Genomic DNA, 56541 nt, shown 5'->3' on the forward strand with positions numbered 1-56541 from the left:
TGCGGGCCTATCTCGGCCAGCTGGCGGCAACCTGTGTGAACGAAGACATGGTCACGCGGCTAGAAATCCCCAATTCCTGACAGCCGGATGTGGAGCCTTTCCCGGCGTCCCGGATTGCTCCAAGCAAGAAAAACGCCGCAGCGCGGGGGGGCGCTGCGGCGTTTTTGGCGTCGGTTTCAGGGAGGAGGGAAACTCAACGCATCGGGATCAGGAAACCGGCGGACGGCGGCCGGTAATCAGGCCGTAGACCAGCGAGATCGCGAAGAGGATGATCGCCACGAAGAAGACCAACTTTGCGAGACTCACCGCGGTTCCGGCAATGCCGCCGAAGCCCAGGACTGCGGCAATCAGGGCGACGATCAGGAAGGTAATGGCCCAACCGAACATGTTCTCACTCCTTTCAGCATCATCCCGGATCGCAGGGCAAAAGCCTGGACGGGGCGGGACGACGGGTTCCACGTACGGAAGCCGAACATCTTTTGTTCAAGGCAAGGCCGGCTTCCAGGGTGTCAGCGCAACAGGCGCTGTCCCATGATCAACGCCGCCGATCGGATTTGGTTCGAGTGGCGGAGCAATTTTTTAATTTCGATGCCTGGTGCAGAAAAAAGCGGGCGTCGCAATACCGCTCATTTCCGGGATCAACTCCTTAGAATCGCGGGCTGAAATTTCGTCGGCAATTCAGAAAAACAAAAAAAATCCGGAACCATTCTTAAGCGCACCGGTTGTTCTGGTGTCACCGGGCCACGCCATGCAGGCCGTTTACCAGACCTCCTGCGCGGCGCGGCCAATATGCCAATCTGACAATCGGGAGATCATATCATGATCCGCACGTTGCTTACTACGACCGCTCTTGCCGCCGCACTGACGACTGGCGCTTTCGCGGCCGAAACCATGACCAAGTCCGAGAGCCAGATGGGCGCGAACGGCAACGGCGTTTCCGTGTTCACCAAGTCCCCGGACGCAAAGCCGATGGAAAGCATCGACGGTTACTTTGCCGCTTCCCACAGCCAGATCCTGGCTACGTCCCTGATCGGCAAGATGCTTTATAACGGCACCGGCGAAAACGCCGAGAGCATCGGCGACGTTAACGACCTCGTTCTGTCGCCGAACGGCGAAGCGGAAGCCGTGGTCGTGGGTGTCGGCGGGTTCCTCGGCATCGGCGAAAAGGATGTTGCCGTCGATTTCGAACGCGTCACATGGGCCGAGCGAGACGGTACCCGCTGGCTGACCACCAACGCCACCAGGGAAGACCTGGAAAACGCGCCGGCTTTCGACCGATCGATGTTCGAGGTTGAGGACGAGACCACCGGTCTCGACATCAACACCGTGACCGACGAAATCAAGGAAATGGCGGCCGTATCGAAGAAGGCTGACGAAGGTCAGTCCATGACCCAGGCCAAGGTCGCCAATGCGGACGACCTGATCGGCGCCGCGGTGATCGGATACCAGGATGAGGAACTTGGCGAAGTCAGTGACGTGGTCGTGTCCGACAACGGCATGGTCAAGTCCTACATCATCGACGTGGGCGGCTTCCTCGGTATCGGCGAAAAGCCGGTCGCCCTTGACGCGGAGAACCTCGACATTCGGAAGAGCGCCGAAGGCGAGCTGCACATCTATACAGACTATACGTCGAAGCAGCTCGAAGCGATGCCGGAATATTCCGGCACGGCGGACCAAAGCTAACCGCTGACCGTTCTAGGGCCGGATTCTCGCGCCCTGACCGACAGGAGAACGCCGGTTGATGCCGGCGTTTTCTCTTTCCAATTCAATTAATTGAGGAACCAAACGGGCCCCGGCGCGTTGTTCCAATGTGTAATCAAGGAGAGTATTCCCATGGCTACCAGAGCAAAAACTGCTTCCGCTGCCAATGACTCGGCTGATGCTGATGCCGGCACCGCCCAGGATGCAGAAGCCATCGAACAGAACATCGAACGCCTGCGCGGCGACATCGCTGCATTGGCCCAGTCGATAACCCAATATGGAGCGGGCAAGACCGGTGAGGTCAAGATGCGGGCGAGCAAGGCCGGAAGAGACCTGGCGAAAACGTCCCAGGAAACACTCGATGGCTTGAGCGAGGAACTTTCCGGACTGGAAGAGGCGATCTCGACGCGGGTCCGCGAAAAACCGCTTCAGTCGCTCGGGATTGCTGCCGGCGTCGGTTTCCTGATCGCCGCCATCTGGTCGTCGCGGCGCTGATGCCATGTATCGGCTGATACCGCTGCTGACATCCGTGCTGTCCACGGATGTCAGCCGAGCTGTCCGGCGAGCAAAACGCAACGCTCTTGTCTACGCACTCGCAGGCCTGCTGCTGGTAACCGCCTATGTTTCGGCACTGGTCGGTGGCGGCCTTTATCTTGCGGCAAGTGTCGGTGCGGTCAACGCCGCCTTTCTGATTGCGGCTGTTCAGGTGGCTGTTGCCGCCCTACTCATCGCCATTGTCGCGGTATTCGACCGGATCGAGCGCCGCCGGGCACAGCGTCGCGACAGTGGGCGCGCACTGGCCACAGCAGCGGCAGTGTCGGCCTTGCCGACGCTGATGAAGTCGAAAGGTGCGCTGACTTTTACTCTTATCGGCGGTCTGGCCCTGCTGGCAGTCATGCGAAGCGGAGGCCGTGAGACCAACGCCAATTGACGAAGGAGTGACTAAACATGTCCGGTATTTCTGCTGTTCTCAACGTTGAAGCCCATGACGAAAATCTCGACATCGGTTTGGACGACAAATACCTCACGAAGATCTCTGCCGAATTGTCCGAAATTCTGGCAGGGACCTACCGGCTGACGATCAAGAGCCATCTCTACCACTGGAATGTGGTCGGGCCGCTGTTCAAGTCGCTGCACGAGCTGACTGAGGAGCATTACGACGCGCTGTTTGCCGCAACCGATATCATCGCGGAACGTATCCGCGCGCTCGGTCACCTGGCTCCTGTCCGGCTTGGCGATGCGGCCACGTTCGCGCCACAGGTTTCGGAAGTGAAAAACACCTCGGCTATCGACATGATCGAGGATCTGATCGCGGATCACAGCGACGCGGTGAAGACCATGCGCAAGGCCGCCAAAATGGCTGGCGATGCAGGCGATGCTGTCACCGAGGATATGCTGACAGCGCGTCTCGACTTCCATGAAAAGGCGCTGTGGATGTTGCGGGCGATTTCCGCCGACTAACCGAATGACGACTGGCTTCAGGGCCGGCCGGAATCTTCAGCAGGGCGCGACGCCGGATCTGCCGGCGTCGCGCCTTCTTTCGTCAAACGGACTTCGCTCCTGTTCCGCCTGCATGAAAGGTCGTGTCCGGTCCGAAATCGTCGTCCTCCCCGAGGGACAGGAGGTCGCGCAAGCTGGCGCGGGCCCGGTTGACCCGGCTCTTCAAGGTGCCGACCGCGCATCCGCAAATGGTTGCGGCTTCCTCGTAGGAAAAACCGGAGGCGCCGACGAGGATGATCGCTTCGCGGTGGTCGGAGGGAAGGGCTTCGAGCGCGCGGCCAAAATCCTTCAGATCGAGCGCGGCATGCTGACCCGGATGCACCGCGAGCCGCGCGGAGTGTTCCCCATCGCTGTCCTGGATTTCCCGGCGACGCATTCGCAATTCGCTGTAGAAGTCGTTGCGAAGAATCCGGAACAGCCAGGCTTTCATGTTGGTGCCGGGGGTGAAGCTCTCCTGATTGGACCAGGCCTTGAGGATGGTGTTCTGCAGGAGATCGTCCGCCTGGTCGTGCCGTCCGCACAAGGAGACGGCAAAGGCACGCAACGCCGGCAACTGTGCCAGCAGATCCCGTTTGAAATCCGGTAAGGCGCCGTCGCCCGCGCCGGTCATTCCCGACCCGCTTCCCCGACGTCTTTTTCGGCTTTCTTCTCGGCTTCGTCGAGCTTTTCCAGGAGATCGAGAAACCGGTCGGGAATCCCTTCATCCTCGACGGCATCGTAATATTCACGCAGTTTTAGCGTAATTGTTTCCTGGGCCTTCTGGAAGGAACCCGAGGTCATCCGGGCGTGTGATGGCCGGCCTGCCGGTTTTTTCGATCCGTTCATGGAGAAAACGCCTAATCCTTTGTGACAGGCCAATACATCGCCCATCAATATCGGTCATGGAGAAAAAAAGTTCAAACGGATGGAACTTTTCTTTTTCTCGTTCGTTTCCCTGTTGTTGAATGCCCAACCGGGCAAGCAAGGAGCCACATATGTCACTTTCTACCCGCGTTGCGCCACATCTGCCTTTTCTGCGTCGGTACGCCAGGGCGGTTACCGGAACGCAAAAGTCCGGTGATGCCTATGTCGCAGCCGCGCTCGAGACGCTGATTGCGGATGTCGGCAGCTTTCCGGAGACCAGCAGCGACCGTGTCTCCATCTATAAACTGTTTGCATCCCTCTACGGTTCCACACAAATCGATGTTCCCGAGAGCGAGTCGCCCTATGCTTGGGAAAAGCGGGCGAGCGCCAACCTCGCCATACTGTCGTCGCCGGCCCGCCAGGCTTTTCTCCTGACGTCGGTCGAAGGCTTTTCCCATGCGGAAACCGCGGAAATCCTCTCCGTTTCCACGGACAGGATCGATGATTTTGTGCAAGAGGCCGTGGAAGGCATTTCCCGCCAGATCGCGACCGACATCCTGATCATCGAGGACGAGCCGCTGATCGCGATGGACATCGAGCATATCGTCCAGGAACTGGGCCACCGGGTGACGGGCATTGCCCGGACCCATAAGGAGGCTGTCGAACTCTTCAACCGGACCCAGCCGAAGATGGTCCTGGCTGATATTCAGCTCGCAGACGGCAGTTCCGGCATCGACGCGGTCAAGGACATTCTCCAGGCCAACGACATTCCGGTCATCTTCATCACCGCGTTCCCCGAACGTCTTCTGACCGGCGAACGCCCGGAGCCGACGTTCCTGATCACCAAGCCGTTCAACCCGGAAATGGTGAAAGCCCTGATCAGTCAGGCCCTGTTCTTCGATCAGATGGTCGATGCTGCCGCTTAGGTTTCTGCGATTGAGATGACGGAGAATCAAGAGACCCGCACCGCCCTTTAAAAGGCAGGCGCGGGTCTCTTCGTTTCAGTCCGTATGGAACGGATCCGGGAGGGTTAGTGACGGGTCAGCCAGTCGTCGATCTCACGCTCGACATCTTCCTGCGCCGTTCCGTAGCGCTCCTGGATTTTTCCGGCGAGCTGCTTGCGGTTGCCGGCGATGACATCGAGATCGTCTCCGGTGAGCTTGCCCCATTTCTCCTGGACCTTGCCCTTGACGTTTTCCCAGTTGCCTTCAACCTGATTCCAATTCATGGCTTTCTCCTGTCTTTTGGTAGGAACACAGGCGTGCTCCTGTTTTTGAAACGCCTTAGCAGCGCAAAAGTTCCATCTTTCCTGGCAAACGATGAGGGAATTCGGATTTAATTATTTTGGCATCAAAAATTATTGGCAGGAGAAAATGATGCATGTAAAGATGATCATTATATTCAAGAAAGTCGCCAATTGATCCGCTATCTGCCGCCGGTCGTATTTGTCGTTGTTGCCTTGATAGGCGCCGGCATGACCACTGTCGTTTATAATGCCGAGGAAACGGCCGACCGTATTCGGTTCGAGAACCTGGCGAGCGATGCCGTCGACCGGGTGGTTGAACGTGTGAGCCAGCACATCACGCTGCTGATATCGACGCATTCCTTCTTCAGCGCCTATCCCTCAAGCGCTCAGTCGGGACATGCCGAAAGAGCCGCCTTCGAACGCTTCGTGACCGGTCTTGATCTCGAAGGGGAATTCGAGGGGATACGCGGTATCGGCTACGCGCGCCTGATTGCCAAGGGCGACGAAAGCGAGGCGGCAAGCGACCTGCAAAGGAACTACGGACTTGATCTGGAGATCTGGCCCGACACATCGCAGGATATCCGTACGCCGATCGTGTTGCTGGAGCCGTCCGACTCGCGCAACCGGGTTGCGCTCGGCTACGACATGTTCTCCGAGGATCGCCGCCGGGACGCCATGCAGGCCGCATTGGCGAACGGAGAGCCGACAGCCAGCGCGCCGGTCGAGCTGGTTCAGGAAATAACGTCGATCAAGCAGGCCGGGTTTCTGGTCTACATTCCGTTTTCCAAGGCCGCGTCTTCCGACAAGGTCGACGGCTTCGTTTATGCTCCGTTTCGGGCGGGCGACCTGCATCTTGCCGCCCTGAACCGCGCTCCGCAGCTTCCGGTCACCGTCGAAACCTCCGATACGATGGCCGATGCGTCCGAGGAGACGACAAACGGTACATCGGGCGAAGCCGGCAATCTGCTGTTCCGTTCCGCCGATTACCGGGAAGACGGCGCCTATGAGGGACTTGAGGTGGAGAAGGTCGCCGACATTGCCGGGCGGCAATGGACCTTCAAGGTGCACGCGACGCCCGCCTTCCGGACCAGGACACATCATTTCTATACCATCGTTATCGGCGGCGTTTCGCTTCTTCTGGCGGTCGCGCTTACCATGGCGAGCCGCTCTCAGTTAAAGTCGGTGGCGGCGGCAAACGAGTTGCGGAGGATTTCGGAGAAAACGTCCAAGGAAAAGGACCTGATGCTTCAGGAGATGAAGCATCGCATCAAGAATTCGATCGCCCGCGTTTTGGCAATCGCCCGGCAGACGGCTGCCAATTCAGAAACGATCGACGAGTTCACCCAATCGTTCTCCGCGCGCCTCAATTCCATGGCGAACGCTCAGGACATGCTGACCCGTTCCCACTGGCAGCGGGCCGATCTGCGCGAACTCCTCAACACGGAACTGGAGCAGGTCTTCGGCAGCAGCACCAGCGAGGACAAGATAACCGGTCCGCAGGTCCTGCTCGATGAGCGCACGACCCAGGCGCTTGGCCTCGCATTCCATGAACTGGCGACCAATGCGCTGAAATACGGCGGTATTTCCACCAATGAAGGCGACCTCCACGTCTACTGGGAGGTCAACGGATCCGGCAAGTCGAGACGACTGCAGCTGGACTGGGTCGAGACCTCGGCTCAGCCCATCAGCGCGCCGGAAGGAACCGGCTTCGGATCCCGCCTGATCGACGCCAATATCCGCGGCGAACTCGGCGGCACGATCGACCGCGCCTTCCAACCGAACGGCATGACCGTGCGGATGGTCATCCCCCTTTGAACGGTCCGCACTTTCGAAAATCACCGAACCGGCGCTGTTCAGGGAACTTTCGCCCGGCTTGGGCGTTTTTCCAAAATGCGGAAAATCCCACCGGAGGCGCGTCGGCACTTGCCCAATTCCGAATTTGAAACACAGCTTGCCACGGCTGCACGAGTATCGGTCATCATGATCTGTGCCATCGTGGTCGTCGGCGTGCTCGACTATGCTCAGGTCATCCTGGCGCCGGTTGCGCTCGCCATTGTCATCGGACTGATGTTCGGGCCGCTTGCCGACCGGATCGAGCGGTTCGGCATTCCGCCATGGGTGTCGGCCTTGGCCGCCGTCCTGATCTTCCTGGCCCTGATCGCCATCGCCGCCACCGGGTTCGCGGTCCCACTTTCCGACTGGATGGACAGGCTGCCCGCGATCTGGTCGCGGCTGCAATCGGAATTGACCAGCTGGAAGGGCATCTTCGCCTCGGTCGGCGGCCTGCAGGAGCAGATCCGCCAGACCATGGGCCAGAATTCGGGGATGAAGGTGAATGTCGACGACACGTCGGCGGTCGAAAGCGTCGTTTACTTCGCTCCGACCATGCTGGCCCAGGTCGTCCTGTTTCTGGCCAGCATGTATTTCTTCATCGCCACCCGGAACGACTTCCGGGACGCGGTGCTGGCTCGTTGCGTCGCCCCGCGCCTGCGCCGGCGCGTGGCTGGCACCTTCCTGGAAGTGGAAGACAAGGTGTCGCGCTATCTGCTGTCGATCACTGCGGTCAATGTCGCGCTGGGGCTGGCCGTCTCGATCGTCATGTTTTTGCTCGGCGTGCCGTCGCCCCTTCTTTGGGGCCTGATGGCGGGCGTTCTGAACTACGTGATCTATATCGGGCCCGCCGTTATGGCCGTGGTGCTGACCGGCGTCGGCCTGGCCACCGCCGATTCCGCGCCCGGCATCCTGTTGCCGCCGTTCGCCTATCTGTCCCTGAACCTGATCGAGGCCCAGATCGTCACGCCCCATGTTCTGGGGCGGACCATGACCCTCAACCCGTTCCTGGTGCTCCTGGCCCTGGCCGGCTGGATCTGGCTCTGGGGCCCGGTGGGCGGTTTCATCGCAGTCCCCGCGCTTCTCATCGCCGGCACGGTGATCGCCAATATTGCGGAGCCGTCCGAACCATCCTGATCAGATCGACCCGCTCTTTTTTCAGGCATTGCTTGCCAACGGCAGGGTCATTTCATCCGCAGCCGCACAAAGAAAAACCCGCCTGGAAGCAGACGGGCTTTTTCTTCAATCGGTTGTCTTTGTTTCTAAAGGCCGCTCACCTGGAACCTTTGCGCTACGGGCCATCCCGTACATGTGGTCGTCTGTGCCCTGGAAACGCACCGGATCTCCATCCGCTTTACGTCATCGAGTTTCACGCGAAGATCGGCTTTTGCATCGCGATTGGTCTCAACCGCCTTTGCCGCGTGGTCTTTCGATACCATTTCATCGGCAATCAGGGACGCGGTCACGCTCACCGTCATACCAAGGGCGACGGCAATGGTCGCAGCGCAGAGTTTCAGCGATTTGTTCGTCATAACAACACCTCCACCCAATTAACGTTCCGGGAACGATTTGGTTTCATCGAAAGGTGCGGTCTATACGTTCGCGGTTGTTTGATCGGGGCGCGAAACCGCGGTTTTGCGGCTGGTCGTCCGAATAGGAGGGGAAACGGAAAGGATGTCCCTGGCCAATCGCTGACCAAAACGGCGCATCTCAAAGAGACCGTCCGCCGCTCAGCCGAGGACGCGTTATTCGCCGAAAAGTTGAGAGAAAAATGGTCGGAGTGAGAGGATTCGAACCTCCGACCCCCTCGTCCCGAACGAGGTGCGCTACCAGGCTGCGCTACACTCCGATCCAAAATTTTCAGGTTCGCAAAGGAAACCTGACGGGAACGGCGAAGTCTCCCCCGCCGGTGTGGAGCGTCTATTAGCACCGTGTGCCGGTGCCCGCAAGGGGGTTGTGCCGGGGCGGTGCAGAAAAATTCGTTGTTGCCGATAAGCTCTTAAAACCGGACGGAAATTTACGGAAAAGGCCGGGTGTGAGCGCGCATCTCGAAGTCGCGGGCGCTTTGCCGTCTGAGGAAAAATGCCTGCCGGAAAAGGTATCGCGGAGCGCGTTGGGGAAAACTTTCAAAAACCCGGTTTTCAAACGGCAGCCGAAGTCTTGCACTCGCGCTCAAGCCCCGTTATACACCGGCCTCACATTCTTGGGGTGTAGCCAAGCGGTAAGGCAGCGGTTTTTGGTACCGCCATGCGAAGGTTCGAATCCTTCCACCCCAGCCACTCTTCCTGACATGTTGTTGAGAGACGTCACGCGGTCTTCGGGCCTGGAAACAACGGCCTTGGTTCGCCATTGTGGTGACGCGTGATCAGTTACCGCTTGCCGAAGGTCTTTCCGCGATTGCGGACAGGGGATACCGATCCGGGAATGCCTTCCTTTCCGCTGGCCGCCGAAAAGCGCGAGGCCAATTCGTCGAGATCGGAGGACCTTCTGAAATTCGGCAGGGCCTGGTCCGAGGGACGCAGAACCTGGGCGCGTTCAAGCTTGATCGGCCGCTTTTCCGACACGAACTGCACACCGCAAGCCAGGCCGTCTTCCCAGCGCCGCTCACAGGTGACCTCGAATCCTTCCAGTTCGATACGCAGCTCGAATTCCTTCGGGATCAGATAGGCCTGTTCGAATTCAAGGCGAGCGCCATTGGGAGAAATATTGCGGACGACGCAAGGGACACTGCGCAAACCTTCCTTGAACAGAACCTTTGCCTTTTTCAGCACTCTGGCCCTGTGTTCGCGCGGCACTTCGAGTTCCTGATGGTCCTCGCTCTCCGCGGGGATCGGTGTGTCTTTATCCTGCATTCGACAAGTCCCTGACTGGCATTCCAGCCCTTGACCCGATTTAAACGCTAAGCCGTTGATATTCTCTGAACAAATTTCGGTTTTGGTATTGGTAATAGCTGCAGATATGGCGTCTTTGATGAGGAGAATTGCGAAGAATTCGTCTGGCGACGGAAGAAAGGTTACGACCTTTGGTCGGATCACGGGCACAGCTTCGATAGGCCCGCAAGGGGGGCTGTGGCCTCAGGTCTCCACGCGGATATATCCGGTCAGTCCCGTTTTCTGATGTTCGATGACATGGCAATGGAAAGCCCAGTTGCCCGGATTATCGGCAATCAGGGCGACCTCCAGGGTTTCTTCCTTCAGCAAAAGAACCGTATCGGTCACCAGCGGCGGCAGGGGGCGCTTGTTGGAACGCAGCAGCCGGAAAGAATGTCCATGCAGATGGATCGGGTGGGCGTTCGGTGACTCGTTTCTGAAGCGCAGGATATAGGACTTGCCCTGTTTCAGGACGGCCAGCGGATCGATCGGACTGGGTACATCGCCCTGCCAGGCGACCCTGTTGATTGACCAGAACGTGTAGCCGAGCGAACCGCAGATGCTCGGCAGCGGCGCATCGCCCTGGGGTGACCATCCGAACACGAACTCGACGGTTTCCGCATTGGCAAGATCGGCATCGGGCACCGGATTGGGCCGGAGCGGTTTCAGTTCTGCCAGATCCCGATTGGCGCTCGGCCCGGTCGGCCGGAAGGTCGCAAGGGTTTTTGGGCCTTTTTGCGTTTGCAGGCTGAGGGTGACGGTCTGTCCTTCGGTGTCCGGAACCCTGAGGGCAATATCCGCCCGTTGTCCCGGAGCGATGATCAGGTTCTTGGGTGCGATCGGTTGCGGCAGGGGATTGGAATCGAGCGCGATGACCTGAGCGTTGGCGCCGGTCAGGCTGTAGGTGCCGATACGGGTCAGGTCGGTGACCGCCAGTCGCAGGCGCACAAGGCTGCCGGCGGGCAACTCGTAAGTCGGCGCGATTTCCCAGTTGACCGTGGAAACGGTTCCAAGCGTCCCGCCACGCGCCGCATTGCGCGGTTTGAACAGTTTGAGGAACTGTCCGTCGCCGCCGAGGCGGAAATCCCGGACATTGAGCACGAAATCCTGATCGAACCCGGCATCCTCGGCCTCTTCGACCACGAGTACACCGGTCAGTCCCTTCGCCATTTGCGCCAGGGTGTTGCAATGGGGATGATACCAGAAGGTTCCCGCATCCGGTGGAACCAGCGTGTAGCGGAAGCTCTCTCCGGGCTCGATCGGGCTCTGGGTCAGATAGGGAACGCCGTCCATCTCGTTGGCAACCCGCAGGCCGTGCCAGTGAACGACGGTTGCCTCGTCAAGGTCATTGACGACATCGACGATAAAGCGTTCCCCTTGCCGCATGCGCAGGATCGGTGCCGGGCCGGCGGTGCCGAAACCCATCATGCCTTTGGTTGTGGTGTCGGGCAGAATGGAATGATCAAGGGCTGAGACCGGCAGCCTCAGATCCGCCGCGTTCGCCCGTGTCACGGCAAACCCGCCGCCGGCAAAGGCCGAAGCGGTTACGGCACTTCCGAGCAGAAACTCGCGACGGGTCATCCCCAGCATGAAGTCGGCCTTTCCGGTGTCAAGTAAACAAGACTGTCAGGTTCAGGTTTTCGCGCAATCGTCAGCCGAATGCAAGACGTCCGGCGATCCCGGCGCCCACAAGCCCCCCCTCTCTGGCATGTTCTCCGGGAACAACCAGCGGGTCCGTGTAGTCCGCAAGGGTCAGCGCCCGGGTCTTTTCGTCGATCAGCTTGATCAGCGCGGCCTCGTTCGACAATCCGCCGCCGACCGGTACGATATCGGCGCCGGTGAGGTTGACGGCCATGGCAAGCGCACGCGACAGCAGCGTGGTGTAAATTTCCACTGTTCGGCCGGTCTTCTGCGCGCCGTCCTCCCAGCCGGTCGTGATTGCCTTTGCGGAGAGCGCTTCGTCAAACAGGAGCGTGTGGATCCGCTTCAGTCCGCGCGCTGAACCGGCCGCGTCGACGCAATTGGCCAGGCCGCAGCCGCATGGAAACGGCGGGATCCCCTCGATCGTGCCGCCGGCCGTCGGGTCGATTACCGGCCCGTGGCCCCATTCGCCGGCAATCCCGCCATGACCGGTGACGAGCTTGCCGTCGACAACAAGTCCTCCGCCGACGCCGGAGCCGAGAATGATCGCAAAAACATTCGCCTTGCCGCGGCCCGTCCCCTGGAGCGCTTCGGCAAGGGCGAAACAGTCCGCGTCATTGGTGATCCGCACCGGGCGCCCGAGGGCGGTTGCGAGGTCTTCCTCCGCCTTGCGGCCGGTAAGAGAAGGAATGTTCGCAACCTTCGCCAATCCGGTGCGCCGGTCATAGGCGCCGGCAAGAGAAACCGAGACTGGCGCCTTGTCTGCGCCCTCCAGACAGGAGGCGACGGCTGCCACGAACGCCGTCCAGTCGCCGACGGGTGTCTTGATGCGGGCTTCCTCAACTATGGTGTCGTCTGGCTTCAAACGTCCATGCCGGATATAGGTACCGCCGATGTCAAAACAGTCGATCATGACATTCCTGAATCGCTTCCAGTTGCAGTTCGCACTGACCGCCTAAAGGAAACAGACCGGTGGCCACAGGCAAGGCTTATTTTTCCAGCGCGATTTTCGACGGCACGATCCTGCGTGAAGGCGTGGTTCTGCTGGTGGACGACTGCCGCGTAACCGGGCTTGTTCCCGGCGCGGAGGTTCCCGGCGATTACGACCAGATCGACCTGGGAGACGGGATCCTGTCGCCGGGCCTGATCGATCTTCAGGTCAACGGCGGCGGCGGCCTGATGCTCGGCGACATCGAAAGCGTTGACGATCTCGCCCGGATCTGTCGCGCCCATGTTGGCTTGGGCACCACAGCGCTGTTGCCGACCCTGATTACCGACACGCCGGAAAACACCCGGAAGGTTCTCAAAATCGCAAGTGAGGCCGCACGGGAGAAGGTTCCCGGTTTCGCTGGCCTGCACCTGGAGGGCCCCCATCTGGATCCAGCAAGGAAAGGCGCGCACGATTCCAGACTGATCCGGTCGATGGAGGCGCGGGACCTCGACATTTACCTCCAGGCTGCCCGGACCTTGCCGACCCTGATGATGACCGTCGCACCCGAGGCGGTCACCCCGGACCAGATCCGGAAACTGGTGAAGGCGGGTGTGATCGTCAGTCTGGGGCACAGCAACGCGACTTATGATGCGGTTTACGCATGCGTGGAGGCGGGGGCCACCTGCATGACCCATCTTTACAACGCCATGAGCCCCCTGGCGCACCGCGACCCTGGCATGGTTGGCGCCGCTCTCAATATCGGACAGCTTCACGCCGGGCTGATTGCCGACGGCGTTCATGTGGATCCGGCGGCGGTTGAAATCGCCTTGCGCGCCAAGAAAGGACCTGGGGTGATCTTCCTCGTCACCGACGCGATGGCAGTGGCCGGGACCGGACGGACGGAATTCTCGCTGGGCGGGCGCCGTATCTTGAGGGCGGGCGGACGGCTGACGCTGAAAGACGGGACCCTGGCGGGTGCCGATATCACACTGCCGGCTGCAATCCGTTTCCTTCAGGAACAGGTGGGCCTGTCATTTGAAACGGCGTTGAAGATGGCGACAAGCCTTCCTGCCGCCGCGATCGGACGGCAGGACGCGTTCGGCAGCCTGGTTTCCGGAGTTAGGGCTGACTTTATACAGCTTTCGTCGGACGGATCGGTTCGCTCGGTTTGGCTTGGCGGCGTCCGGCAGCTATAGCGCGGCGAAGGACACGCGCCTGATGTTTTCGCAATTGCGGGAAATTGAGACTAAATTACCAAACAACCGATGTGCCGGAGAAATACCGTTTGTTTTCTTGAGGCAGCGAGACCGGTAAAGTCCCGACTATTGAGAAGTGATGCAAGGAGACGTGGTGACCCACACCGACCCGAATACAGTTGAGGCAACCGTCCAACCACTCCTCGTCCTGGCAATCGACGCTGGGGCGAAGATCCTGCAGATTTATGCCGAACCGTTCGAAGCGGCGGAAAAGTCCGACGGATCGCCGGTAACGGCTGCGGACGCGGCCGCGGAAGCTGTCATCCTTGCGGGCCTCGAACGGCTATTCCCGGGTGTTCCGGTCGTTGCCGAAGAGGCGGTCGAGGCAGGAAGCCTTCCCGCCGTTTCCGGCCGGTATTTTCTGGTCGACCCTCTGGACGGGACGCGGGAGTTCCTGAAACGCAACGGCGAGTTTACGGTCAACATCGCGCTGATTGAGAACGGTGTTCCCGTGTTCGGTGTCGTGCTCGCTCCCGCTCTCGAAGAAATCTACTGGGGTGGCACCCTGCCTGCGGATCTGGCCGGCGGGGAAACACCGGTTTCAGGGGCGTATTCCGGAAAACTCTCGGGGAGCCGGATTGCGGACGTGATACCGATAACGGTCCGAAGCCGCCCGTCTGGCGGACTTTCGGTTCTGGCCAGCCGGTCGCATCTGTCGGAAGAAACCGCGGCCCTGATCGAGCGGCTCGACGTTGTCGAGCGTCTGTCGGTCGGCTCCAGTCTGAAACTCTGCTGGGTCGCGGCAGGCAAGGCCGATCTTTATCCGCGGTTATCGCCCACAATGCAGTGGGACATTGCGGCCGGCGATGCGGTTCTCCGTGCTGCCGGCGGCCATGTACTGGAAGCGGAAAGCCTGAAACCACTCGCCTACACGGTGCCCGCGGGCGCTGAAAAGAGCGATCTTCTCAATCCGCACTTCATCGCCCTGAGCGATCCGGATCTGCTGGCGGCACTTGCCTGATCCGGACACGGAAAGATACCGCCGGACCAGCCGTCCGGCCTGACATTTGAGGTTTTGACACTCATGAACGTGACAGCAAACGGCCTGACAGCACAGCGCTTGAGCAACTTGCGCCGACTGGAGGCGGAAAGCATTCACATTATCCGCGAGGTTGCGGCGGAATTCCGCAATCCGGTGATGCTTTATTCCATCGGCAAGGATTCCGGCGTGATGCTGCATCTGGCGATGAAGGCGTTTTATCCGTCCAAGCCGCCTTTTCCGTTGCTCCACGTGGACACCACATGGAAATTCCGCGACATGATTGCCTTCCGCGACGAAACCGCTAAGCGGCTCGGCCTCGACCTGATCGTACATACCAACCTGGAAGGGGCGGAACAGGGGATCAATCCCTTCGACCACGGCTCTTCGGCCTATACCCACGTCATGAAGACCGAGGCGCTGAAGCAGGCGCTGACCAAATACGGCTTCGATGCCGCCTTCGGCGGCGCGCGCCGGGACGAGGAAAAGTCCCGCGCCAAGGAGCGGGTGTTTTCCTTCCGCAATTCCAGCCACGGCTGGGATCCGAAGAACCAGCGGCCGGAACTGTGGAACCTCTACAATTCTCGGGTGGCCAAGGGCGAGAGCATCCGTGCGTTTCCCCTCTCCAACTGGACCGAACTCGACATCTGGCAGTACATCCTGACGGAGAACATTCCGATGGTGCCGCTCTACAAGGCGGCACGCCGCCCCGTGGTGGAACGCGACGGCATGCTGATCATGGTCGACGACGAGCGCCTGCCGCTCCAGCCGGGTGAGGTGGTGCTGGAAAAGATGGTGCGGTTCCGCACCCTCGGCTGCTATCCGCTGACCGGCGCCATTGAATCGGACGCCGATACCCTGCCGGCCATCGTCAAGGAGATGCTGATCGCCCGGACCTCGGAACGGTCCGGCCGCCTGATCGACCATGACGACGCCGCCTCCATGGAAAAGAAAAAGCGCGAGGGCTACTTCTGATGTCGATGAGCGAACAGATAATGGCGTCCGAAGAGGCCGTTACCGACTACATCCTCGCCCAGGAGGACAAGGACCAGCTGCGCTTCCTGACTTGCGGTTCGGTGGACGACGGCAAGTCGACTCTGATCGGCCGGCTTCTCTACGACACCAAGCTGATTTTCGAGGATCAACTGGCGGCGCTGGAACGGGATTCGAAGAAACACGGTACGGTCGGGGAAGAGATCGATCTGGCGCTTCTGGTCGACGGCCTGGAGGCCGAACGGGAGCAGGGGATCACCATCGACGTGGCCTATCGCTTCTTTGCGACCGACAAACGCAAGTTCATCGTCGCCGATACGCCGGGCCACGAACAATATACCCGCAACATGGCAACCGGCGCCTCCACCGCCGATCTGGCGGTGCTTCTGGTCGATGCACGCAACGGGTTGATGGTGCAGACCCGCAGACATGCGTTCATCGCCTCGCTGCTGGGCATTCGTCATGTGGTGCTAGCGGTCAACAAGATCGATCTGGTCGATTATTCCGAAGCGCGATTTGAGGAAATCCGGGCCGAATTCGAAAGTTTTGCCAGCGGCTTCGATTTCGAAACCTATGTCGCGATCCCCATGTCGGCGCGCTTTGGGGACAATGTTACCGCAAGAAGCGATCGCATGGGCTGGTACGACGGCTCGACGCTCCTGGAGCATCTGGAAACAGTCGACGTGGGCGAGCATGTGCTGGAGGCGCCGTTCCGTCTGCCCGTTCAGTGGGTGAACCGGCCGAACCTGGATTTCCGCGGCTATTCGGGAACGATCGCCAGCGGCCGGGTCGCCGTCGGCGACAGCATCGTCGTGGCAGGACCGGGCAAGACGTCGAAGGTCGCCAGGATCATCACGCCCGAAGGGGATGTGACAGCCGCGCGGGCCGAAGAGGCGGTGACCATTACCCTTGAGGATGAGATCGACATATCCCGGGGCGATGTGCTGTGCCCGCCGGAAGCCCGTCCCGATGTGGCCGACCAGATGGCCGCCCATGTGATCTGGATGGCGGACGATTCCATGCTGCCGGGCCGGTCCTATCTGATGAAGATCGGCACCAAGACGGTCACGGCGACGGTGACGGACATCAAGCACAAGATCAACGTCAACTCCTTCGAGCATGTGGCCGCCAAGAAGCTGAACCTCAACGAGATAGCCTTCTGCAATCTGGCGCTCAGCCAGGCCGTCGCCTTCGACCCCTATGAGGCGAACCGGTCGACCGGCTCCTTCATCCTGATCGACCGCATGACCAATGCGACCGTGGGGGCCGGCATGGTGTGGTTCGCGCTTCGGCGCGCGACCAACATCCATTGGCAGGCGCTCGATGTGGACAAGGCGGCCCGCGCGGAAAGCCTTGGCCAGAAACCGGCGGTTCTGTGGTTCACCGGGCTTTCCGGCTCGGGCAAGTCGACCATCGCCTCCATCGTGGAAAAGAAACTCCATGCGGAGGGCAAGCAGACCTATACGCTCGACGGCGACAACATCCGCCACGGGCTGAACCGGGACCTCGGCTTCACCGACGCCGACCGGGTGGAAAACATCCGCCGGGTGGGCGAGGTGGCGCGGCTGTTCGCCGACGCAGGCCTGATCACGCTGGTGTCGTTCATCTCGCCGTTCCGCTCCGAACGCCGCATGGCACGGGACCTGCTGGAGGAGGGCGAGTTCTTCGAGGTCTTCGTGGACACACCGATCGAGGAGTGCAAGAAGCGCGACCCGAAAGGGCTCTACAAGAAGGCGGAAGCCGGCGAGATCAAGAATTTCACCGGCATCGACAGCCCCTATGAGGCGCCCGAAAACGCAGAAATCCACCTGCACAACGTCAACCGGGACCCGGAAGACGTCGCCGACGAGGTCATTGCCTTCCTGAAGGAAAAGGGGATCGCCTGATCGGGCAAGATAACCGCGAACGCAAGAAGCAAGGCCGGGCCATCGCCCGGCCTTTTTTGTCAGGCGCCCGTGTGCCGGACGATGTCGTCCTCGTCCAGATAAGTGCCGGATTGAACCTCGATCATGCGCACCGGGATCTTGCCCGGATTGAAAAGCTTGTGCTTCGCGCCGAGCGGCACAAAGGCCGACTGGTTTTCCGTCAGCAGCCGGACTTCGCCGTTGATGGTGATTTCGACCGTTCCGGAAACGACGATCCAGTGCTCCGCCCGGTGCAGGTGGCTTTGCAGCGTCAGGTTCTGCCCCGGCCGGATCATCATGGACTGGACGGAGAACCGGTCGCCGGAACTGATGCGTTCGGTATAACCCCAGGGCTTGTAGGCGCGCGGATGGGCCTTGGTCTCGCTGCGGCCTTCCGCTTCGAGCTGTTCCACGATCTTCTTCACGTCCTGCGCCTTGTCCTTGTGTGAAACAAGAACGGCGTCACGGGTTGCTATGACGAAGATATCCTCCAGGCCGATCACCGAGACCAGTCCCTCGTCCGCATAGGCCAGGCAATTGTCCGCGTTCAGGAAGCGGACGTCGCCAAGGCCGCTGTTGCCGCGGGCGTCCTTGTCCAGAACGCCCCAGATCGCAGACCAGGAGCCGAGGTCGTCCCATTCCGGCGAAACGGGCACGCAGGAGACATTCTTTGCCCGTTCCATGATCGCATAGTCGATGGAGATGTTCTCGATCCGCGAGAAGGTCTCTGAATCGAGCCTTGTAAAGTCGAGATCGCGGGAGCGGGTCGCCATGGCCGCGCGAATGGCGGCCAGCAATTCCGGCTGGTGGGTCTCGAAGGCTTCGATCATCGCCCTGGCGGAATAAAGAAAGATGCCGGCGTTCCAGACGTAGTTTCCGGCACTCAGGAATGTCTTCGCGGTTTCCAGGTCGGGCTTCTCGACAAAGGCTTCGACCTCCCGGACAGGGGCTTCCCCCGCCATAAGGCGGATATAGCCGTAGCCTGTGTTCGGTTCCGACGGCGTGATGCCGAAGGTGACGATCCGGCCGGCGTCCGCGGCGGGAGCGGCATCCCGCACCGCCTTGAGAAAGAGGTCTTCCCGTCCGATCAGATGGTCGGAGGGAAGCAGCAGTACCAGGGCATCCGGATCCTTTTCGGCGGCGATGATCGCGGCCATCGCGGCAGGCGCCGCCGTATTGCGGCCCATGGGCTCCAGAAGGATGGTGTCCGCTTCCACACCGATTTCGGTAAGCTGCTCGCCCATCAGGAACCGGTGATCGTTGTTGCCGATCACGATCGGTTCGGCAAACGCATCGCCGCGCACCCTGTGACAGGTTTTCTGGAAAAGGCTTTCGCCGTTGAATATGGGCAGGAACTGCTTCGGCCGATCTTTGCGCGACAGGGGCCACAAGCGCGATCCGATACCGCCGGAAAGAATGCAGGGAAAAATCATAGGGCGACCTGAGTGTTTCGATTCGAGAGACAAAATAAAGGCTGTTTTGATCAAATCCGCTTCGCTCTATATCGTAGCAGCCAAAGGCTGGCAAAATGTAAAACCCCGCATGCGCGGCGAATGACCGGATGCCCTGTCTTTCCTGGTCGGCGCCTTGGGACTGATCCTCTTTCAAAACACTTTGCCGCCGGTGCCCTATCCCGCTATTGCGGCTTTATCTTTTGCATGACGAAAAGATCGTGCTATCGGGCGGGCGGCCTTGTCGGAAGTTGCGAGATAAAAGTTACATGAAAACAGTTCTGGTCACCGGTTCCGCCGGCTTCATCGGATATTTCCTGTGCACGCGCCTGCTTAAGGACGGCTTCAGGGTCATCGGGCTCGATGCGATGACCGACTACTATGACGTGGCGCTGAAGGAACGGCGTCATCAGATGCTCCTGCAGAACCAGCATTTCAAGGCAATCAACGCGCGGGTCGAGGACCCGGATGTGCTGATGAGCCTGTTTGGGGCCGAGGCGCCCGACATCGTCATTCATCTGGCGGCCCAGGCGGGCGTCCGGTATTCGATCGAGGAACCGCGCTCCTACCTGCAAAGCAACATCTGCGGCACGTTCGAACTGCTGGAAGCCGCGCGCGCGCACCCGCCGCAACACATGCTGCTGGCCTCGACCTCATCTGCCTATGGCGCCAACACGCATATGCCCTACACGGAAACCGACAAGTCCGACCACCAGCTGTCCTTCTACGCTGCCACCAAGAAGGCGACGGAGAACATGGCGCATTCCTATGCGCATCTGTTCGGCCTGCCGGTCACCATGTTCCGCTTTTTCACGGTTTACGGCCCGTGGGGGCGGCCCGACATGGCGCTGTTCAAGTTCACCAAGGCGATCCTCGAAGGCAAGCCGATCGACGTCTACAATTACGGCGACATGAAACGCGACTTCACCTATGTGGAGGATCTCGTGGAAGGTATCCGGCTGCTGATCGATGCCGTGCCCGTTCGCCCGGAAGACGGCATCGTCCCGGAAGGCGACAGCCTGTCGCCGGTCGCGCCCTGGCGGGTCGTCAACATCGGCAATTCCGAAGCCGTCCAACTCACCGACTATATCAAGGCGATCGAGGAGGCGACCGGCCGCAAGGCGGAGCAGAACCTGATGCCGATGCAGGCCGGCGATGTGCCCGCGACCTGGGCCAATGCGGATCTTTTGCAGGCGCTCACCGGCTATCGGCCCAAAACCTCCGTGCGCGAAGGCGTGGCTCGCTTCGTCGAATGGTACCGGGACTATTACCGGGTCTGAGCCCGGGATGGGAGCCGGTTATTCCGTCCGATCCTGGCAGACGTCCACCCAGGTGGCACCGGTAATCTCGGCCATCCGCTCCGGGCTGATGCGCACGGCCGCGTTGGTGGCGCCGGCCGCCGGAATGACCTCGCCGAAATCCTTCAGCGAGACGTCGCAATAGATCTTGAGCGGATTGGCGAGCCCGAAGGGACACACGCCGCCGACCGGGTGACCGGTGATCTCCTCCACCTCTTCCAGGCCCAGCATCTTCACCTTGCCGCCGAACGCCGCCTTGGCCTTTTTGTTGTCGAGCCGGGCATCGCCACGGGCGACCACCAGGAACACGTCGTCCTTGAGCCGGAAGGACAGGGTCTTGGCAATCTGGGCCGGCTCAACGCCGTGGGCGGCCGCGGCTAACTCCACGGTCGCGCTGCTTTCCGGCGTTTCCAGGACCTCAAGGTCGGGGGCTGCTTCGGACAGGTGGCGTCTCACGCTTTCAAGGCTCATCGGGTTTCCTGGAATCGAATTCGGAAAGAGATGCGAAGAGCGTTGATTTGATCAAAATCCATTCCTCTCGACAACAAAAAGGAACGCTCGTCGGCAGGACGGTCGATAAAGAAATACTAAATTTTAACTAATCAACTTAACCGGATCGAAATCCAGATGCGCCACTGTGTTTTTCTAGGGGCTGGCTAAAAGCCGGGAACAGTCGAGATGGTCAAACCGATGACAGCAATGACGCTCCGGACGGAGAATGTGGTTCGCGCGCGACGCGAAAAACAGGGCGCAGGCCTGACGTTTCTCATCGTCAAGAACCTGCTTTTCTGGGGCTCCGTCGGCCTGTCCTGCTACGGCATCTACAGCCTGATCGCCTATCTCGTCGGTTAGGCCTTTTTCGAACTCTTCCTTTAAATCTTCAGTATGTCCGCAGCCGGTTGCTCAGGCGCAGTCGGCGCGCAGGGCGTTGGCGCCGAAATGGTTTTCCGGCCGGAAGCTGTCGGGCAGGGCAACGGCCGGTTCCGAACCGGTGATCTCCGCCACCAGCGCGTCCGCGGCCAGATGGGCGATGCCGAAGGAAATCTTGTAGCCGCCGGTGGCGGCATAGGTCCGTTCATGACCCGGCAGCAGGCCCAGAAGCGGATCGCGCTTGTGGCAGCGCGGCCGGATGCCCGCCCAGGAACCAATGACCTTGCGCCGGGCCAGAGCCGGGCAAAAGGCCCGCGCGCGTTCCGCCAGCGCCTCCGCCTGTGTCTCGTTGGGGGTGGCATCGGTAAAGTCCCGCTCCGCCGTGGAACCGACCGCGACCGTATGGTCGTCATGGGGAACCACGTAAAGCCCGTCGCAATAGACCGCCGGCATGGCCTCCAGACCGGAACCTTCGATCAGAAGCGCCTGGCCCTTTTCACCGGAGCCGACCTGTTCGCCGGTCATCTCCGAAATCTTGTCGAAGGCCGCGTAGCCGTTCGCCAGCACGACCTTGTCGGCTGTAAACGTATCGCCGTTGGCAAGGCGGACTTGCCTCTTCGCTTCGTCATATCCGGTGAAGCCCTGTCCGATCAGGAGATCCGTATTGTTCTTCAACGGTCCGGTCAGCGACGCGGCGAGCGTGTTCAGATAGGCCTGCGGCGCGACCCGGGCCGACAGGGTCTCATAAACGACACCATAGGGCGCCGTCGCAGGGGTCAGCCAGGTGGCATGGATGTTCGGATCGTCGAGCTTGTAGGTAAAGCCCGTGTCCGCGCTCTGCCAGCGCGTCAGGCTTTCTTCCACCCGCAGCTTCTGATGCAGGAGCTTGTCTTCGGAGGTGATCGGCATCACCCGGCCGCAGCGCCGGTACCCAGTGGCCGACCCCGTTTCCGCCTCGAGCGCGCGGATATGGCCTTCAAGGGAGGTGAGCGCCTGGAACTGGAACGCCTTCTTGTCGTTCCAACGCGCCGGCATGTGCGGCATCAGGGCCCCGAGCACGCCGCCGCTGGCGCCGGCGCCGATCCGGTTCGCCTCGATCAGCGCCACCTTGAGCCCGGCCTTCGCGGCACTTCGCGCGACCGACAGACCGAAAATTCCCCCGCCGATCACGGCAAGATCGTAACTGATGGTCATGAGCCCCACGCTCCCTTAAAACGTCTCTGAGTTATTGTGATCAAGGTTCTAATCCCATGGGCGAGCCCACGCAAAAGAAAATGCCGGGACAAATCGTAGCCCCTTGCCTGGACTGGCTGGAGGGCGAAGTGCCGCGGGCGGAAGCCTTTGACGACACGTATTTTTCCCGCGCCGGCGGACTGGAGGAAACCCGTCATGTGTTTCTGGCCGGCAACGGCCTGCCCGAGCGCTGGCAGGGGCGGACAAGCTTTGCCATCGCAGAATTCGGCTTCGGCACGGGGCTGAACTTTCTGACCACGCTGAAGGCCCTCAAGGCGCAGAAAGTTCTGGAGGAAGGGGCGAGCCCGCCGCACCTGACCTTCATCTCCTTTGAGCTGTATCCGATGACGCGGGACGAGCTCGCCCGTGCCCTGAGCGTCTTTCCCGATCTGGCGACAGAGACGGAAGAGCTGACCGCCCAATGGCAGCCCGTGCCCGGCTGGTCGAAGCTGGGTTTTGCCGGCGCGGACCTCTGGCTCGGTATCGGCGATGCCCGCGAAATGATCGCGGATCTTGGCCGGGAAGCCGCGGGCACCCCGTCCGGCCTGGTCGACGCCTGGTTCCTCGACGGCTTCAGCCCGGCGAAGAACCCGGAGCTGTGGGAAGAAGACCTCCTCAAAGCGGCCTTCGACGTCACCGCCACAGAAGGCACTTTCGCCACCTACACCGCCGCCGGCTGGGTCCGCCGCAATCTGGCAAGTGCAGGCTTCACGGTCGAAAAGCAGAAAGGCTTTGCCGGCAAGCGGGAGATGGTCGCGGGGCGGAAGGGCTAGGCTCCCTTACTCAATCGGCGTCAGGCGGCGGAGCCAGTTTCTCGCTGTTGTGTCGATCCGTGCCGGAGAAGGCGCCCCCTTTTGGGCGGCAAACGGGTCGCCCCGGAGCAGGGGAACGAGTCCGGGCGTCTTCAGCAGGGCCGCGACTGCCTTCTGTTCATCGCTCGCCTCGTCATCCAGCGGCGGAATCTCGATGGTCTTTTCGGTGCCGGAATTCTGAATGGCGTCAAACAAGGTGGCCGACAGCACGTCGTCCTTGACGAGCCGGTGCCAGACCTGGGGATATTCCGACATGATCACTATCCAGAGCACCAACTGCTTCCACTTGTCGGATCCGAGCGCCACCCCGCTGGTGGACTGGGCGCTGGCCTGGTAGGCGCCGACCATGTTGACGATCCGCTTGATCCGGCGCGGATTGCCGGGAAGATAGTTTTTCAGTGGATCGAGGCCGTGCTGGCGGATTTCGGCTTCAGCGGACTTTGCGGTCGCTGCGCGCAACATGCTCTCTCGGTTGAGGATGGTGCGCGTCGCCTTTCGTAAGTCGGCCCGCCTTTCAGGGGCGGCTTTCGAAATTCGCTCCTCGATCCGGGTCTCGCTCCGCTGTATTGCAGCGGATTGCTCGGTGATCTTGTCGGTCGAGGCGAGTTCGCTACGGATCTCCTTTTGGATATCCTCCAGTTCCTCTGCCTGTTCGCGCTCCTCCGGCGCTGTGGAGTCCTTGCCGGCTTGAAGGATAGCGGTCAGATAGGCTTCGCGGGTATCTGCATCCGCTTCAGGCAAGACGAAGGAAAGCTGGATCGCCTTTTCCGCAAACCGCCCGCCGAAGGTGACCTGCGTGTCCTTGTGAACGTCGGCCATATCCTTATAGACCTTGGCAAAGGCGGTCTCGATCCAGTCCTTGTCGCCGAGCAGCACGAACACCACCCGCGGCGAACGGAAGATGGTCAGAAGGCCCCTGACTAGTTCAACCACGTACTTTGGCGAGCAGCGGTCGAGGTCATCGACGATGACCATCACCGGATCATCGAGCTGCTCGGTGAACCATGAAAAATGCCGCCGGAATTTCTGGATCGGATCGGCAACACCCAGCGAAGATGCATTGGCGGACTTGCCGGCGCTGTCGATGATAGTTTTCACACCGGACTTGAAGGCATTGATCACGGCGAGGCCCGCGCCGCCGGTGGCGGCAACCCCGAGCAGGGCCTTGATCAGGGGGACATACTGATTGGCGTCCGCATTGCCGTCTCCCGAACTCGGCGGCGGTTTCGACAGGTTCTGATACCATTCCGCGCCGCTGGCCCAGTAAATGAGACCGGCGACGACGGCGAGTACCAGCAGGGTCCGCGCCATTTCCGGGGTGGCCACGCGCCAGATGATTTCGGTGATCTGGAACCGGCACCAGGCAAAGGCTCTTTGAAGTCCGCGCCAGAGCATCACTCCGCTGTAACGCCCGGGCTCGAACAGGATCTCGCGTAGGCACTGGCGGCGAATCGTGCCGTAGAAGTTCCACCAGGGCGGGCTGACATGCTCGTTCTGCCAGGCGTTGAAGTCGACGACAAACCAGCGCCGCTTTGAGAATTCCGGGTTCCAGTAGCGCGGGTCCTTCAGGGGCAGCCCGTCAAGCAGCGTCTTTTCGGTCTTCTTCTTGTTGTCCGGATCGTCACCGTGGCCGACCGGATTGAGGATGCGCGCAAGAAAATTGGCGAAGGTGGTCTTGCCGCCACCCCAAGGCGCATCGATGTGCAGGATGAAGGCGGCGTCATCCGGCTCCTTCGTGCGGCGGTTGAAGCGCTCGAAATGCAGCCAATCGAGGACCTTACGAACGCGGTTCTTGTCGCCCTGTCCCGATGTCTGGCTGGTCCAGATCCGGTTGACATGAGCTGCGAGTGCGAAGGCAAGCGATGCCCGGTTCAGAAGATCCTTCGCCGTCTCCGATCGGTCCGATACGAAATCGGTGTCGTGGGTTTCGGTGATGCGAGGCTGGACAGGTTCAGGGGCATCCGGGTCATATGGGTTATTGCCGAGAGAGTTATGGGATTCCTCAGGTAACAGCTCCGGCCAGTCCTGTTCACGCAGGTAATCCCGTAGTCGAGCGACTTCTTCCGACTTGAGGCTGAGAACGGCACCGCGCCAGTTGCGCCGGGTGATGCCGGCGCCGTCGATGACCTGATCGCGGGGCAGGGGATTGTCATTGTCGAAATACCGGACCTGCGTCGGAAACCGCAGGATACCGTCCTCGTCCACGGTCTCGGTCGAGAGGATCGTCCCCAAGCCGACCAGTCCGCCCCGGTCGTTGCGGTTGTCCGGGTCTATGGCGCGCCAGTAGACGACTGGGTCCCCGGCCTTCATCTTCGTCTGCAACGCCTTGCCGGACTTCCAGCGCAATGTGGACCCGGGAACCGCCTCCGCCGTCCACCGCGCGACCCGGTCGTTCGGCGTGTACTGGAGGATCCAGACGTTGGGGAGGGAGGACGGCGGTTTGTCGGTGTCGCGATCATCCTCTGTCGCGGATCCGGTTCCCCCGACTTGTGCAATTGCGTCTTGCGCATTCTTGACCATGGAATCGGAAAGCTCTGTGATCTTGGCGAACTCGCTTTCCGGTATCTTAAAATTTTCGGCGACCTGCCGGACCTGTTCGGCGGTGGAGGAGCGGGTCTGGTTGACACTATAAACGCCGGGCTCGGCGTCAGGCAGCGTGTCGGCCTCAGGCATGGCTTCAGAATACTGCTTGCGAAGCTCCGCCATTCGCGCTTCCAGTTTTTCTGGACCGCCCTTGTGATAGAACTCGATGAGTTCTCTGATCGTTGCGTTGACGAGCTTCGGACCCTGTTGCCACATCGACTCCGGCAGCGTCACACGTGCAACCGCGAGCGCTTCATCCTCCGGTAATCGCCCCGCCAGTCGGTCTTCGTACCACTCGGTCCACACTTCCCAGTCTTCGTTGAGGGAACTGAAGGCGGATTTTAGTTCTTCCCAATCCTTGGCAAGGTTGTTGGGAATTTGCCCATCGAGCCAGAGGGGCATGTCGGCCAGTCCTTCGACTGGTCTTCCATTGTCGATGTATTGCCTATCTGAACTTAGAGCGGCATAGACTTCGGCGGTGGTGTTCGTGGCGTCGGTAGCGACTTTGATGGCATTGGCGGTAGCGATGGCGGCATCTGCGGTGGCGGTATCCGCGTCGTAGGCGTTACCAGCTGCATAGATGGCTGCGGTAGCAGCTATGGCCGCATCGGAGGCGGCGTAGGCGGCGGCGGTAGAAATAGCGTTAGCATTATAGGAGACGTCCGTAACGCTAGTTGCGTTTGCACCCGCCCCCGCGGCGTCGCCGGCCTTGGAGACGATGATGGTAGCTACCTTGAGGGCGCTTAGCCTTTCTTCGCTGATTCCAGGCTGGGCAACATATGAAAACGCCCAAGAACTGGCACGAAAGATCGGCAGAAGAATGGCTGCGCGCGAATTAATGAGGTCTACAGTCCGCCGGATAAATGGAAGTACCCGAAGCGCACAACGCGCTGCAATCGCCACGGATACCTCAGGCGGCTGCTCCCTCAACCACGCTTCCAGTTCTTCTGTGTCGAATTCTTCCGGTGCTGCAACCACGTGCCATCCTCCTCCGTCACAGCTTATGCGGGAGCAGTCACCTTGCGCAATATGGACCGGGACACCGCCCTGCCGCTCCCCCGTCATTCCAGACCAGTGAGGCGTAAGCCGAACGCCGATCAGGAACCCCGAAATCATTCACGCCGCAGGCGTGTCCGAAACCTTGGAAAAAGGCGCGGGCGAGCGCCCGCGGCTGATGCGCTGGATCCCGGATCTGCGACGTGGGCGCTGCCCACGCTTGTCCGGGATGACGATGTGTGAGAGTGCCTCTGCCACCAACCTCAGGCGTCATTGCCCGGCGAAGTCCGGGCAATCTACTCGCTGGTCCGTTTGCCGGAGCGATTGCGAAGGAAAGAGGACATGGCTCCTCATTCCAGGCCTGTGGCCCAATATCCGGCGAGGTGGATTGGATCACCCGGACTTCGCCGTGTGATGACGGCAGAGTGTGGGGCAGGTTAGGGGGTCTGGCCCACCTTTGTTCCCGACCGAATAGCAGAGCCGAGGCCGATGCGAATAAGCACCTAACCCCGCCCGATGAACGGCATTTTCGTTGCCATGATGGTCATGAACTGAACGTTGGCCGACAGCGGCAGGTCGGACATCTGGACGACCGCGTCGGCGACGTGCTGAACGTCCATGACCGGTTCGGGCATGACGGTGCCGTTGGCCTGGGGCAGGCCTTTCTGGAAATGTTCGGTCATCTCCGAGGCCGCGTTGCCGATGTCGATCTGGCCGCAGGCGATGTCGAAGGGGCGGCCGTCGAGGGAGAGCGTGCGGGTCAGGCCGGTGATGGCGTGCTTGGTCGTCGTGTAGGGCACGGAGCCCGGCCGCGGGACGTGAGCGGAAATCGAGCCGTTGTTGATGATCCGGCCGCCCTGCGGGTCCTGGTGGCGCATTATGCCGAAGGCGCCACGGGCAATCAGGAACGCACCGTGCAGGTTGACGTTCAGGACCGTCAGCCACTCGTCCACGCTGAGCTCGTCGATCGGCTTGGCAGGCACGTTGTTGCCGGCGTTGTTGAAACAGACGTCGAGCCGGCCGTAGGTGGATTTGATCGCTTCGAACAGGGCGTCAACCTGGGCGGCGTCGGTGACGTCGCAGGCAACGCACAGCGCCTGACCGTCCTTCGCGCCAGCTGCGGCCTCGGTCAGGCGCTCCTCACGCCGTCCGGTCAGGATGACTTTTGCGCCCGCCTCCAGAAAGGTCTGCGCCGTTCTCCGCCCGATCCCCGAGCTTGCGCCGGTGACCAGAACCACCTTGTCCGCCACTGCCATGATTGTCCCTCCGCTTTCCGGCGCTGTTTGAAGCCGGTTCGGCCCAAAGACTAGGCGCCGGAAAAGGACGGAGCAAGCCGGTATCGCCGTTTCGGGTACGCCCGCCGTCAGGTTTCGGTCGGCGTTGCTTCATGCGTGGTCTTGGGCGCAGCCTGCTTGCGGGCACCGGCGTAGATCAGCCCGTAAAGGCTGGTCGCGACGACGACAAAGGCGACGACCTGATAGGTCGCGACCGTCTCGTTCATGAACACAACGGCCAGCACCATGGTCACCGCCGGCCAGGGCGCGGTGATCGAGCTGGCGAGCGACACGTCGATGTGGCGCATGGCATAGAACCAGACGATCAGTTCCAGATAATAGATTGCGCCCATTGCGATGGCGAAAAGCTGGAAATCCGGATTGAAGAGGTCCGATAATGGCAGAGATCCGTCCGGCCGAACGAGAAGCAGGGCGCCCAGGAACACGCAAGAGACCGCCACACGGAAGAAGGTGATCTGTGCCGGGGTAATCGGCGAGCTGCCGAGAACTTCTCTCAGGATGACATGGGCGACGCTCCACAGGAACGGCACGGTCAGCGCAAACAGGATCCAGATCGACAGGCCCTCGATCCGCCAGGTGCCGCCGGTGGCAAGGTAGGCGATCGCCGCCAGCAGGGCGAAGGTGAAGACCAGTTCCAGTGCCGTCTTCCGCCGCTTCAGGAACAGGGTCTCCCAGAGGATGGCGAACAGCGGATAGCTCTGGATCGCGATGGCCGCGCCGACGGCCCCGGCCTTTTCCACGGCCAGCACATAGGCATAGGTCGACAGGCCGAAGATCGCGCCGGTCGCGAGAACGACGGTCAGCGTCCGGCGTTTCATCGGGCGCGGGACCGATGCGGCGAAAATGCCTGGATCGGTGGAGGTCAGTTCGCGCAAGAAAAGGGGCAGGGCGAAGACGAACTGCCAGGCACTGAGCAGAAACGCGAAGCTGAGCGCGTCGATCTCCGCCGGCCGGCTGTTGGAGACGATCGGCATCACCCCTAAGATCATCAGGCACATCAGGGCGAGCGATATTCCGGTTTTCGGATCGTTCCTGCGCATCGATTCACTCCGTAATTCAATACAATTTCATAAATTGCATTGACAATTGTTATGATCAATCGAAACATTATTCTCATGACAATTTGGCACCCCACGCTCGAAGGCCGGTCCGGGCCGAAATTCCGTCAGATCTCCGATGCCATTGGCGAGGCGGCCCTGAACGGGGATTTACGCCCCGGCGAACGCCTGCCGCCCCAGCGGGACCTGGCCTATCTGCTCGGCGTGTCGCTCAACACCGTCAGCCGCGCCTATGCGGATGCCATCGACCGGGGATTCCTCAAGGGAGAGGTTGGTCGCGGGACGTATGTGCGCGGCAGTGGCCCCTTGCCGTTCGCCGGGCAGGCGACCGGCCTGAAGCGGGAAGCGGCGGGACCTATCGACTTCTCGCTCAACCTGCCCGCACCGGGCGATGCGGACCGGGACTTGGCGAGAACGCTGAAGGACCTGTCGGAAACGGACGGGCTCGCCGCCTTCCTCGACTACGACATGTTTTCCACGCCCGACCGTCACACGGCGGCGGCAGCCGGCTGGCTGGGCAGGACGGGGTTGGACGCGCGGCCCGAGGGGATCGTCTTCACCTCCGGCGCCCAGCACGGGCTGCTGGTTTCCCTGATGGCGACCCTGCGGCCCGGAGACGTGCTCTTTACCGATGAATTGACCTATGCGCCGATCAAGGCGCTCGCCCACCGGCTGGACCTGAAGCTTCGCCCCGTCGCATCCGAGGGCGGTACGATGAGCCCCGATGCGCTGGAGGCGGCCTGCAGGGGCGTGGCCGGCAAGGCGGTCTACTGCATGCCGACCCTGCACACGCCGACCACGGCCACCATGGACCGGGAAAGGCGCGTCGCCCTTGCAAAGGTTGCGGAAAGGCATGATCTGACGCTGATCGAGGACGATGTCTTCGGCTTCCTTCCCGTCGACCGGCCGCCGCCCTTGGCCAGTTTCGCGCCCGAGGGCACGATCTATATCGGCAGCGCCTCGAAAAGCCTGGCACCGGGCCTGCGGGTCGGTTTCCTGCACGCACCCACCGGACGGATCGCCGACCTGCGCGCCGCCGTCAATCTGACAAGCTGGATGTCGCCGCCGCTGATGACGGAAATCGCCTGCCGCTGGATTGAGGACGGGACGGCGGAGCGGCTGAACGACTTTCAGCGCACAGAAGCGATGGCGCGGCAGGCAATGGCGCGGGAGCTGTTGCCGGAAGACTGTCTTCACGCCGATCTTTGCGGGTTCCATGTCTGGCTGACACTGCCGCCGGAATGGCATGCGGATGTGTTCCGGATGGAGGCCGAACGCCGTGGGGTGAAGGTGATGGTCGGCGGCGCCTTTGCCATCCGTCCCGGGGAAGCGCCCAACGCGCTCCGCCTGTGCCTCAGTCATGAAAGGGATCGGGAGCGGGTTCGGCGGGGGCTTGAGGTCGTTGCTGATCTCCTTGGAGACCGCAGCGAGACCGGCGCACTGATATTGTAGGCCGCATCGGCGGTCGGTGATGACGGCTTGGATATTTGCGGCGGATCGCTTATCTTTCATGTCAAGATCGCGTTACCCGGAGAGGACCGGGCAGATGGATCGCCGGTTCGCGTTGGGTTGAGGAAGGACCGGGTTGAGGGAGGAAGTCCGTAGATGACCGTTGCGCACGAGCCCTGGCTCGTCGTGCTGTCCCTGATCGTCGCTTTTCAGGGGAGTTTTGTCGGGCTGAGCCTTGGGGTTCAGGTCACCGACGCGGTCGATCCGCGGCGGCGGTTTCTCTTGGCGAGTGCCGCGCTCACCCTTGCCCTTGCAATCTGGTCGATGCATTTCGTCGGCATGCTGGCCGCGCGGCTGCCGGTGGCCGTCGATTTCCTGGTTCTGCCGACGCTGCTCTCCTTCCTTGTCTGCGTGCTTGTGGTCGGTGTTGCTGTCTTCGCGGCCAGCAACGGGCCGCTGACGGCGGTACGCCTTGGCCTGTCCGCGCTCGTCATGGGGGCGGGCATCTGCACAATGCATTATCTGGGCATGTATGCGCTGCATGCGTCCTCGCGGATGGTGCATGACCCGACCTATGTGGTGGCAAGCTTCCTGGTCGCCTTCAATGCGGCCGGCCTTGCCCTGTGGCTGAGCTTCGGCTCCGGCAAGCGCCCGCCGATCGTCGTCTCCGCCGCCGTTCTGGCCCTGGCGATCTCTGCCATGCACTACACGGCCATGGCCGGCATGCTGATCTTCCCGCGCGCCGAGGGCGTCGCCTTTACCGCACCGGCGGTGACACCCGGAACGCTGGCGATCATCGTCGCCTGCGTCGCCTTCCTGGTCTCGGGCCTGTTCCTGCTGACGCTGGTTCCCGACAATCAGCGCGCTGACGCTGTCGCCGAGCAGGGGCGGCGCGATACGGGAGGGGAGGCGCCGTCATGGACTGCCGAAAGCGGACAGGGGACAGGTATTCTTTCCGGCTTGAATGCGAGGCTTCAGGAAGCCGGTGCCATGGATGGTCTTATTCAACCGGCCGACGGCGGTGAAAGTGCGCCCAAGCGGGCCGCCGGGCTTCAGGCCCCGTCGCAACGGTCGGTGTCAGCACATGTCAGCCGCGGACTACCCGTGGAACGGGACGGGGCCAGGAGCATGGTCAATACCTCCGACATCGTCGCGGTCCATGCGGACGCCCATTACACCCAGCTCTTCGACGGCACGCGCAACCATTTCTGCCCGCTCGCCATCAGCGAGGTCGAGCAGCAGCTCGACCCGAAGACCTTCAGCCGCGTTCACCGTAGCCACATCGTCAACCTGAACCGGGTTGCCAGCTACAAACGCTCCGGAGACGGCGGGGTGCTGACCATGGAAGGCGAGGGTCACCACAGCGTGCCGGTCAGCCGCTCCCGCTGGACCCGGGTGAAGACCCGGCTTGCGGAGCAGCCTTCCGAGATGTCTGCGGCGTTTTCAACGGCTGCTGCGGAGTAGTTTGGATCGGGAAGCGTAGGCTCGACAATTTCGCCGCCTGCTGCCTCGGAAATTCCGGCACGGATGCCCCTATTTCTTCTGCGCTGTTCCGATTGGGGTGTCGTCCTGTCTCATTCTATGGTTGTGTAGTCAGGGCTTTTATCGCGAATGGTACGATCTGGCATGTTGCGTAAATTCCTGTTTAGTGCAGTTGCGTTGCTGTTTGGCGCAGTCGGATTTCTGATGGTCGCGGGTTTCTTCGGCTATTTTCTTCTGTTCCCGCCTGTCCCACCACCTCCAGGGATCGGAAGAGGCCTGGTCGGCACTTCTGCCGCTGCGAATACTGAGTTTCAGCGCCGGGTAGCCGAGCAGTACCCGCTCCCCATCCGTGAAGTCGAACTGGCCAAGCTCCTTGAACAGCAAGGTTTCGAAGTCTCTGACGATCGCAAAATTGCATCTTTCGAAGTGCGGAATTTTGTATGTAATCAGTTCTGGGACATCAGTTGGACAGTAGATGCTGGAGAAGTTACCAAGATCGAAGGCGTGTACATCCGTCATTGCCTCTGAATTAGAAACACCGACAAGGGCGCTTTTCCCGCAGTCTCGCGCCACCGACCGGTTCGTTGTCCGAACCTCCAAGGCTCGGTCCTGTTCAATTTGCCTTGTTTTCTCACACGCATTACGTGTTGCTGCGCTGCCCATTCCCGACTTTGCGGGTTTCTGACGGCCAATTGCACGAAATTCGGATACCAAAGCCTGAAAGCGCGCCGGGACGCAACGGAAGCCTTCTGCCTGAATGGCTTAAATCCCCGATTTTTCCTTCAGTCATAAAGTGCCTTTTTCGTCTGAAATGTCATGAAATGCGTCAATGTTTCTGACGTAATTCGTGCGGAAAAACGCGCATTCCGTGTAATTTCGAGGTGCTCCGTGCAGCGGTCGTTGTCATTGCACTGCACTGTTTCCCACCATGAGACAGGTTGTCGCGCTTCGGTGCCTTTCCGCATTGGAGGATGCGTCGGAACGGATGGTCGGCAGAAGCTCTGCCGCAACGATCCGGTTTCGGGTGATGACCGCAACGACGAGGTCGGACGACTGGATGCGCGCGTCAGGTGGTCCGTCGACTTGAGGGAGGAAATGACGTGATTCCAGGTGAATTCACCTATCACAGGCCGTCGACCGTGGCTGAGGCCGTGGCGATCCTGGCCAGCCATGGCGATGAGGCCCGTCCGCTTGCAGGCGGGCACAGCATCATCCCCATGATGAAGCTGCGCATGGCAGCCCCCGAACACCTGATCGACCTGAGCGGCGTCGCCGATCTCAAGGGGATCCGCGAAGAGGGCGGGGCGATCGTTATCGGCGCGATGACGACACAGCACGAGCTGATCGCATCCGATCTGCTGGCGAGCAAATTGCCGATCATCCGCGAAACGTCGCTCCTGATCGCCGATCCGCAGATCCGTTACCTGGGCACCATCGGCGGCAACGTCGCCAACGGCGACCCGGGCAACGACATGCCCGCACTGATGCAGTGCCTGAACGCGTCCTATCGGGTCGCCGGCCCGAACGGCGAGCGGGACATCGCCGCCCGCGATTTCTATGAGGCTGCCTATTTCACGGCCCTTGCGCCGGAAGAACTGGTCACCGCCGTCAGCATCCCGGTTCCGCCGGCAGGCCACGGCTTTGCCTATGAGAAGCTGAAGCGCAAGGTCGGCGACTATGCCACCGCCGCTGCGGCCGTCGTGCTGACCATGTCCGGCGGCTCGGTAGCCTCCTGTTCGGTGGCACTGACCAACGTCGGCGACACGCCGCTTTATGCCGCCGACGCCTGCGGGATCCTCACCGGCTCCACCCTGGATGCGGACACGGTGAACCGTGCAGTTGCCGCCGCCGAAGCCATCACGCGGCCGGCGTCCGACGGCCGTGGCCCTGCGGAATACCGCACCAAGATGGCCGGCGTGATGCTGCGCCGCGCGCTTGCCCGCGCCGCCGAACGCGCAAACGGTTGAGGGAGAGACCGAGAATGAGTGATATCGAACAGGTACCGGTCACCCTGACCGTCAACGGCAAGAAGGTGCAGCGCTTTGTTGAGCCGCGCACCCTTCTGATCCACTTTCTGCGCGAGGAACTGAACCTCACCGGACCGCACATCGGCTGCGAGACGTCCCATTGCGGCGTCTGCACGGTCGAACTGAACGGCATGTCGGTGAAGTCCTGCACCTTGTTCACCGTTCAGGCGAACGGCGCGGAAATCACCACCATCGAAGGCATGGCCAATGAAGACGGCACGCTTTCCGCCCTGCAGGAAGGCTTCCGCCAGATGCACGGCCTGCAGTGCGGTTTCTGCACGCCGGGCATGATCATGCGCGCCCACGTGCTCTTGAAGGAGAACCCGGACCCGACCGAAGAGGAAATCCGCATGGGCATCTCCGGCAACCTGTGCCGCTGCACCGGTTATCAGAACATCGTCAAGGCCATCCAGTACGCCGCAGCAAAGCTGCAGGGACGTGATTTCCAGGAGGCTGCAGAATGAATGACATGACCCCGACACGGGAACAGCGCGAAGCCGCCCTGGAAGGCATGGGCTGCAAGCGCAAGCGCGTGGAAGACATCCGCTTCACGCAGGGCAAGGGCAACTACGTCGACGACCTCAAGCTGCCGGGCATGCTGTTCGGCGACTTCGTCCGCTCGCCCTACGCCCACGCCAAGGTCACCAGGATCGACGCCAGCAAGGCACTTGAATTGCCGGGCGTGATCGCGGTCCTGACCGCGGAAGAGCTCAAGGGCGTGAACCTCGCCTGGATGCCGACGCTCGCCGGCGACGTCCAGATGGTTCTGGCCGACGGCAAGGTGCTTTACCAGAATCAGGAAGTGGCCTTCGTCATCGCCGAAGACCGCTACATCGCAGACGACGCGATCCAGCTGGTCGAGGTGGAATACGAGGAACTGCCGGTCCTCGTCGATCCGTTCAAGTCCATGGACCCGGATGCGCCGGTGCTTCGCCCGGACCTGGAAGGCAAGACCGAGGGCGCCCACGGGCCCCGCAAGCACCACAACCACATCTTCACCTGGGAAGTGGGCGACGAGGACGAGACCGCCAAGGCTTTCAGGGAAGCCGACGTCACCATCAAGGAGCTGATCTCCTATCACCGCACCCATCCTTCGCCGCTGGAAACCTGCCAGTGCGTGGCCTCCATGGACAAGGTGACGGGCGAGCTGACCGTCTGGGGCACCTTCCAGGCGCCGCATGTCATCCGTACGGTCGCATCCCTGCTATCCACCATTCCGGAGCACAAGATCCACGTGATCGCGCCGGATATTGGCGGTGGCTTCGGCAACAAGGTGGGGGCCTATCCGGGCTATATCTGCGCGATTGTCGCCTCCATCGTCACCGGCCGTCCGGTGAAATGGGTCGAGGACCGCATGGAGAACCTCTCCACCACGTCCTTTGCCCGCGACTATCACATGACTGCTGAAATCGCGGCCAGGAACGACGGCACGGTCACCGGCCTGAAGGTGCATGTGCTGGCCGACCACGGCGGCTTCGATGCCTGTGCCGACCCGTCCAAATGGCCGGCCGGTTTCTTCAACATCGTCACCGGATCCTATGACTTCCCGACCGCGCATCTGAGCGTCGACGGGGTCTATACCAACAAGGCACCGGGCGGCGTCGCCTACCGCTGCTCCTTCCGCGTGACGGAAGCCGCCTACTGCATCGAGCGGGCCATGGACATCCTGGCCCAGAAGCTCGGCATGGACCCTGCGGATCTTCGCATCAAGAACTTCGTCAAGCCGGAGCAGTTCCCGTATCACTCCGCCCTTGGCTGGGAATACGACAGCGGCGACTATCACACGGCCATGCAAAAGGCGATGGACACCATCGGCTACCGGCAATTGCGTGAGGAACAGAAGGCCAAGCAAGAAGCCTTCAAGCGCGGCGAAACCCGTGAGATCATGGGCATCGGCGTGTCGTTCTTCACCGAAATCGTCGGCGCCGGTCCGTCCAAGAACTGCGACATCCTCGGTGTCGCCATGTTCGACAGTGCCGAAATCCGCGTCCATCCGACCGGCTCGGTAATCTCGCGCATGGGCACCAAGTCCCAGGGCCAGGGCCACGAGACCACCTGGGCGCAGATCATCGCCACCGAGATCGGTATTCCGGCGGCCGATATCATGGTCGAGGAAGGCAACACGGATACCGCACCCTACGGTCTGGGCACCTACGGCTCGCGCTCCACGCCGGTCGCCGGTGCCGCGATTGCCCTGGCCGCGCGCAAGATCCGCAACAAGGCGCAGATGATCGCAGCCCACATGCTGGAAGTTTCCGAATACGATCTCGAGTGGGACGTGGACGGTTTCCAGGTGAAGGGCAATCCTGAAGCGCGCAAGTCGATGAAGGAAATCGCCTGGGCCGCCTACAACGCTCCGCCTCCGGGCATGGAGCCGGGGCTCGAGGCCGTGTCCTACTACGACCCGCCCAACATGACCTATCCCTTTGGCGCGTACTTCTGCGTCATGGATATCGACGTCGACACGGGTGTCTCCAAGATCCGCCGCTTCTACGCGCTGGACGATTGCGGCACCCGCATCAACCCGATGATCATCGAGGGCCAGGTGCACGGGGGCCTGACAGAGGGCTTCGCCATCGCCATGGGGCAGGAGATCCGTTACGACGAGATGGGCAACGTGATGGGCGCGTCCTTCATGGACTTCTTCCTGCCGACGGCGGTCGAAACCCCGCACTGGGAAACCGACTACACAGTGACCCCGAGCCCGCATCATCCGATCGGTGCCAAGGGGGTCGGCGAAAGCCCGAATGTCGGCAGCGTGCCGGCCTTCTCCAACGCCGTGAACGATGCCTTCGGCTTCCTCGGAAGCACCCATATCCAGATGCCGCACGATGCCTGGCGCGTCTGGCAGGCCGCCAAGGATCTGGGCGCCCACGGCTAGCGCACGACGCTATCCGGGCTCCCACAGCCCGGCGATCAGGAGCCGCTTGCCGAAACCGCCCGTTTCGGCCGGCAGGTCGGTAAGCGGCTCCTCCTCGAATGCGCCCGGCGGGGCATGACAAATACATTGAACCGGTCGGGACAGGACCGGGCGGGCAAGTATTCCCTGCACATGGTGAGGAAACGAGAGGTCGAAGATGGCCCTGGACAAGAAAGAGTTGGCGAAAGCGCTCAGCGAAACCGGATACGTCGCCGATGAAGGCCTGGCGACAGCGCTCGTTCTCACCGAGCTTTTGAAGAGGCCGCTGCTTCTGGAAGGCGAGGCGGGTGTCGGCAAGACCGAAGTCGCCAAGGCCCTGGCCGATCTTTACGACACAAACCTGATCCGGCTGCAGTGTTACGAGGGTCTGGACCGCGCGGACGCCATCTACGAATGGAATTACCAGCGCCAGCTTCTCGCCATCAAGGCCCATGAAGGCTCCGGCGAGAGCGCGGACGAAGTCGAGGACGCGGTCTTTTCGGAAAAATATCTGCTGGAGCGGCCTTTGCTGGCGGCGATTCGTCAGGAGACGGCACCGGTCCTGCTGATCGACGAGATCGACCGGGCGGATGAGGAATTCGAGGCCTTTCTCCTGGAAATCCTGTCCGATTTCCAGGTCTCCATTCCCGAAATGGGCACGATTGCAGCGAGGTCGATCCCCAAGGTGGTGCTGACCTCCAACGGCACGCGGGAACTCTCCGACGCGCTGCGCCGCCGTTGCCTTTACCACTATGTCGATTACCCGGCACCCGACCGGGAGGCCCGGATCCTGATGAGCCGGGTGAAAGGACTCGATACGGCGCTGGCGCTCCAGATCGCAGAACTGATGGCAAAGCTGCGCAAGGAAGATCTGGCCAAGGTCCCGGGCGTTGCCGAAACCATCGACTGGGCCGCCGCCCTCATCGGGCTCGGCACGAAGAACCTGCAGGAAGACCAGGACCTTGTATTCGAAACCCTCGGCTGCGTCCTGAAGACCCGCGAGGATCAGGCGCGGGTGACGAAGGAAGTCACCGACCGGCTCCTGGGGAAAGTCGCCTGAGCCATGGCCGCGCCCGCCCTGAAACCCCCCGCCCTGAAACCACACGAAATCGAGACCGCGGAAGACGTCGGCTCCGCCCTACGCCTGCGCCTGGCCGGGTTCATGCGAACCCTGCGTGACAACGGGTTCAAGGTCGGCCTTGCGGAAACCAACGACGCGGTGAGGCTGCTGCTGTCGCCGCTGGCCCGCCGCCCGCACGAGTTGAGAGCTGCCTTTCGCGCTCTATTCTGCGGACGCCTCTCCGACTGGCAGGCCTTTGACGAGATCTTCGATGCCTATTGGTTCGCAAAGGGCATGAAGGGGATCGTCAAGACCTCGGGTACCAGCACGAAAAAGGGCGGCAAGACCATCCGGGAAATGGTCGAAACCCAGGGCATGCGCCGGGAAGGCCTTGCCGGCGATGTGGAACGTACGCCGGGCGAGGAAGATGAAGACACGGACGACGAGGCCGCCGGCCGCCGGGAAGGCGCCAGCATTGCCGAAAACCTGGAAAGGATCGATTTTCGCAAGATCCACGATCCGGAGGCGGTCGAAAAAGCCAATGAACTGGCGGAGCGTTTGGCCCATGCCATGCGCGTGCGGCTTACGCGGCGCGACCGCCAGCGGCGCAAGGGACCCCGGCTCGACCTGCGCCGGACGATCCGTCATTCCATCGCCCATGGCGGCACGCCGATCGAGCTGATCCGCAAAGGCCCCCGCGAGCGCCAGCTTCGCCTCGTGATCCTGCTGGATGCCTCCGGCTCCATGAACAATTACACCGGCGTCTTCACCCGTTTCGTTCACGGGCTCCTGGACAATTTCCGTGAGGCGGAAGCCTTCCTGTTCCACACGAGGTTGGTGCATGTCTCCTCCGCCTTGAAGGAGAGGGACGCCGCCCGCGCTCTCGACCGCATGGGCCTGATGGCCCAGGGCGTCGGCGGCGGTACCAAGATCGGCGAGGCGCTTGCCGACTTCAACCGCTGGCACGCGGCCCGTGTGATCCACTCGCGCACCTGCGTGATCATCCTGTCGGACGGCTACGACACCGGCGATCCGGACCGCGTGGGCCTCGAAATGGCGACGCTCCGCCGCCGCTGCAGGCGCATTGTCTGGCTGAACCCGCTGATCGGCTGGCAGGGCTACGAGCCGACCGCAGGCGGCATGTCCGCGGCCCTGCCTTACGTCGATCTGTTCGCGCCGGCTCATAACCTTGAGAGCCTGGCCGCGCTCGAACCTTATCTGGCAAACCTGTGAGAGGTACGATCATGACCCCGTCTCCGATCGATAGGCCGCCCGAAGCCGCCCGTGAGGATCTTCACGACCTGATGAACCGCCTGCGCCGACAGGGAAAACCGTTCGCGCTGGCAACCGTGGTCCGTACCATTTCCGTGACCGCCGCCAAGGCCGGCGCCAAGGCGGTAATCGGTCCTGAGGGGGAAATCGCCGGCGGCTGGATCGGCGGTGGCTGCGCCCGTGGCGCGACGCTGAAAGCCGCCCGGCAGTCCCTGGAGGACGGCCAGACCCGATTGATCTCCCTCCAGCCCGAAGACCTGTTGAAGGATCGCGGCGTATCCGCCGGGGAGGAACGCGAGGGTATCCGCTTTGCCAGGAACATGTGCCCGAGCCAGGGCACCATGGATATCTTCATCGAGCCGGTGCTGCCGCGCCCGGCCCTGGTCATTCTCGGCTCCAGCCCGGTCGCCGTTGCGCTGGCCGATCTCGGTCCCCGTGTCGGCTTCGATATTTCCGTCTGCGCACCGGCCGACGAACAGGCGGCCTTTACAGAGGCCAACGAACGCATCGAAGGCTACGCCTTGCCGGTCGAAGCGGCGGGCGAGCGCTATCTCGTGGTGTCCACGCAAGGGAAAGGCGACCTGATCGCCCTGAAGGCCGCGATCGGCGTGGATGCCCGGCATATCGCCTTCGTCGGCAGCCGCCGCAAGGCGGAAAGCCTGCGTCAGAAATTGCTCGCCGAAGGGGTAAGCAAAGAAAAGCTCGACCGCATCAAAGCGCCGGCCGGGCTTGACCTTGGCGCCATCACGCCCGAAGAAATCGCCCTTTCCATCCTTGCCGAGATCCTGAGCGTGCGCCGGAAGGACCAGCGCGGCGAAGGCCTCGGAATTTCCTCATCCAGTGAACACGGAGATGAACACTCATGAAAATGTCCGAAAGCCAGAGGATCGAAGCCCCCCGGCAAACCGTCTGGGAAGCGCTCAACGACGCGGACGTCCTGAAGGCATCGATCCCCGGCTGCGAGGAGCTCACCAAGCATTCCGACACGGAGATGGAAGCCAAGGTCAAGCTCAAGGTCGGTCCGGTCAAGGCGACCTTCGGCGGCAAGGTGACGCTGGAAGACCTCAATCCGCCGGAAAGCTACCGGATCGTCGGCGAAGGCTCCGGCGGTGTCGCCGGTTTCGCCAAGGGCGGGGCCACGGTGCGCCTTGAGGAAGACGGCCCGGATGCCACGATCCTGCATTATGACGTCGACGCCCAGATCGGCGGCAAACTCGCCCAGCTCGGCTCACGCCTGATCGACAGCACCGCCAGGCGTCTGGCCGGTGAATTCTTCAAGACCTTCGGCGAGCAGGTCGCACCGACCCAGCCACAGGAAGAAGAAGCCGCTGCTTCCGAAGGCGCAGACGCGCCCGCTGAGGAGAAGAAGGGCTGGCTTGGTGGCTTGTTCGGCGGCAAGAAGGATGAAAAGGCGGACGAGACAGCAGCGTCCTGATTTTCCCGCGGATGCCCGTTTTGCTTGACGGGCATCCGCAAGATCCGATTACTAGAGGGAGGAATGAAATGGCAGCTCAGGCAATTCTGGCGTCCGAGGCAACCACAATGCGCGAAATCGCGGAAGATCCGTGGCTGATGACGGCCCTGGGACTCGGGACGGTGCTCACGGCCTTCTATTTCGTCGCCCACGCCTGCTGCTTCGGGGCGGATGCGGCCATGCTGCAATCGCTCTCGGTGATTTGCTCATCGGCTGGGTGAGGTAGGAAGCTGGCCTTCCAAGGAATACTGGGGCGGCGCTCTGTTGACTGGTGACGTCTTACTGGGCGCCGGTAGTTGCCTCATTATTCCATTGTTCCTCGATGCGGAGGCTATAGCCTTGAATGGTAACAGCAGCTAACACCGGATTTACAAAGCCGTCATGGTCAATCGTTTGCCCACTGGCGATGGCTACAGCGCGGAACTCTTCGCCATCTTTCCCAGCAAAATGTCCGACAAGTTTCTTGATTTCCCAAGTCGTGGTTTTCCAATCATGCTGATTGATGCCTGCCAAGCGCGCATTGGACAAGCTGATTGTCCCGCTTCCGGAGAGACGACCATTCGCGTTGACAGTTAGCACCAGTTTTCCTGTGCCGTCCTTTCCCGTTTCAACTGTGTTTTTAAGGTCCGCGGTGCCGGTCTTGCCATCAAAGCGCATCATGCCTTTAAAGGCGATATGAGGGGACTCGCGCCCTAAATGTTTACCGCCCCTTTCTCGGCGATGATCCCAATAATCCAGCCCCCCGATATAGACCGTAAATTCGGACTTGATGTCGTTGATGGCGGGCTGGGTTTCGAGCAAATAACCGTGCAAGGATACATCTGCGTCATGCTGTGTGCCGGTTGTCCGCCAATTCAAGTATGAGGCCGACGGTCGATCATAACTGAAATTAACAGTTTCATTTTTATAGCCATGCGTACTTGCACGCCCATAATTTCCGACAGTGACCCGCCATCTTTCAAAAGGCTGCGTATTTGGTATGATTACTTCGAACCAGTCATTTCCTTTGTCTTTTTTTACCAATGTAAGCCGGTCTTCGGGTTCCGAAGCCCAGAGTGTCCCGCTCTTGCGATCAAAACAAAGGTCGGTGATTTCGAGTTCAGGGGGGTGAGCACTTTGCGTTCTGAAGTTATAATTCGCAATTGCAGCTCCTTGCTCGAATTCGCACGTGCCCAGTTTATGATAGGCGGCCCCATCTTCTTCTGTCCGGACGGGAGTTGTCGAATTTCCGGCAGAAGACGTTACCGCAACCGGCGGCTGAACGCCTGTTTTAGCTGGAGCAGCAGCTGCCGCCCGAGGCGCACTGGCCTCCGTTTCTGAACCAGTCCGAGTGCTGGTCGAGCCTCCCTTTGCCTTCGCCAACGCCTCCAGGATCGCAAAATGTTCGGGCGGAAGCTGGTTCAGAACTTTAAGCCCATAGGCCTTCTGAAAGGCGTGAACAGCCAGGACGGTCGCTGCTTCGACCACGCCGTCGACCGGTCCCGGATCAAATCCCAGCGTCTGCAGATACTTTTCGGTGACCAGCCAGCGCTCTTTCAGGCCTTCGCTCTGGCCGGTCGCCGGGGTGGCAGTGGACGTCTTTGCCGGGCCGGCCGAGGTGCCATATCGGTCCAGCGGTATGTCCGGGTCGTAGAAGCAAAGTCCGTCGTCTGTGGGAACCGTTCGTTCCGCAAGTATCCGCCATTTTGTGCCCTCGACGAGCAGGTCTTTTTCCGTGCAGGTTTCGCTGTCCCAACTGCCTTTCCAGCGAACCTTGACGAGGCGACTGTCGCGGGAAAAGAGCAAATCCATCTGATAGTGCTCCTCGCCGCCATATGGAAAATCAAAAACCTCGCCCGTGCGGAGGTCGACGACGTAGCCGAACCGGCATTCCGTTCCGCAGCTGATGATGACGAAGGAATAGTGTCCGGCAAAGTTCACACCTTGCCCTACGCCATCCCGAATTCTCGTTCGGTAATTTCTGAACGCGCTGTCCCGTCCGTTGAAATCCGGGAATTTTGCAGCGGATTTCAGTATGTCCGAGGGCGGATGATCGGCAAAGCTGTGACCGGAGGCGACGGTCGGATTATCTGCAGAAGCGGCGGATTGAATGGGCGCTGTGTTGGCGTTGCCTGGCGGAGTGGCAAATGCGTTTTGCTGTGTCGGATTGGCAGCATCCCCCGCTTGCTGTCGGGCTTCCCCGATGATCGTCTGCTGGCGCCGGGACAGGAAAAAACCGTTGCCGTCCCGGTTGGTGCATTTCAGGCCCTGTTTGGAGGAATGGCAGGTAAAGCCGCCGAAGTTTCCGGTCACGCCGTAATCGGCCATGTCGAATCCGTCTCTGCTGCGGTCGGTGTCCTGACAGAGGATCTCCACGGGGCCCCGCTCCAGCATCGAGAAGGTGTGCCCCCAATCGGAATTGCAGGTCGTCGGGTGGGGCAGGGCGGGCGGCCCGGAACGGTCGATGATGGTGCAGGTGATGTCGGAAGGCGCCCCGTCCCCTTCGCCCACCGTGCACTGGATGTTTTCCGAGGGCGTCTCGAAGGTCCAGACATCGGCAAGAGTCGACTTGGCCGGCAGCCACGCTGCGCATAGGAACCCGATGAAAACAAATGGTTTCCGGAAAATAAGCATAAAATCCCCTTAAAGAATATGAGGCAATTAATGCTGATTTATCGATACGGGGTCAAACCCTGTTCTCCAGAAAGGTTAAGCGCAAAGCCCCACCGGTATCTATTTGGCTGAATGGGGAGGAGGTCAGCGAACTTGGGCTTGCGCCGGCCATGCGCTCCCGCAAGTCGATATCTGGCGTCTTGCGTGGGGGCCGTCGCAATCCCGTTTTGCCTGGATCCAGACGGGTCAGGTTTCATCGTCGGCCTTTCCGGTCTCCAAAGAATCGGGCGCATTCATGGATTGCCGTTCCCTCGACAGGCGGTCAATGTGCGCCTTGAGTTCCGGTGTCTTCTGCATGAGTACCTGGAAATCGGAGGCTGACAGGCCGAGGAGCTGGCAATAGCCGAGCGCCGTCACATCCGCGGTTCGGCGCTTTCCGGTCAATAGCGCCATTTCCCCCACGACATCGCCGCGTCCCAGTCGGATCGTGTCCGCGCCGGTCCGGACCTCCACTGCTCCGGAGGCGATGAAATAGACCAGATCCCCTTTTTCACCCTTGCGCATGAGCCTTTCGCCCGGCGTTGCGAAAGTCGGCCGCATCATCCGCGCGATGTCGTTCAGATGCTTGGGCGAAAGGTCGACAAACAGGGAATGCTTGGCCAGCAGATCCTTGGTCTGCAGCCCCAGATCGAGGTCCGGCCTCTGCCGGGTTTGCTGCCTGAGGCGCATCAGATCGCCGTGCAGGTCGTTATAAAGCTCCGCGCCGATTAGCGCCTGGCTGTGGGCCATCCCATAGGCGGTTTCCTCCAGCCGGAACCCGGTCATGCGCAGGAATTGGGTCTCAAGGGCATCGGAATAGTCCGGGTATTGCAGACGCAGCGCATCGATGGCGCGCAGGATGTCGTCCCGGCGCGCACAGAGCGTATCATTCAGGATCGTGCCGACGCGCTCGCCGACCAGGGGCCGGATCCGGGCGTGATTGAAGGTGACAAGTTCGTTGGAAATGATCCGGCAGACGAGCAGGAATTCGAAGCGGTCAGCCAGAAGGATGGCTAGCGGCCGATGGATCTTCAGCCGCCGCTGGAGCCATTGAGCCAGGCGGAAGCTGAAGCGGAACCGTAGCGCCTGCCGGCTCGCCTTGTTGTATCCGGCTCGACCATCCGACCGGGTCAGGTCCGCGATCTGTCCGGCGGCCGCAAGATGAAGCGATATCGCCCGGCGTGAGACGGTCTTTTCGTTGAAGTGATTGAGCACCAGGTACCGTTCCCGGTCGGCAAGGGCAATCAGGCCAAGGATAACCCGCTCCTTGTCCTTCAGGTCCGCGAAAGTTTCACTGGTCTCGATGGCTGTTTTGACCCGTTCGGTGTAGGTCTCCGTAACCGGATCCGCAATTCGCGGTTCGATCTGGTAATCCTGGGCGGTCTGCTCGACCTGCTGGCGGACATCTGCAAGCGCCAGCGCGAGAAACTGGCCGCGCAGGGCCTCATCGCGCGCACCGAGCGTGTTCAGTCCCAGAAGCTTGATCAAGGGCTTGAGGCTCGTGCCATAGACGAGCAGGGTGAACAGCACAAACCCGGTCGCAAGCTTGGTGACGAAGGCTGCGACTTCCGGCGAAAGGCCCTGATGTTCCGAAACGCTGAGAGCCAGAGTCAGGGTAACGGCGCCACGCATGCCGCCCCACAGCATCACCGTCTTGAATTTCATGCTGACGCTTTCCCCCATGCGAAACAGGCTCAGGAGCGGCAGCAGGCCGAAGATGACCAGCGCCCGGGAAACGAGCGCCGCGACTGCGACGACGAAGAGCAGCAGGATGTCGATCGGCTGAAAGCCTTCCACCAGACGCGGGATCAGGATCGAGGCGAGCACGAAGATGAGCGACGAAGCCCAAAAGGCGATCTGGTCCCAGACATGATGAAGAAAGTTCCAGTCTTCCAGCATGATCCGGGAAGGGCCGTAAAGATTGAAGACGATGCCTGCCGAGACGACCGCAACGACGGCGGAGACATCGGCACTCTGGTCGCTGACCACATAGATCACGTAGGGAAGGGCCAGGCTCAGCGTGACCTGGGCAAGCGGCAGGTCTCGCATGACCGGCAGCAGCATGACGAACAGCCGGGCGACCAGCGCGCCGACGATTGCCCCGCCGATGAAGGACCGGAAAAACGCCATCAGCGCATTGGCCAGATCCAGTTCTTGGCTGCCGGTCAGGATGCCGAGCAGGAGAATGAAGATCACGATCGCGGCCGCGTCGTTGAGCAGGCTTTCGCCCTCGACGATGCGCCCGAGCCGGGCCGGGGCGCCAATGTCGCGGAAAATGGCGACGACGGCCACCGGGTCGGTGGTGGCAACGATCGCGCCGAGAAGAAGGCAGGCAACGAGCGAAACGTTGCCCAGCGGATAAAGCGCGAGGCCGATGAAAAAGGTCGCGGCGAACACGGCGACTACGGCCATCAACAGGATCGGGCCGATATCCTCGAATATCCGCCGGACATCCAGCGTCAGAGATGTCTGGAACAAGAGGATCGGGAGGAAGATATAGAGGATCTGTTCCGCATCGAGTGGCGGATCGACAAAAACAATCGCAATCGTGTTGAAGGCGTCGGTGTATTCGGTGTTCAGCAGAAAGATCGCGCCGATCCCGATCAGTGTGCCGACCATGGCCAGCAGCACGCTGGGCGCAAGCCCCAACCGGCGGGCAAGCGGCTGCAGCAGCGAGATCGTAATGAGAAGCCCGGCGAAGCAGCCGACGACGATTGGTGTTTCCATTTACCTAATCTGCCTTGGGTTTTGGAATTATCCAAGGCGCTGCAATGGCTTTCGAACAGGCTTCGGCGCTGCCTAGGACGATTTCCGCTTGCGTTCCGACAACCAGATGCCGCCGAGCACCAGAATCAGGGCCAGGGCGTGATGCAAGCGGAAGGGTTCGCCGAGGATCAGAATGCCGAGAGCAGCCGCGAAAATCGGTACCAGGTTGAGGAAAACACCGGCGCGCGCCGGACCGACCAGTTCCACGCCCCGGATGAAGAAGATCTGCGCGAGACAGGAGGGAAACAGGGCGATGTAAAGCGTCACCAGCCATCCCGCCGGCGTCGGCCACTGAGCGGTATCGGTCGCCATTTCGTAGATCAGGCCCGGGATGGAGATAAGGGCGGCGATGACCGACAGGACCGCGAAGAACACCAGGCCGGAGACCTGCGGCCGGTTGCGTAGGGTGATTGTGTAGCCTGCATAAAAGAAGCTGGCGATCAGCATCAGGCCGTCGCCGGGATTGATCGACAGGCTCAGCAGTGTCTCCAGGCTGCCTTGTGCGGCGACCAGGGCAACGCCGGCCAGCGTCGCGATGATACCGACGACCTGCAGCAGCCTGACCCGGGCGCCGAGCAGCAGCACCGAGCCGATCAGAACGAAGATCGGCATGGATCCCTGCAGGATCCCGAGATTGACGGCCGTGGTGTAGTGGGCGGCCATGTAGAACAGCATGTTGAAGCCGGTGAAACCGAACAGTGCCATGAGGCAGAGCTTGCCCAGATGCGGTCGCATGACCGGCCATTCCTGCCGTATCCGAGGCAGCAGCGTTAAGGTCAGAACCACACTGACGATCAACCAGCGCAGGAACACCACGACCATCGGCGACACCCGGCCGACCGCCAACTGGCCGGCAATCGTGTTTCCGCCCCAGAACAGGGTGGTCAGGACCAGCATGATAATGGCGTTGCCGAAAATCCGGTCGGTGAAAAGCGTTGCCGCTCTTTTCATGGAAATTCCTTGTGGGTGCGAACGCTCGAGAAGTCCGCAGCTTGCTGATGCCGGAGAAATGAAACCCGGGCATGGGACGGGAGTGGTTTGATGTGGTTCCGGTAGCGTTGTGAAGAGAAAATCGCCGGCGCGCAAGGGCAGGTCGGGTTGAGTTGGTCGACCTCGTTATAGTCCTGTGGAGAAAATAAATTTGATTATTTCCATTTTGGAAAAAGTAATTCCGAACTGCGGCTGATTGACCCCGAGGCAGGTTCCAGACACAAAAGGCGTCATTCAAACGCCGAATGTCACAATTTTGCATAAAAGAACGGGAGACGCCGAGATGACAGCGCGTATCGAAGTTCAGGGCCTTCAGGTCGCCAGTGAGCTCTATGATTTCGTCAACACCAAGGCCCTTCCGGGAACCGGTGTCGACCAGGACCGGTTCTGGGAACAGCTGTCTGCCATCGTGCACGACCTTGCGCCGAAAAACCGAGCGCTTCTCGCCAAGCGTGATGCGCTCCAGGAAAAGATCGACGCCTGGCACCGCGCGAACCCCGGTGTGCCGGACATGGCGACCTACAAGGCGTTCCTGACCGAGATCGGCTATCTCGTCTCCGAAGGCGGCGATGTCGCGGCCACGACCGCCAATGTGGATCCGGAGATTTCCACGGTCGCGGGCCCGCAGCTCGTCGTGCCTGTCATGAATGCCCGTTATGCCCTGAACGCTGCCAATGCGCGCTGGGGCTCGCTCTATGACGCCCTTTACGGCACCGATGCCATGGGCTCGCTTCCCTCAGGCGGCGGTTACGATCCGGCGCGCGGCGCGGAAGTCATTGCCTATGCCCGCAAGGTGCTGGATGAAGCCGCACCGCTGAGCAAGGGCTCCTGGGCCGACGTCACGGGTCTGTCGGTTGACGGAGGCGCCCTGAGCCTAGCGACGGCAGGTGGCGCAACCACGCTTGCCGATCCGTCCCGCTTTGCCGGATATGACGGCGATGCATCGGCCCCGTCCAAAGTGCTTCTGACCCAAAACGGTCTGCATCTGGAAATCGTCGTCGATGCCGGTCACCCGATCGGCAAGACCGACAAGGCCCATATCGCCGACGTGATCGTCGAATCCGCCATGTCCACGATCATGGACTGCGAGGATTCCGTCGCCGCCGTCGATGCGGAAGACAAGGTCGTCGTCTACGGCAACTGGCTCGGCCTCATGAAGGGCGACCTGGAAGAGACCTTCGAAAAGGGCGGCAAGAAGGTGACCCGCCGCATGAACGGCGATCGCACCTATACCGCTCCGGACGGGTCCAGCCTGACGCTGCATGGCCGTTCGCTGCTGCTGGTGCGCAACGTCGGCCACCTGATGACCATCGATGCGGTTCTGGACAGGGACGGCAACGAGGTGCCGGAAGGCATTCTCGACTGTCTGGTCACCTCCCTGATCGCTCTGCACGACATCGGCCCGAACGGCCGACGCGCCAACAGCCGCGCGGGCTCGGTCTATATCGTCAAGCCGAAGATGCACGGGCCGGAGGAAGTCGCTTTCGCCTGTGAACTCTTCGACCGGGTCGAGGACGCGCTGGGCATGGCGCGCAATACGCTCAAGATGGGGATCATGGACGAGGAACGCCGTACCACGGTCAACCTCAAGGAATGCATCCGAGCTGCCAAAGACCGCGTGTTTTTCATCAACACCGGCTTCCTCGACCGCACCGGTGACGAGATGCACACCTCCATGGAAGCCGGACCGATGATCCGCAAGGGCGACATGAAGACCGCCACCTGGATCGGCTCCTACGAGAACAACAACGTGGACGTCGGGCTTGCCTGCGGTCTGCCGGGCCATGCCCAGATCGGCAAGGGCATGTGGGCCATGCCGGATCTGATGCACGCCATGCTGGAACAGAAGATCGGCCATCCCATGGCCGGCGCCAACACCGCCTGGGTGCCATCTCCAACGGCGGCTACGCTGCATGCGCTGCATTACCACAAGGTCAACGTCGCCGAGCGTCAGAAGGAACTGAAGTCGCGCGAACCGGCAAAGCTGGAGGATATCCTGTCGATCCCGGTCGCGACCCGTCCGAACTGGTCGCCGGAGGACATCCAGGCCGAACTCGACAACAATGCGCAAGGCATCCTCGGCTACGTGGTGCGCTGGGTCGAGCAGGGGGTCGGCTGTTCCAAGGTGCCGGACATCAACAACATCGGCCTGATGGAAGACCGCGCCACCCTGCGCATTTCCTCCCAGCACATCGCCAACTGGCTGCGTCACGGCGTCTGCACGAAAGAACAGGTCATGGAAACCATGAAGCGCATGGCAGCCCTCGTGGACGAGCAGAATGCCGGCGATCCGCTGTACCGGCCGATGGCTGCGGACTTCGACGCCTCGGTCGGCTTCCAGGCCGCCTGCGATCTGGTGTTCGAGGGCTGTGCCCAGCCGAACGGCTATACCGAACCGGTCCTGCACCGTCGCCGGATCGAATTCAAGGCAAAGATGGCGTCGTGAATTCGCCGCTCTGACCAGCTGTCGGTCTGATATCCGAGCCGCAGTTCCCCGGGAACTGCGGCTTTTTTTATGTCTCAATTAAATGTGTCACCTGACGTCGGGGACTCTTGGAAGAAATACGTTAGAAATGCACACAGTACGCCTTGATAAGTGCACGTAGTGCGCTATATTCATACGTACCGGGCCGAAAACAGACAAAAAGGAGATGCCCAAATGAATGTGCACATTGCCAAATGCCTGATCGTGGACCATCGCCAGGACTACAGCCGGGACCGGCTGCGGTGGCTGCCCTCGCGCCTTTACCGGCTGTTCAGGGAAGCAAAACCCGCAACACACTAACCGCCGGCCGTCGCTCTGATGACCGGAAAAGAACGCTCGGCCTGAAAGGCGCAAGAGCGCGAAAGGGGCAGGACGTCCATCCTGAGCCTTGAAGACCCGGCTTCGGCCGGGTTTTTTATTGCTCAGGCGGGGAGGGGAAACGCATCCGTCAGCGCGCGTTCTCCGTCTTGCGAGAACCGAACGAGGCGCGAACCTTCAACGCGGCATGCCCAGCCGAGGTCCTGAAAACGGGCCAGAAGGGCACGACCGGTCGAACCGGCGAGATGGTACCGGCGCTCGCTCCAGTCCAGGCAGGATTTGCAACGGGCCTGTCTCGTTGCGGCGCCGGCCGACAGATCGATCTCGAGAGAGGTTAGAAATGCTTCGCCGTTTGCGGAAAGGTCGATCAAGCCGGCTTCGTCAGTAACCAGATGCCCGCGCGCGAGCAGGCTTTCATAAACCCTGACGCCGAGATCGCCGGCCAGGTGATTGTAACAGACCCGCGCCTTGCGCAGTTCGGGGTCCTTTGGCCCGGTTCGTGTACGAAGGTGCCCCTTTTTCGCGGCCAGTCCCATCAGGCTTTCAAGAACGGCAGCCACATCGTCGTCGGCGAGGCCATAATAGCGGTGACGTCCCTGCTTGTGCGGGGTGACCAGGCCCGCCTCTGCAAGCCGGGCAAGGTGAGAACTCGCGGTTTGCGGCGTGATGCCGGCTTCCACGGCCAATTCGCTGGCGGTCAGCGCCTTGCCGCTCATGAGCGCGGTCAGCATGTTTGCACGGGCCGGGTCGCCGATAAGCGAACCGATCAGGGCGATATCGGGTCCATCTTTCATACTTCGATGCTAGTCGAAGCATTTGCATCCGGCAATATGCGAGACCGGTGACCTCACGATTATAGAGGTCCCATCTCATGCTGACTTGCTTTATCCGCTATCATATCGACCCGACCAAACGGTCCGCCTTCGAGCAATACGCCCGCAACTGGGGCGTTGCCATTCCCCGCTGCGGCGCCGATCTCATCGGCTACTATGCACCACACGAGGGGTCGAGCACCCTGGCCTATGGAGTCTACAACATCGAGAGCCTCGCGGCCTACGAGGCCTACCGGCAGCGACTGGCCGCGGATCCGCTCGGCCGGGAGAATTACGAGTTCGCACAACGTGAGAAATTCCTGTTGCGCGAGGATCGCACGTTTCTCAAGCTGGCCTCGGACGGTATATCCTCATGGCAGGAGAGTCCGGAGGAGCAACAATGATCGCCATCATTTTCGAAGTGGAACCGCATGCGGAACACAAGGACCGCTACCTGGAAATCGCAGCCAGCCTGCGCCCGGTGCTGGAGGGCATCGACGGCTTCATTTCCGTGGAGCGGTTCCAGAGCCTGACCAATCCGGGCAAGCTGCTGTCGATCTCGTTCTTTCGCGATGAAAAGGCGCTGGACGACTGGCGCAATGTCATGGCCCACCGCAAGGCGCAGACCGCCGGCCGGAACGTGCTGTTCAAGGACTACCGGCTGAAAGTCTGCAGCGTCATCCGCGACTACGGTCTGAACGATCGAGAGGAAGCGCCGGAGGACAGCAAGGCGGCGCTTTAGGTCCGTGACCTAACCGCCTATCGGTAGCCGTACCACCGCCCTAAGGCCGCGACCGTCGCCGTTCTTCAGCTCGATCGTGCCGCCGTGGGCGTGGATGATCGAGCGGGAGATGGCGAGCCCCAGGCCGATGCCGCCGGTTTCCTCGCTGCGCGATTCCTCCAGCCGGACAAAGGGTTCGAACACGTCGGCGAGCCGGTCGTCGGGAATGCCGGGCCCCTGGTCGGAAATGGTGACGACCGCTTCCTTGCCGTCCCGGACGAGATCGACCTCGACCGCTTCGCCGTAGCGGATGCCGTTTTCGATCAGGTTGCGGAAGGCGCGTCTCAAAGCGACCGGCCGACAGGAAATCACCAGCCGCTCGGCTTCGTTGACCGTGGCCTGATGGCCCAGATCCTGCTGATCGCCGGCCAGGCTCTCCAGAAGCGACCCCAGATCGGTCGGTCTTGCCTCTTCCCTTGCCGCCTCGTCGCGGGCAAAGGCGAGGGTCGCCTCCGTCATCTGGCTCATTTCCTCCAGCGTCTCGATGATCTTTTCGCGGTTTTCATCGTCTTCGATGAATTCCGCGCGCAACCTGAGCGACGTGATCGGCGTGCGCAGGTCGTGGCTGATGGCCGCGAGCATGCGGGTCCGGTCGCGGACAAAGCGGGTCAGCCTGTCCTGCATGCTGTTAAAGGCTTCCGTCACCGTGCGTACCTCTAACGGGCCGGTGGCTTCAAGTTCGGCAACATCCTCGCCTCGGCCGAGCCGTTCCGCGGCATTGGCGAGATCGCGCAAGGGACGCGAAACCCGTCTCACCGCAAAGGCAACGATCAGGATCACCGCCACGGCCATCAGGCCGAGCTGCACCAGAAGCGGCTTCATGGTGCGCGGCGGCGGACGATAGTTCGTTTCCACGTTCAGGAAGGAGCCGTTCGAAAGCGGGATACTGAGCGCAAGGTCGATATGGCCCCGCTTCAGCCGGTGCAGCCGGCCGGGGTGCACTTGGCCGGACGGGGCGCGCAAGGAGGGGCGCTGCGGCCGTTCTCCGTCCTTGTCTTCATCGTCTTCCCTCAAATTCCCGAAGTCCGGCTGACGGCTGCGCGGATCCATCAGGTCCAGCAGGACATCGCGCGGCGGCGAAAACCGGTCCGCCAGAATCTGCTGCAGGCGGATTTCCGTACTGTCTGTGCCGGGATCGCGAACCACCGGTGCTTCTCCGATCCAGAAAGTCGTATGCCGGCTGGAGGAGGCTTCCAGTATCCGTGCCTGTAAGGATTCCGGCGTCTCGTCGATCAGCTTGGCGATGGAAACGGCGCGCATCAGAATGTTGTCGCGGGCGACCTCGATCAGCGCGATCCGCCGTTCGTCGTGGAAGATCCAGATACTGATCGCCTGGGCCACGAACAGGGCGATCAGCAACAGCCCGATGAGCTGGCCGGCCAGACTGCGTGGAAACGGAATACGCCAGGAGGAAAGTGTCATTCGGCGCTGCCTTTGACATCCGCCGTCAGCATGTAGCCGCCGCCCCAGACGGTCTTGATCATTTTGGGATCCTTCGGGTCCACCTCGATCTTGCGCCTGAGCCGCGACACCTGGTTGTCGATGGAGCGGTCGAACACGGTCGGCGTCCGTCCGGTGGTCAGGTCCAGAAGCTGGTCGCGGGTCAGCACCATCTTCGGCCGCTTGAGGAAGGCGCACAGGAGCTGGAACTCGCCGCTTGAGAGGGGAACCACCACCCCGTCCGAATCCAGCAGTTCGCGTTTGGAGACATTGAGACGCCAGCCCTCGAAGCCCAGTTCCTCCTGTTCCATCGGATCGCGATCCTTGGGCACGAGCGAGGTTCGTCTGAGGACCGCACGGATGCGGGCCAGAAGCTCACGCGGATTGAACGGCTTGGTGACATAGTCGTCGGCGCCGATTTCAAGGCCTATCACCCGGTCGGTATCATCCGCCATGGCCGTCAGCAGGATCACAGGGATGGATCCGGTTTCCACCAGATGGCGGCACAGCGACAGTCCGTCCTCTCCGGGCATCATGATGTCCAGGACTACCAGGTCGATCGAGGCCGCCTTCAGGGCCTTGCGGGCATGGGCGGCACTTTCGGCCGTGGTTGCCCTCAGGCCGTTCTTGATCAGATAACGCGCAAGCGTTTCCCGGATATCCCGGTGGTCGTCCACGACGAGAATATGGGGGCTCGGGTCGTTCACTCTCAGGCTCCGATCGGTAATGCGGCTCTGTAACCTTGGGTCCTGACCTTACCTAATGCGTTGCGAATGCCTTCGCGAGCCGATTTTGTATCAGGATGTAACAGGCCGGCAAATGCGGACAATTGGAGACACTTCGCCCGGTTGCCGACCGTATTTTTGAGACATTTCACGCTTATCTCTTGGTCATCGCAACGACGAACCACGGAGTAATGTGAGATGAAAACGCTTAAAACATTCGCAATGGCAGCGCTGGCAGCAGGTGTTGCGGGTACGGCTCTCACCACTTCCATGAGCGTATATGCACAAGGTGTTCCGGGATGGGGCGGCGGACATGGCCCGCAGGGCTGGCACATGATGGGCGGTCCGCGGGGCGGAATGCGCGGCGGCCGGATCATGGAACGCTTCGACGTCAACGGCGACGGTGTCATCACCCAGGCGGAAGTCGATGAAGCCGCGGCAAATCGCTTTACCGAGATGGATACCAGCGGAGACGGATCCGTCGATTTGAATGAATTCAAGACCGGCTTTGCCAAGCGGAGCAAGGACATGCAGGTCCGTGCCTTCCAGCGCCTCGACAAGGACGGCGACGGCACGGTCACCGAAGCGGAATTCAACACCCAGAGCGACCGTATGTTTGCCCGTCTCGACAGGGATGGCAACGGCGAACTGGAAATCCTGCGCGGCCGCCCCGGCGGCAAGGGCTTCGGTCCGGGAAAGGGCATGAGGCCTGGCAGCGCGACTGATTCCGATGACGACACGACCCCCGGCCGCGGCATGGGTCCAGGAAAAGGCATGGGCCAGGGAATGGGCCCAGGAAAAGGCATGGGCCAGGGAATGGGCCAGGAAATGGGCCCAGGAAAAGGCATGGGTCAAGGAATGGGGCAGGGCTTCGGACCCGGCCAGGGTCGCGGCCAAGGAAGCGGCCAGGGTGGCGGTATGCGCTGGAACGACGATGATGGCCGGAACGGTCCGCGTTGGGGCCACCATTGGGGTCGGCAGCAGGGCATGGGCGGCGGCACCCGCGGGTACATGGGTATGGGCCCAATGGGTGGTCACGGCATGATGGCCGGCATGTTCCAGGTCTTCGATACGGACAACGACGGCAAGATCACCCGTGAGGAGTTCACCGAAGTTCGAGGAAAGCTTTATGCCTCCGCCGACACGGACAAATCCGGCTCCTTCTCCCTCGATGACTTCTCCGCGATCTGGATGACCCTGCAGGAGCCCCGCGTGGTCCGTATGTTCCAGAGCATGGATACGGACGGAGATCTGAAGATCACCCCGGAAGAACATGCCGAGCGCACCAAAGACCTGGTCGAGCGTATGGACCGCAACGATGACGGTGTCCTTACCGCCGCCGACTTTGGCCGCAAGGGCATGGGCAAGGGCAAGTGGCATCACGGCGGCTTTGGCCCTGGCCAGCGGGGAGGTTCCGGCTGCGGCCGCGGCAACCGCTGAAGTTCGACAAGATCGGCAGGGGAATCGGTTTCCCCTGCCTGAGGAAATGGCAGCGGCCGGCATCCCATGCCCCCCACCCGCATTGCCGGTTGCCTGTCAGAAGAAGGGGCCTTCGCGGCCCCTTCTTTAATGCCTGGAATTTTTTTGAGATTTCCGAAAAAAATCACTTGAACTGAAAGGCGAATTGCCCCAAATACGGCTTGCCCAAATTCGCACGTGCCCGTGGTCGTTCATGGGATGGCTGATGAAGACATCTCTTAAGGGGCCGCTGCCGCAAAACACCGCCAAGGGGCGGGGCAGCATGATCCGGACGGCTTAAAGCAACGACGTACAGAGGGTTTTTTCGGTCTCTGCCGGGGTTTCCAACCTCCGGGGTCACTGAAGAGGCACTTGTTACATCATTGCCCGACGTGCGGTTCGGTTTCCCGATCCAATCAACGGCATTCCCGACGCGGGAAAGCTTTGCGCTGCCTTCGGCTCGCATCGCCCAACCGTCGCCGCTATTGCACGCCGCCCCCGGCTTCCACCACGGGGATCGCGGTCCTGCCTTATCGGCATCCTGCGACGTGAAGCTGCGAAGCGGCCAGCAAAGAGAAAGCCGGCTTCGCACGACAGATTGGAAAAGGGTAGTACCCCGATGAGCGAACGTATCCGCGAATTCCTCCGCCGCCGCGAAGACGAAGGCCCCTGCGTTGTCGTTGACACCGACATTGTCCGTGAAAACTACCTGACCTTTGCAAAGGCTCTGCCGGACACTTCTGTCTACTACGCCGTGAAAGCCAATCCGGCGCCCGAAATCCTGTCCCTGCTGGAAAGCCTCGGCTCGTCCTTCGATTGCGCCTCCGTCGGCGAAATCGAGATGGTGCTGGCAACCGGCGCGGATGCTGGCCGCATTTCCTACGGCAACACCATCAAGAAGGAACGGGACATCGCCCGCGCCTTTGAATATGGCGTCCGCCTGTTTGCCGTCGACAGCGTGGAAGAAGTCGACAAGATTGCCCGCGTGGCTTCCGGTTCCCGTGTCTTCTGCCGCGTGCTTTGCGACGGTGTCGGCGCCGAATGGCCGCTGTCGCGGAAGTTCGGCTGCGCCCCGGAAATGGCTGCGGACGTTCTGGAACATGCGCACCGCTCCGGCCTAGTCGCTCATGGCGTGTCGTTCCACGTCGGTTCGCAGCAGGCCAACCTGGGTGCATGGGACGC

At 61.2% G+C, this 56541-nt stretch carries 52 protein-coding genes and 2 tRNA genes (2 of these 54 cut by a window edge); 33 read left to right on the forward strand and 21 right to left on the reverse strand.

Going from position 1 to position 56541, the window contains the following annotated elements:
- Window positions 1–80, forward strand: the final stretch of a protein-coding gene (locus ACN0SO_RS16515; RefSeq protein WP_417679684.1) for a sensor histidine kinase. The gene continues 1522 nt to the left of window position 1, outside the view; only the last 80 of its 1602 coding nucleotides appear in the window; its start codon lies beyond the left edge, outside the window; its stop codon occupies window positions 78–80.
- Window positions 81–207: 127 nt separating this feature from the next.
- Here ACN0SO_RS16515 and ACN0SO_RS16520 read toward each other — a convergent pair whose 3' ends face one another.
- Window positions 208–387: a DUF1328 domain-containing protein gene (locus ACN0SO_RS16520; protein ID WP_417679686.1), complete on the reverse strand. Its 180-nt coding sequence runs from the start codon at window positions 385–387 to the stop codon at window positions 208–210.
- Between the two features lie 432 nt (window positions 388–819).
- On the opposite strand from ACN0SO_RS16520, the gene ACN0SO_RS16525 reads away from it, so the two are divergent.
- The 4 genes from ACN0SO_RS16525 to ACN0SO_RS16540 all read left to right on the forward strand — a co-directional run bounded on the left by ACN0SO_RS16525 (window position 820) and on the right by ACN0SO_RS16540 (window position 3162).
- A complete protein-coding gene (locus tag ACN0SO_RS16525; RefSeq protein WP_417679688.1) occupies window positions 820–1683 on the forward strand; it encodes a PRC-barrel domain-containing protein in 864 nt (287 codons plus the stop codon).
- A gap of 150 nt (window positions 1684–1833) precedes the next feature.
- On the forward strand, window positions 1834–2196 hold the full coding sequence (locus ACN0SO_RS16530) for a DUF883 family protein (protein WP_417679690.1): 363 nt from the start codon (window positions 1834–1836) through the stop codon (window positions 2194–2196).
- Window positions 2197–2200: 4 nt separating this feature from the next.
- A complete protein-coding gene (locus tag ACN0SO_RS16535) occupies window positions 2201–2632 on the forward strand; it encodes a hypothetical protein (RefSeq protein ID WP_417679692.1) in 432 nt (143 codons plus the stop codon).
- A gap of 17 nt (window positions 2633–2649) precedes the next feature.
- On the forward strand, window positions 2650–3162 hold the full coding sequence (locus ACN0SO_RS16540; RefSeq protein ID WP_417679694.1) for a Dps family protein: 513 nt from the start codon (window positions 2650–2652) through the stop codon (window positions 3160–3162).
- A gap of 82 nt (window positions 3163–3244) precedes the next feature.
- Here ACN0SO_RS16540 and ACN0SO_RS16545 read toward each other — a convergent pair whose 3' ends face one another.
- Both ACN0SO_RS16545 and ACN0SO_RS16550 read right to left on the reverse strand, forming a co-directional pair.
- Window positions 3245–3811, reverse strand: coding sequence for a sigma-70 family RNA polymerase sigma factor (locus tag ACN0SO_RS16545; protein ID WP_417679696.1), 567 nt, complete (start codon window positions 3809–3811; stop codon window positions 3245–3247).
- Window positions 3808–3981, reverse strand: a complete 174-nt coding sequence (locus ACN0SO_RS16550; protein ID WP_417679795.1) for a NepR family anti-sigma factor — start codon at window positions 3979–3981, stop codon at window positions 3808–3810. Before ACN0SO_RS16550 ends, ACN0SO_RS16545 begins: the two co-directional genes overlap by 4 nt.
- A 194-nt stretch (window positions 3982–4175) precedes the next feature.
- On the opposite strand from ACN0SO_RS16550, the gene ACN0SO_RS16555 reads away from it, so the two are divergent.
- Window positions 4176–4970 (forward strand): response regulator, encoded by a 795-nt coding sequence (locus ACN0SO_RS16555; RefSeq protein ID WP_417679698.1) that lies wholly within the window; start codon window positions 4176–4178, stop codon window positions 4968–4970.
- A 104-nt stretch (window positions 4971–5074) separates the two neighbouring features.
- Here ACN0SO_RS16555 and ACN0SO_RS16560 read toward each other — a convergent pair whose 3' ends face one another.
- On the reverse strand, window positions 5075–5272 hold the full coding sequence (locus tag ACN0SO_RS16560) for a CsbD family protein (protein ID WP_417679700.1): 198 nt from the start codon (window positions 5270–5272) through the stop codon (window positions 5075–5077).
- A 246-nt stretch (window positions 5273–5518) separates the two neighbouring features.
- Here ACN0SO_RS16560 and ACN0SO_RS16565 point away from each other — a divergent pair, with 246 nt between their 5' ends.
- On the forward strand, window positions 5519–7105 hold the full coding sequence (locus ACN0SO_RS16565) for a CHASE domain-containing protein (RefSeq protein ID WP_417679702.1): 1587 nt from the start codon (window positions 5519–5521) through the stop codon (window positions 7103–7105).
- Between the two features lie 108 nt (window positions 7106–7213).
- The gene (locus ACN0SO_RS16570) at window positions 7214–8257 is read left to right on the forward strand and encodes an AI-2E family transporter (RefSeq protein ID WP_417679704.1); all 1044 of its coding nucleotides are present in this window, start codon (window positions 7214–7216) and stop codon (window positions 8255–8257) included.
- Between the two features lie 125 nt (window positions 8258–8382).
- On the opposite strand, the gene ACN0SO_RS16575 is transcribed toward ACN0SO_RS16570, so the two are convergent.
- Together ACN0SO_RS16575 and ACN0SO_RS16580 are read right to left on the reverse strand one after the other, a co-directional pair.
- A complete protein-coding gene (locus tag ACN0SO_RS16575; protein ID WP_417679706.1) occupies window positions 8383–8652 on the reverse strand; it encodes a hypothetical protein in 270 nt (89 codons plus the stop codon).
- Between the two features lie 240 nt (window positions 8653–8892).
- Window positions 8893–8969, reverse strand: a tRNA-Pro gene (locus ACN0SO_RS16580).
- Between the two features lie 355 nt (window positions 8970–9324).
- Between ACN0SO_RS16580 and ACN0SO_RS16585 the strand changes: the two genes are divergently transcribed.
- A tRNA-Gln gene (locus tag ACN0SO_RS16585) sits at window positions 9325–9399 on the forward strand.
- A 90-nt stretch (window positions 9400–9489) separates the two neighbouring features.
- On the opposite strand, the gene ACN0SO_RS16590 is transcribed toward ACN0SO_RS16585, so the two are convergent.
- From ACN0SO_RS16590 to ACN0SO_RS16600, 3 genes are all read right to left on the reverse strand, one after another.
- Window positions 9490–9972, reverse strand: coding sequence for a PilZ domain-containing protein (locus ACN0SO_RS16590; RefSeq protein ID WP_417679708.1), 483 nt, complete (start codon window positions 9970–9972; stop codon window positions 9490–9492).
- A gap of 222 nt (window positions 9973–10194) precedes the next feature.
- Window positions 10195–11580 (reverse strand): multicopper oxidase family protein, encoded by a 1386-nt coding sequence (locus tag ACN0SO_RS16595; protein ID WP_417679710.1) that lies wholly within the window; start codon window positions 11578–11580, stop codon window positions 10195–10197.
- Between the two features lie 61 nt (window positions 11581–11641).
- On the reverse strand, window positions 11642–12544 hold the full coding sequence (locus tag ACN0SO_RS16600; protein WP_417679712.1) for an ROK family protein: 903 nt from the start codon (window positions 12542–12544) through the stop codon (window positions 11642–11644).
- Window positions 12545–12603: 59 nt separating this feature from the next.
- Here ACN0SO_RS16600 and nagA point away from each other — a divergent pair, with 59 nt between their 5' ends.
- The 4 genes from nagA (at window position 12604) to cysN (ending at window position 17676) form a co-directional block, all read left to right on the forward strand.
- Window positions 12604–13758, forward strand: coding sequence for an N-acetylglucosamine-6-phosphate deacetylase (gene nagA, locus ACN0SO_RS16605; protein ID WP_417679714.1), 1155 nt, complete (start codon window positions 12604–12606; stop codon window positions 13756–13758).
- Window positions 13759–13912: 154 nt separating this feature from the next.
- The gene (cysQ, locus tag ACN0SO_RS16610) at window positions 13913–14779 is read left to right on the forward strand and encodes a 3'(2'),5'-bisphosphate nucleotidase CysQ (RefSeq protein WP_417679716.1); all 867 of its coding nucleotides are present in this window, start codon (window positions 13913–13915) and stop codon (window positions 14777–14779) included.
- Window positions 14780–14842: 63 nt separating this feature from the next.
- Window positions 14843–15772, forward strand: coding sequence for a sulfate adenylyltransferase subunit CysD (gene cysD, locus ACN0SO_RS16615; RefSeq protein ID WP_417679718.1), 930 nt, complete (start codon window positions 14843–14845; stop codon window positions 15770–15772).
- 5 nt (window positions 15773–15777) lie between these two features.
- A complete protein-coding gene (cysN, locus tag ACN0SO_RS16620; RefSeq protein WP_417679720.1) occupies window positions 15778–17676 on the forward strand; it encodes a sulfate adenylyltransferase subunit CysN in 1899 nt (632 codons plus the stop codon).
- Between the two features lie 59 nt (window positions 17677–17735).
- Here cysN and ACN0SO_RS16625 read toward each other — a convergent pair whose 3' ends face one another.
- The gene (locus ACN0SO_RS16625) at window positions 17736–19127 is read right to left on the reverse strand and encodes a mannose-1-phosphate guanylyltransferase/mannose-6-phosphate isomerase (RefSeq protein WP_417679722.1); all 1392 of its coding nucleotides are present in this window, start codon (window positions 19125–19127) and stop codon (window positions 17736–17738) included.
- Window positions 19128–19414: 287 nt separating this feature from the next.
- Between ACN0SO_RS16625 and ACN0SO_RS16630 the strand changes: the two genes are divergently transcribed.
- Window positions 19415–20425 (forward strand): SDR family NAD(P)-dependent oxidoreductase, encoded by a 1011-nt coding sequence (locus ACN0SO_RS16630; RefSeq protein WP_417679724.1) that lies wholly within the window; start codon window positions 19415–19417, stop codon window positions 20423–20425.
- 18 nt (window positions 20426–20443) lie between these two features.
- Here the strand turns inward: ACN0SO_RS16630 and ACN0SO_RS16635 are convergent, their stop codons facing one another.
- On the reverse strand, window positions 20444–20914 hold the full coding sequence (locus tag ACN0SO_RS16635) for a YbaK/EbsC family protein (protein ID WP_417679726.1): 471 nt from the start codon (window positions 20912–20914) through the stop codon (window positions 20444–20446).
- Between the two features lie 207 nt (window positions 20915–21121).
- Between ACN0SO_RS16635 and ACN0SO_RS16640 the strand changes: the two genes are divergently transcribed.
- Window positions 21122–21295: a hypothetical protein gene (locus ACN0SO_RS16640; RefSeq protein ID WP_417679728.1), complete on the forward strand. Its 174-nt coding sequence runs from the start codon at window positions 21122–21124 to the stop codon at window positions 21293–21295.
- Window positions 21296–21346: 51 nt separating this feature from the next.
- Here ACN0SO_RS16640 and ACN0SO_RS16645 read toward each other — a convergent pair whose 3' ends face one another.
- On the reverse strand, window positions 21347–22507 hold the full coding sequence (locus ACN0SO_RS16645; protein WP_417679730.1) for an NAD(P)/FAD-dependent oxidoreductase: 1161 nt from the start codon (window positions 22505–22507) through the stop codon (window positions 21347–21349).
- Between the two features lie 80 nt (window positions 22508–22587).
- Here ACN0SO_RS16645 and mnmD point away from each other — a divergent pair, with 80 nt between their 5' ends.
- Window positions 22588–23319 carry a tRNA (5-methylaminomethyl-2-thiouridine)(34)-methyltransferase MnmD gene (gene mnmD / locus ACN0SO_RS16650; RefSeq protein WP_417679732.1) on the forward strand — a complete coding sequence of 244 codons (732 nt, stop codon included), beginning with the start codon at window positions 22588–22590 and terminating at the stop codon, window positions 23317–23319.
- Between the two features lie 6 nt (window positions 23320–23325).
- On the opposite strand, the gene ACN0SO_RS16655 is transcribed toward mnmD, so the two are convergent.
- The 3 genes from ACN0SO_RS16655 to ACN0SO_RS16665 form a co-directional block, all read right to left on the reverse strand.
- Window positions 23326–26919: a KAP family P-loop NTPase fold protein gene (locus ACN0SO_RS16655; RefSeq protein WP_417679734.1), complete on the reverse strand. Its 3594-nt coding sequence runs from the start codon at window positions 26917–26919 to the stop codon at window positions 23326–23328.
- Window positions 26920–27440: 521 nt separating this feature from the next.
- Window positions 27441–28193 (reverse strand): SDR family oxidoreductase, encoded by a 753-nt coding sequence (locus ACN0SO_RS16660; RefSeq protein ID WP_417679736.1) that lies wholly within the window; start codon window positions 28191–28193, stop codon window positions 27441–27443.
- A gap of 107 nt (window positions 28194–28300) precedes the next feature.
- Window positions 28301–29272 (reverse strand): DMT family transporter, encoded by a 972-nt coding sequence (locus ACN0SO_RS16665; protein WP_417679739.1) that lies wholly within the window; start codon window positions 29270–29272, stop codon window positions 28301–28303.
- A 75-nt stretch (window positions 29273–29347) separates the two neighbouring features.
- On the opposite strand from ACN0SO_RS16665, the gene ACN0SO_RS16670 reads away from it, so the two are divergent.
- The 11 genes from ACN0SO_RS16670 to ACN0SO_RS16720 all read left to right on the forward strand — a co-directional run bounded on the left by ACN0SO_RS16670 (window position 29348) and on the right by ACN0SO_RS16720 (window position 41174).
- Window positions 29348–30742, forward strand: a complete 1395-nt coding sequence (locus ACN0SO_RS16670) for a PLP-dependent aminotransferase family protein (RefSeq protein WP_417679741.1) — start codon at window positions 29348–29350, stop codon at window positions 30740–30742.
- Between the two features lie 153 nt (window positions 30743–30895).
- The gene (locus ACN0SO_RS16675; RefSeq protein WP_417679743.1) at window positions 30896–32203 is read left to right on the forward strand and encodes an MHYT domain-containing protein; all 1308 of its coding nucleotides are present in this window, start codon (window positions 30896–30898) and stop codon (window positions 32201–32203) included.
- Between the two features lie 162 nt (window positions 32204–32365).
- The gene (locus tag ACN0SO_RS16680) at window positions 32366–32749 is read left to right on the forward strand and encodes a hypothetical protein (protein WP_417679745.1); all 384 of its coding nucleotides are present in this window, start codon (window positions 32366–32368) and stop codon (window positions 32747–32749) included.
- 572 nt (window positions 32750–33321) lie between these two features.
- Window positions 33322–34188 (forward strand): FAD binding domain-containing protein, encoded by an 867-nt coding sequence (locus ACN0SO_RS16685; RefSeq protein ID WP_417679747.1) that lies wholly within the window; start codon window positions 33322–33324, stop codon window positions 34186–34188.
- Window positions 34189–34202: 14 nt separating this feature from the next.
- The gene (locus ACN0SO_RS16690) at window positions 34203–34712 is read left to right on the forward strand and encodes a (2Fe-2S)-binding protein (RefSeq protein ID WP_417679749.1); all 510 of its coding nucleotides are present in this window, start codon (window positions 34203–34205) and stop codon (window positions 34710–34712) included.
- Window positions 34709–37129 carry an aerobic carbon-monoxide dehydrogenase large subunit gene (locus ACN0SO_RS16695; protein WP_417679751.1) on the forward strand — a complete coding sequence of 807 codons (2421 nt, stop codon included), beginning with the start codon at window positions 34709–34711 and terminating at the stop codon, window positions 37127–37129. The genes ACN0SO_RS16690 and ACN0SO_RS16695 overlap by 4 nt, the downstream gene beginning before the upstream one ends.
- A gap of 196 nt (window positions 37130–37325) precedes the next feature.
- Window positions 37326–38207, forward strand: coding sequence for an AAA family ATPase (locus tag ACN0SO_RS16700; RefSeq protein ID WP_417679753.1), 882 nt, complete (start codon window positions 37326–37328; stop codon window positions 38205–38207).
- A 3-nt stretch (window positions 38208–38210) separates the two neighbouring features.
- Window positions 38211–39440 carry a vWA domain-containing protein gene (locus ACN0SO_RS16705; protein WP_417679755.1) on the forward strand — a complete coding sequence of 410 codons (1230 nt, stop codon included), beginning with the start codon at window positions 38211–38213 and terminating at the stop codon, window positions 39438–39440.
- Between the two features lie 11 nt (window positions 39441–39451).
- The gene (locus ACN0SO_RS16710) at window positions 39452–40345 is read left to right on the forward strand and encodes an XdhC family protein (RefSeq protein WP_417679757.1); all 894 of its coding nucleotides are present in this window, start codon (window positions 39452–39454) and stop codon (window positions 40343–40345) included.
- The gene (locus ACN0SO_RS16715; protein WP_417679759.1) at window positions 40342–40914 is read left to right on the forward strand and encodes an SRPBCC family protein; all 573 of its coding nucleotides are present in this window, start codon (window positions 40342–40344) and stop codon (window positions 40912–40914) included. The genes ACN0SO_RS16710 and ACN0SO_RS16715 overlap by 4 nt, the downstream gene beginning before the upstream one ends.
- 68 nt (window positions 40915–40982) lie before the next feature.
- Window positions 40983–41174 carry a hypothetical protein gene (locus ACN0SO_RS16720; RefSeq protein ID WP_417679761.1) on the forward strand — a complete coding sequence of 64 codons (192 nt, stop codon included), beginning with the start codon at window positions 40983–40985 and terminating at the stop codon, window positions 41172–41174.
- Window positions 41175–41232: 58 nt separating this feature from the next.
- On the opposite strand, the gene ACN0SO_RS16725 is transcribed toward ACN0SO_RS16720, so the two are convergent.
- From ACN0SO_RS16725 to ACN0SO_RS16735, 3 genes are all read right to left on the reverse strand, one after another.
- Window positions 41233–43566: a DUF6636 domain-containing protein gene (locus ACN0SO_RS16725; RefSeq protein WP_417679763.1), complete on the reverse strand. Its 2334-nt coding sequence runs from the start codon at window positions 43564–43566 to the stop codon at window positions 41233–41235.
- Window positions 43567–43791: 225 nt separating this feature from the next.
- The gene (locus ACN0SO_RS16730) at window positions 43792–46311 is read right to left on the reverse strand and encodes a cation:proton antiporter (RefSeq protein ID WP_417679765.1); all 2520 of its coding nucleotides are present in this window, start codon (window positions 46309–46311) and stop codon (window positions 43792–43794) included.
- A gap of 72 nt (window positions 46312–46383) precedes the next feature.
- A complete protein-coding gene (locus ACN0SO_RS16735; RefSeq protein WP_417679767.1) occupies window positions 46384–47301 on the reverse strand; it encodes a DMT family transporter in 918 nt (305 codons plus the stop codon).
- A gap of 322 nt (window positions 47302–47623) precedes the next feature.
- On the opposite strand from ACN0SO_RS16735, the gene ACN0SO_RS16740 reads away from it, so the two are divergent.
- On the forward strand, window positions 47624–49786 hold the full coding sequence (locus tag ACN0SO_RS16740) for a malate synthase G (protein WP_417679769.1): 2163 nt from the start codon (window positions 47624–47626) through the stop codon (window positions 49784–49786).
- Window positions 49787–49999: 213 nt separating this feature from the next.
- Window positions 50000–50125 carry a hypothetical protein gene (locus tag ACN0SO_RS16745; RefSeq protein ID WP_417679771.1) on the forward strand — a complete coding sequence of 42 codons (126 nt, stop codon included), beginning with the start codon at window positions 50000–50002 and terminating at the stop codon, window positions 50123–50125.
- 122 nt (window positions 50126–50247) lie between these two features.
- On the opposite strand, the gene ACN0SO_RS16750 is transcribed toward ACN0SO_RS16745, so the two are convergent.
- The gene (locus ACN0SO_RS16750) at window positions 50248–50937 is read right to left on the reverse strand and encodes an ArsR/SmtB family transcription factor (RefSeq protein WP_417679773.1); all 690 of its coding nucleotides are present in this window, start codon (window positions 50935–50937) and stop codon (window positions 50248–50250) included.
- A gap of 77 nt (window positions 50938–51014) precedes the next feature.
- On the opposite strand from ACN0SO_RS16750, the gene ACN0SO_RS16755 reads away from it, so the two are divergent.
- Complete coding sequence (locus ACN0SO_RS16755; protein WP_417679775.1) at window positions 51015–51359, forward strand: NIPSNAP family protein; 345 nt, start codon at window positions 51015–51017, stop codon at window positions 51357–51359.
- Window positions 51356–51697: an antibiotic biosynthesis monooxygenase family protein gene (locus tag ACN0SO_RS16760; protein ID WP_417679777.1), complete on the forward strand. Its 342-nt coding sequence runs from the start codon at window positions 51356–51358 to the stop codon at window positions 51695–51697. Before ACN0SO_RS16755 ends, ACN0SO_RS16760 begins: the two co-directional genes overlap by 4 nt.
- Before the next feature lie 9 nt (window positions 51698–51706).
- Here ACN0SO_RS16760 and ACN0SO_RS16765 read toward each other — a convergent pair whose 3' ends face one another.
- Window positions 51707–53158 carry an ATP-binding protein gene (locus tag ACN0SO_RS16765; RefSeq protein ID WP_417679779.1) on the reverse strand — a complete coding sequence of 484 codons (1452 nt, stop codon included), beginning with the start codon at window positions 53156–53158 and terminating at the stop codon, window positions 51707–51709.
- Window positions 53155–53883 carry a response regulator gene (locus ACN0SO_RS16770; RefSeq protein WP_417679781.1) on the reverse strand — a complete coding sequence of 243 codons (729 nt, stop codon included), beginning with the start codon at window positions 53881–53883 and terminating at the stop codon, window positions 53155–53157. Before ACN0SO_RS16770 ends, ACN0SO_RS16765 begins: the two co-directional genes overlap by 4 nt.
- 216 nt (window positions 53884–54099) lie before the next feature.
- Between ACN0SO_RS16770 and ACN0SO_RS16775 the strand changes: the two genes are divergently transcribed.
- Together ACN0SO_RS16775 and ACN0SO_RS16780 are read left to right on the forward strand one after the other, a co-directional pair.
- Window positions 54100–55341, forward strand: a complete 1242-nt coding sequence (locus ACN0SO_RS16775; protein ID WP_417679783.1) for an EF-hand domain-containing protein — start codon at window positions 54100–54102, stop codon at window positions 55339–55341.
- 637 nt (window positions 55342–55978) lie between these two features.
- On the forward strand, window positions 55979–56541 hold the beginning of the coding sequence (locus tag ACN0SO_RS16780) for a type III PLP-dependent enzyme (RefSeq protein ID WP_417679785.1). Its footprint extends 568 nt past the window's final position; the window shows 563 of its 1131 coding nt (coding positions 1–563); its start codon is at window positions 55979–55981; its stop codon lies off the right edge, out of view.

Origin of the sequence: Roseibium sp., from assembly GCF_048260565.1 — a bacterium.
Classification (GTDB): Bacteria; Pseudomonadota; Alphaproteobacteria; order Rhizobiales; family Stappiaceae; genus Roseibium.

Bases quoted from the DNA above. Each gene is read 5' to 3' on its own strand.
- ACN0SO_RS16520 (WP_417679686.1), bottom strand. From the start codon at position 387: ATGTTCGGTTGGGCCATTACCTTCCTGATCGTCGCCCTGATTGCCGCA.
- ACN0SO_RS16525 (WP_417679688.1), top strand. From the start codon at position 820: ATGATCCGCACGTTGCTTACTACGACCGCTCTTGCCGCCGCACTGACG.
- ACN0SO_RS16530 (WP_417679690.1), top strand. From the start codon at position 1,834: ATGGCTACCAGAGCAAAAACTGCTTCCGCTGCCAATGACTCGGCTGAT.
- ACN0SO_RS16535 (WP_417679692.1), top strand. From the start codon at position 2,201: ATGTATCGGCTGATACCGCTGCTGACATCCGTGCTGTCCACGGATGTC.
- ACN0SO_RS16540 (WP_417679694.1), top strand. From the start codon at position 2,650: ATGTCCGGTATTTCTGCTGTTCTCAACGTTGAAGCCCATGACGAAAAT.
- ACN0SO_RS16545 (WP_417679696.1), bottom strand. From the start codon at position 3,811: ATGACCGGCGCGGGCGACGGCGCCTTACCGGATTTCAAACGGGATCTG.
- ACN0SO_RS16550 (WP_417679795.1), bottom strand. From the start codon at position 3,981: ATGACCTCGGGTTCCTTCCAGAAGGCCCAGGAAACAATTACGCTAAAA.
- ACN0SO_RS16555 (WP_417679698.1), top strand. From the start codon at position 4,176: ATGTCACTTTCTACCCGCGTTGCGCCACATCTGCCTTTTCTGCGTCGG.
- ACN0SO_RS16560 (WP_417679700.1), bottom strand. From the start codon at position 5,272: ATGAATTGGAATCAGGTTGAAGGCAACTGGGAAAACGTCAAGGGCAAG.
- ACN0SO_RS16565 (WP_417679702.1), top strand. From the start codon at position 5,519: ATGACCACTGTCGTTTATAATGCCGAGGAAACGGCCGACCGTATTCGG.
- ACN0SO_RS16575 (WP_417679706.1), bottom strand. From the start codon at position 8,652: ATGACGAACAAATCGCTGAAACTCTGCGCTGCGACCATTGCCGTCGCC.
- ACN0SO_RS16590 (WP_417679708.1), bottom strand. From the start codon at position 9,972: ATGCAGGATAAAGACACACCGATCCCCGCGGAGAGCGAGGACCATCAG.
- ACN0SO_RS16595 (WP_417679710.1), bottom strand. From the start codon at position 11,580: ATGCTGGGGATGACCCGTCGCGAGTTTCTGCTCGGAAGTGCCGTAACC.
- ACN0SO_RS16600 (WP_417679712.1), bottom strand. From the start codon at position 12,544: ATGATCGACTGTTTTGACATCGGCGGTACCTATATCCGGCATGGACGT.
- cysD (WP_417679718.1), top strand. From the start codon at position 14,843: ATGAACGTGACAGCAAACGGCCTGACAGCACAGCGCTTGAGCAACTTG.
- cysN (WP_417679720.1), top strand. From the start codon at position 15,778: ATGAGCGAACAGATAATGGCGTCCGAAGAGGCCGTTACCGACTACATC.
- ACN0SO_RS16625 (WP_417679722.1), bottom strand. From the start codon at position 19,127: ATGATTTTTCCCTGCATTCTTTCCGGCGGTATCGGATCGCGCTTGTGG.
- ACN0SO_RS16630 (WP_417679724.1), top strand. From the start codon at position 19,415: ATGAAAACAGTTCTGGTCACCGGTTCCGCCGGCTTCATCGGATATTTC.
- ACN0SO_RS16635 (WP_417679726.1), bottom strand. From the start codon at position 20,914: ATGAGCCTTGAAAGCGTGAGACGCCACCTGTCCGAAGCAGCCCCCGAC.
- ACN0SO_RS16640 (WP_417679728.1), top strand. From the start codon at position 21,122: ATGGTCAAACCGATGACAGCAATGACGCTCCGGACGGAGAATGTGGTT.
- ACN0SO_RS16645 (WP_417679730.1), bottom strand. From the start codon at position 22,507: ATGACCATCAGTTACGATCTTGCCGTGATCGGCGGGGGAATTTTCGGT.
- mnmD (WP_417679732.1), top strand. From the start codon at position 22,588: ATGCCGGGACAAATCGTAGCCCCTTGCCTGGACTGGCTGGAGGGCGAA.
- ACN0SO_RS16660 (WP_417679736.1), bottom strand. From the start codon at position 28,193: ATGGCAGTGGCGGACAAGGTGGTTCTGGTCACCGGCGCAAGCTCGGGG.
- ACN0SO_RS16665 (WP_417679739.1), bottom strand. From the start codon at position 29,272: ATGCGCAGGAACGATCCGAAAACCGGAATATCGCTCGCCCTGATGTGC.
- ACN0SO_RS16670 (WP_417679741.1), top strand. From the start codon at position 29,348: ATGACAATTTGGCACCCCACGCTCGAAGGCCGGTCCGGGCCGAAATTC.
- ACN0SO_RS16675 (WP_417679743.1), top strand. From the start codon at position 30,896: ATGACCGTTGCGCACGAGCCCTGGCTCGTCGTGCTGTCCCTGATCGTC.
- ACN0SO_RS16680 (WP_417679745.1), top strand. From the start codon at position 32,366: ATGTTGCGTAAATTCCTGTTTAGTGCAGTTGCGTTGCTGTTTGGCGCA.
- ACN0SO_RS16690 (WP_417679749.1), top strand. From the start codon at position 34,203: ATGAGTGATATCGAACAGGTACCGGTCACCCTGACCGTCAACGGCAAG.
- ACN0SO_RS16695 (WP_417679751.1), top strand. From the start codon at position 34,709: ATGAATGACATGACCCCGACACGGGAACAGCGCGAAGCCGCCCTGGAA.
- ACN0SO_RS16700 (WP_417679753.1), top strand. From the start codon at position 37,326: ATGGCCCTGGACAAGAAAGAGTTGGCGAAAGCGCTCAGCGAAACCGGA.
- ACN0SO_RS16705 (WP_417679755.1), top strand. From the start codon at position 38,211: ATGGCCGCGCCCGCCCTGAAACCCCCCGCCCTGAAACCACACGAAATC.
- ACN0SO_RS16710 (WP_417679757.1), top strand. From the start codon at position 39,452: ATGACCCCGTCTCCGATCGATAGGCCGCCCGAAGCCGCCCGTGAGGAT.
- ACN0SO_RS16715 (WP_417679759.1), top strand. From the start codon at position 40,342: ATGAAAATGTCCGAAAGCCAGAGGATCGAAGCCCCCCGGCAAACCGTC.
- ACN0SO_RS16720 (WP_417679761.1), top strand. From the start codon at position 40,983: ATGGCAGCTCAGGCAATTCTGGCGTCCGAGGCAACCACAATGCGCGAA.
- ACN0SO_RS16725 (WP_417679763.1), bottom strand. From the start codon at position 43,566: ATGCTTATTTTCCGGAAACCATTTGTTTTCATCGGGTTCCTATGCGCA.
- ACN0SO_RS16730 (WP_417679765.1), bottom strand. From the start codon at position 46,311: ATGGAAACACCAATCGTCGTCGGCTGCTTCGCCGGGCTTCTCATTACG.
- ACN0SO_RS16735 (WP_417679767.1), bottom strand. From the start codon at position 47,301: ATGAAAAGAGCGGCAACGCTTTTCACCGACCGGATTTTCGGCAACGCC.
- ACN0SO_RS16740 (WP_417679769.1), top strand. From the start codon at position 47,624: ATGACAGCGCGTATCGAAGTTCAGGGCCTTCAGGTCGCCAGTGAGCTC.
- ACN0SO_RS16745 (WP_417679771.1), top strand. From the start codon at position 50,000: ATGAATGTGCACATTGCCAAATGCCTGATCGTGGACCATCGCCAGGAC.
- ACN0SO_RS16750 (WP_417679773.1), bottom strand. From the start codon at position 50,937: ATGAAAGATGGACCCGATATCGCCCTGATCGGTTCGCTTATCGGCGAC.
- ACN0SO_RS16755 (WP_417679775.1), top strand. From the start codon at position 51,015: ATGCTGACTTGCTTTATCCGCTATCATATCGACCCGACCAAACGGTCC.
- ACN0SO_RS16760 (WP_417679777.1), top strand. From the start codon at position 51,356: ATGATCGCCATCATTTTCGAAGTGGAACCGCATGCGGAACACAAGGAC.
- ACN0SO_RS16765 (WP_417679779.1), bottom strand. From the start codon at position 53,158: ATGACACTTTCCTCCTGGCGTATTCCGTTTCCACGCAGTCTGGCCGGC.
- ACN0SO_RS16775 (WP_417679783.1), top strand. From the start codon at position 54,100: ATGAAAACGCTTAAAACATTCGCAATGGCAGCGCTGGCAGCAGGTGTT.